This window comes from Paenibacillus oryzisoli, assembly GCF_001653565.1.
Classification (GTDB): domain Bacteria; phylum Bacillota; class Bacilli; order Paenibacillales; family NBRC-103111; genus Paenibacillus_E; species Paenibacillus_E oryzisoli.
In genome coordinates this window covers 1-57671 of the sequence record NZ_LYPB01000070.1, presented here as the reverse complement: position 1 = coordinate 57671, position 57671 = coordinate 1, and the positions used below count along the sequence as shown (strand labels likewise).

The 57671-nt window shown below is 44.1% G+C and carries 32 protein-coding genes (1 of these 32 running past the window's edge); 2 read left to right on the top strand and 30 right to left on the bottom strand.

What is annotated here, in order from left to right; translation table 11 throughout:
- From A8708_RS16465 to A8708_RS16390, 16 genes are all read right to left on the bottom strand, one after another.
- On the bottom strand, positions 1-1996 hold the 5' portion of the coding sequence (locus A8708_RS16465; RefSeq protein WP_068665315.1) for a polysaccharide lyase family 8 super-sandwich domain-containing protein. It extends 1796 nt beyond the left edge of the window; 1996 of the gene's 3792 nt are visible here — the first part of the coding sequence; its start codon is at positions 1994-1996; its stop codon lies off the left edge, out of view.
- A gap of 133 nt (positions 1997-2129) precedes the next feature.
- Entirely contained in the window at positions 2130-6308 is a 4179-nt protein-coding gene (locus A8708_RS16460) for a glycoside hydrolase family 9 protein (RefSeq protein ID WP_068665314.1), read from the bottom strand.
- A gap of 182 nt (positions 6309-6490) precedes the next feature.
- A complete protein-coding gene (locus A8708_RS16455; protein WP_068665312.1) occupies positions 6491-6763 on the bottom strand; it encodes a hypothetical protein in 273 nt (90 codons plus the stop codon).
- A 304-nt stretch (positions 6764-7067) separates the two neighbouring features.
- Positions 7068-8096, bottom strand: coding sequence for a hypothetical protein (locus A8708_RS16450; protein ID WP_068665310.1), 1029 nt, complete (start codon positions 8094-8096; stop codon positions 7068-7070).
- 292 nt (positions 8097-8388) lie between these two features.
- Positions 8389-9552, bottom strand: a complete 1164-nt coding sequence (locus tag A8708_RS16445; RefSeq protein WP_068665308.1) for an aminoacyl--tRNA ligase-related protein — start codon at positions 9550-9552, stop codon at positions 8389-8391.
- A gap of 29 nt (positions 9553-9581) precedes the next feature.
- Positions 9582-10436, bottom strand: a complete 855-nt coding sequence (locus A8708_RS16440; protein ID WP_068665306.1) for a sugar phosphate isomerase/epimerase family protein — start codon at positions 10434-10436, stop codon at positions 9582-9584.
- Between the two features lie 26 nt (positions 10437-10462).
- Positions 10463-11803, bottom strand: coding sequence for an ANL family adenylate-forming protein (locus tag A8708_RS16435; RefSeq protein ID WP_068665304.1), 1341 nt, complete (start codon positions 11801-11803; stop codon positions 10463-10465).
- 39 nt (positions 11804-11842) lie between these two features.
- Entirely contained in the window at positions 11843-12112 is a 270-nt protein-coding gene (locus A8708_RS16430) for a phosphopantetheine-binding protein (RefSeq protein ID WP_068665302.1), read from the bottom strand.
- A complete protein-coding gene (locus A8708_RS16425; RefSeq protein WP_068665300.1) occupies positions 12109-13167 on the bottom strand; it encodes a hypothetical protein in 1059 nt (352 codons plus the stop codon). Before A8708_RS16425 ends, A8708_RS16430 begins: the two co-directional genes overlap by 4 nt.
- Positions 13168-13218: 51 nt before the next feature.
- A complete protein-coding gene (locus A8708_RS16420) occupies positions 13219-15030 on the bottom strand; it encodes an ABC transporter ATP-binding protein (RefSeq protein WP_068665299.1) in 1812 nt (603 codons plus the stop codon).
- Positions 15027-16001, bottom strand: a complete 975-nt coding sequence (locus A8708_RS16415; protein WP_068665297.1) for a DUF6005 family protein — start codon at positions 15999-16001, stop codon at positions 15027-15029. The genes A8708_RS16420 and A8708_RS16415 overlap by 4 nt, the downstream gene beginning before the upstream one ends.
- Complete coding sequence (locus A8708_RS16410) at positions 15998-16270, bottom strand: phosphopantetheine-binding protein (protein WP_068665295.1); 273 nt, start codon at positions 16268-16270, stop codon at positions 15998-16000. The genes A8708_RS16415 and A8708_RS16410 overlap by 4 nt, the downstream gene beginning before the upstream one ends.
- Positions 16271-16284: 14 nt before the next feature.
- Positions 16285-17403, bottom strand: a complete 1119-nt coding sequence (locus tag A8708_RS16405) for a DegT/DnrJ/EryC1/StrS family aminotransferase (protein WP_068665293.1) — start codon at positions 17401-17403, stop codon at positions 16285-16287.
- Entirely contained in the window at positions 17372-18400 is a 1029-nt protein-coding gene (locus A8708_RS16400; RefSeq protein WP_068665291.1) for a Gfo/Idh/MocA family protein, read from the bottom strand. The genes A8708_RS16405 and A8708_RS16400 overlap by 32 nt, the downstream gene beginning before the upstream one ends.
- A 2-nt stretch (positions 18401-18402) precedes the next feature.
- On the bottom strand, positions 18403-18672 hold the full coding sequence (locus tag A8708_RS16395; RefSeq protein ID WP_068665289.1) for a phosphopantetheine-binding protein: 270 nt from the start codon (positions 18670-18672) through the stop codon (positions 18403-18405).
- Positions 18672-19934 (bottom strand): AMP-binding protein, encoded by a 1263-nt coding sequence (locus A8708_RS16390; RefSeq protein ID WP_068665287.1) that lies wholly within the window; start codon positions 19932-19934, stop codon positions 18672-18674. Before A8708_RS16390 ends, A8708_RS16395 begins: the two co-directional genes overlap by 1 nt.
- Positions 19935-20078: 144 nt before the next feature.
- On the opposite strand from A8708_RS16390, the gene A8708_RS16385 reads away from it, so the two are divergent.
- Both A8708_RS16385 and A8708_RS16380 read left to right on the top strand, forming a co-directional pair.
- The gene (locus tag A8708_RS16385; protein WP_068665285.1) at positions 20079-20891 is read left to right on the top strand and encodes a helix-turn-helix domain-containing protein; all 813 of its coding nucleotides are present in this window, start codon (positions 20079-20081) and stop codon (positions 20889-20891) included.
- 18 nt (positions 20892-20909) lie between these two features.
- Positions 20910-22106, top strand: coding sequence for a macrolide family glycosyltransferase (locus A8708_RS16380; protein WP_068665283.1), 1197 nt, complete (start codon positions 20910-20912; stop codon positions 22104-22106).
- A gap of 223 nt (positions 22107-22329) precedes the next feature.
- On the opposite strand, the gene A8708_RS37100 is transcribed toward A8708_RS16380, so the two are convergent.
- The 14 genes from A8708_RS37100 to A8708_RS16315 all read right to left on the bottom strand — a co-directional run bounded on the left by A8708_RS37100 (position 22330) and on the right by A8708_RS16315 (position 57445).
- Complete coding sequence (locus A8708_RS37100; protein WP_082927571.1) at positions 22330-22455, bottom strand: polysaccharide lyase family 8 super-sandwich domain-containing protein; 126 nt, start codon at positions 22453-22455, stop codon at positions 22330-22332.
- 493 nt (positions 22456-22948) lie between these two features.
- A complete protein-coding gene (locus A8708_RS16375) occupies positions 22949-24301 on the bottom strand; it encodes a hypothetical protein (RefSeq protein ID WP_068665281.1) in 1353 nt (450 codons plus the stop codon).
- A gap of 22 nt (positions 24302-24323) precedes the next feature.
- On the bottom strand, positions 24324-25898 hold the full coding sequence (locus A8708_RS16370) for an ABC transporter substrate-binding protein (protein WP_068665279.1): 1575 nt from the start codon (positions 25896-25898) through the stop codon (positions 24324-24326).
- Between the two features lie 78 nt (positions 25899-25976).
- On the bottom strand, positions 25977-26888 hold the full coding sequence (locus A8708_RS16365; RefSeq protein ID WP_068665277.1) for a carbohydrate ABC transporter permease: 912 nt from the start codon (positions 26886-26888) through the stop codon (positions 25977-25979).
- A gap of 24 nt (positions 26889-26912) precedes the next feature.
- Complete coding sequence (locus A8708_RS16360; protein ID WP_239696720.1) at positions 26913-27887, bottom strand: ABC transporter permease; 975 nt, start codon at positions 27885-27887, stop codon at positions 26913-26915.
- 223 nt (positions 27888-28110) lie between these two features.
- Positions 28111-29949 carry a sensor histidine kinase gene (locus tag A8708_RS16355; protein WP_082927559.1) on the bottom strand — a complete coding sequence of 613 codons (1839 nt, stop codon included), beginning with the start codon at positions 29947-29949 and terminating at the stop codon, positions 28111-28113.
- Positions 29837-31474 carry a response regulator transcription factor gene (locus A8708_RS16350; protein ID WP_068665273.1) on the bottom strand — a complete coding sequence of 546 codons (1638 nt, stop codon included), beginning with the start codon at positions 31472-31474 and terminating at the stop codon, positions 29837-29839. Before A8708_RS16350 ends, A8708_RS16355 begins: the two co-directional genes overlap by 113 nt.
- Before the next feature lie 377 nt (positions 31475-31851).
- Positions 31852-32277, bottom strand: coding sequence for a MerR family transcriptional regulator (locus A8708_RS16345; RefSeq protein ID WP_068665365.1), 426 nt, complete (start codon positions 32275-32277; stop codon positions 31852-31854).
- Between the two features lie 184 nt (positions 32278-32461).
- A complete protein-coding gene (locus A8708_RS16340; protein WP_068665271.1) occupies positions 32462-33130 on the bottom strand; it encodes a YfbR-like 5'-deoxynucleotidase in 669 nt (222 codons plus the stop codon).
- Positions 33131-33598: 468 nt separating this feature from the next.
- Positions 33599-33964, bottom strand: a complete 366-nt coding sequence (locus A8708_RS16335) for a response regulator (RefSeq protein ID WP_068665269.1) — start codon at positions 33962-33964, stop codon at positions 33599-33601.
- A 202-nt stretch (positions 33965-34166) separates the two neighbouring features.
- Complete coding sequence (locus A8708_RS16330; protein ID WP_068665267.1) at positions 34167-43592, bottom strand: S-layer homology domain-containing protein; 9426 nt, start codon at positions 43590-43592, stop codon at positions 34167-34169.
- Between the two features lie 36 nt (positions 43593-43628).
- Entirely contained in the window at positions 43629-51251 is a 7623-nt protein-coding gene (locus A8708_RS16325; protein ID WP_068665265.1) for an S-layer homology domain-containing protein, read from the bottom strand.
- A gap of 108 nt (positions 51252-51359) precedes the next feature.
- Positions 51360-56744, bottom strand: a complete 5385-nt coding sequence (locus tag A8708_RS16320; protein ID WP_068665263.1) for a DUF5011/hyalin repeat domain-containing protein — start codon at positions 56742-56744, stop codon at positions 51360-51362.
- Positions 56745-56755: 11 nt separating this feature from the next.
- Positions 56756-57445, bottom strand: coding sequence for a S1 family peptidase (locus A8708_RS16315; RefSeq protein ID WP_068665261.1), 690 nt, complete (start codon positions 57443-57445; stop codon positions 56756-56758).
- Between the last annotated feature and the right edge of the window lie 226 nt (positions 57446-57671).

Here is a 57671-nt window from a genome sequence, read left to right as displayed (position 1 = left end):
TCGGAAGCAGGACGTAGGAATACGTTCCGTTCGTTGGGTTCACCCCATGATCGAACCAAAGGTTCATGTAATTGCGCGTGTAATCGGTCGTCGGAGCATCATTCCCATTGATGTCATTCCAACTGCCTATTCTCGCTTCTCGAAGTCCCTTGATCGTCGCGCCTCCTGGGAAGTAGTAACCGATGTCCGAACCGGACACGTTACCGCCTAGATGTATATAGTTCGTACCTGTCATGGTCTCCGCCAACCCGAGAGAAGTAGATTTGGTAGTACCATTCACGGTAAGGGCATTATTTCCAGCAGAATTGATCTTCCGGTTTTCGATGATTGTCTCCGTCGTAACGCCGTCTGTACTGTTAATATCGGAACCCAGCGCCACGATTTCATCGTCGAACATGAACCACGATTTTTTGGCCTTCAATGTTAAATCTACTATAGAGTTCTTCTCGTGAAGCGTTGACTGAAACTGCATGCCTGTTACGCCGTAAAGTCCCAATATGTCCGTTCCACCGGCAAATGCGTGCACGCCTCTTTGGTTGGCTTCTTGGCCAACGCCGCTAAGTACGGTCGTTCCCGGCAACCGGTAGTTGTTCACAGTCGGCCAGAAGTTGTCGTTGAATTGAGTCACATCGTTATTATAGAGCGTAGTCATCCCAGAAGAAACGTACCAAATGTTGTTAGGCTCGCTGTTGAGTGCCTCATAGTTTTTCATGCGATCCGAGAACATCCCTATATTGAACCCGTAACCTGGTCTCAACTGTACGACACGATCCATGCTCGCGTATTGCTTGTAAGTAATCTGCTCAGCCCGCGGTAAAATGCTTGAATTATTCAAAATACTTTTTGCTTCTATGAGCAGCCACATGTTTGCGTCTTTCAAATAAGTTTGGGCTGGATCTGCCTGCAGCCAGCTTTTGACCATGCTCCTAAAGGCAGCGGCATCCGTGCTAGAAGCTATATAAGCTAGTTGGATAAGCGCGCTGATAACATTACCGCTCGAGACATTATCCTCTTCATAGTATCTGGATATTTCCCTGCCGCGAACCGTATCCATGAAATTCCCTTTGTAAATCAATGGCTCAAAGGATTCATAGATCCACTTATAAACGTTCGCAAAGTTAGGATCAGCAACTTCCCAAGAGGATCCGTCGAGCAGATACATAATTTCGGCTAGACTTGAAATCAAGCTTGCACCGTATCCGCCTGCATATGCGATATCCGTATGCTGAATAAACGAACCGTCTATATAGAAACCATCGCCTTTCGTGACATAAGGAAGAAAGGCACTCATGCCGTCACGAGCATCGGCGAGTGTAGTACCCGCTGGAACATTATTTTTCCCAAGAATGGCTGCGATCGCACACACTCGGACTTCCCACATCCGATTAGCCCCGGTCATGTCGATATCATTCTGGAAATAGTTCACAGCTGCCACATTCTCATCAATTTGCGTCTGTGTTAAATCATCATACATAAGTGCTACAAGCTCATTCAGCGCAAGTGGGTCGCCTATTTCAAAATACCACCAGTTCTTACCGTAAGTCGAAGCGCCGGCATAATAAATGTGGCCATGCATCCAATCCAAACCGTCGATAATCGCCGCCTTCAAGTCTGGGTCTCCCATGAGGGGCGAGCCGTATGTTCGGTATGCCTTGGCCATATCGGCTAGAAACTGATAGGTATACATCGTGTTCTCTGGGTAATTACTGCCTATCGCGTAATAGTTCCAAAGTTTAGTCCGATTTACGTCCGTAAGCATCGTATCCCAAAGCTCCTGCGCTGTATCTGTAATCTCGTCGATACGCGCCGCAATATCAACATCGGTTAGTGAATACGTCGACGGACCTAATAACATGTCCACGTACTTCTCCCTTAACACATCAAATTCGTCGGATGCATAGGCTTTCTTCGTATCTACCGGTAAAAGCAGCGATCCAAAAGCAACTATCAGTGCTAAACTAAAAATTATCAATCTATTGAACGATTCAATCCGCATTCCATTAGCCTCCAATTGATTAATGTCATATTGGTGTCATTCCTTTGGTGATCGGAAAAGGACAAAGCACACTTTCGTAGCACACCTTCTTTAAAAGAACTTCCAGTCATGAACTGGAAGTTCTTTGCATTTACTATCTTGTTACCGAAACATCATCAAAATAGGCCTTCGTATTCGCATACGTACGCGCACCGATCTTCCCACTAGTAAAGGAAGTATCTACCGCACTGATTTGAAGCACACCATCTTTGTACACCGAGATATTGCTGCCATTTAAGACGATTTTGTAGGTATAGAACGTGTCAGCAACAATACTTGGGCTTGTGTAGCCTAATGTCGTTTTGACGCCAGCAACTGATTTCACCAGTTCCATTTTCCGACTACTGGCATGATCATTATTTTTCAAGTAGAGCATGTAATAGTTATTGGCATCCGTGTACCGAGCTATGAGCCCCGCATCCTTATTGCCACTCGTGTTGTTGGTTACACTGACTTTCGCTTCCAATGTGTAGTCGGTCCAAGTCGACTCACCAGCGATGGAGTAGCTGTTTGAACTTCCTGCTTGACCGCTGTATTGCGAGGATTGAACCGACCAAGTTCCACTCGTAGGGGTCCAACCTGTTGCAAGACCATTATTGAAATCACTAAGAAGTAATTGTTGTGTCACGCTTGGACCCGACTGTACAGCGCTGCTTACTGCATTGGAGGTTGTATCCGTTGTATGGAAGTAGTAAGAATGAATACCGACAGGCAGCTTCGTCGTATACTTGTAAGCTTTGCCGTCACTGTAAGTTACATCTGCAGGATCTACAGCTACCATTTGACGAACAATCCCATCCAAGATGAGCTCCATGGAAAATGGTTTCTCATTCTGCACATCCGTGTACGTTGTATTGAACGTGAAGTCCGTTGTTGCATCACCCGAAGCTTTATCAACACTAATCGCACTCAGGGTCGGTGCCGTTCCACTAGCTACGTTTGTTGCTTTAATCTCGTCCATGAACATTTCACCGTAACCAACAGCAGTTTGGTTCAACCAGATGGACAATGTCACTTTCTTTTTGCTCACGGCTGGAGATAACGTATCTAGATTATAGGCTAGATCTGTCCATGTAGTCGGAACTGTAATATAACCACCGGACAAGTTATAGGTACGCGTACCGTCATTTAATTCGATTTTCATCTTTAAATTAGCATAGCTTGGGTTCTTAACTTTGAAATTAAGATAACGGTATCCAGATAAATCAACAGAATCATGCCATGGCTGAAATTTAGCAAATGAATTAACCGCAGTCGGTGTTTGCGAGAATTTACCTACCGTTAACCCATCCAACGTTGTCTTGACGAAGGCCGCTGTTCCACCATTTTGTGTATACCAGTTTACCCATTCACCATTACCACCAACAGAACCCCAAATGCCGCCACCACCGAAATCATCGTAAATTAATGGTGTGGATGGATCTGGCAGCGGTGCAGCCACCGTGTAATGCGTTGAACTGTAGCTTTCTCTACCTGTTGCATCTGTTCCACGAATATCCACTCTTTTATTTGAATAGGCAGCTGAAGCACTTTCATCAACGGTCCCTGCATACACACTACCCGAAGCGGTCATCGGCAGGAATGTACCTGATGTGCCTGTGGATGAATATTCGAGATTAGACAACCCTGTTGTGGAACCGCTAAATACGGTTACGTTACCTCGCACATAATCGCCGATGGTGGGTGATGTAACAGGAAGTGTCGTCGGTGTTACTCCGCCTGTTGAGCTTGCTGTCGAATTCGCACTCAATCCCATTATCGTGTACAAAAGTCCTGCTTGAATACTGATACTGAACTCATTGTAACGCCATTGATTCGTATCATCTTCGTACAGTGAACGATCTTGATACCATGGGCTTACGCTCAGTTTATCTTTGGTATCTTTCATATTAGGTCCACTGACCATGGCGCCTGGGAATACCACACCCGACCCAAGCTTGGAATTGGAGCCTTCATCGAATCGCGTATGCGGGTAAGTAACAAAGTCCGAACCGATACCGGAAACCCAACTTATATTCCATGGATTTTCCCCAAAAATCCAGTACATCCCCTTCTCGACCGCACGCAATGCAGCAGGATCTTGGAATAGCTCGTAGTACCGCATCATGTCGCCAAGATAAGACGCATGCGGTTCGTTCACACCGAAATTCTTAAATTGGTTCAGTACGCTATATGGCGTATCATCTATCGAGGACAAGAAATAATCAACTTGTTGTTTCAATAAGGATTGAATATGAGCTTTCGTTGCAGTATCAGCAACTGGATAGAATTCCGCCAAGGACATCGGTCTCATATCCCAATAATTCGTTGATGCCAAATCAGCGAAAACAAGCGTGTTGATATTAGCTGTTGCTGCATTTTTGTAAGCTACGTTATTCGTCAATAAATACAGCTCTACATCCGCTAAAAGCTTGGAATTTGGAATGCCGCCACGAGTTCCGTAAGAACCAATTGGTCCATTCGGATTTGCAACGACGTAATTGTAAAATGTAACCGCAGCTACTTCACAATTGTTCGCGAAGGTTGTGAGCGCTGTGACCTTCGCTGGCGCGATGTCACCTTTCGTGATTGCTGTGCGGATTGCTCTTGCTGTTGCCGCTAATGTTCCCGCTGCTTTGGCGGAGCCTCCTACCCCTAATCCGGAGAGCTTACGATCGTCCGCTGTGCCGTTAATGTTGTCCGTCGTTTTAGCAGGGTGAATGAAGCTTCCGGCATTGTTCTTAAGATCATACATTTCACCGCCCAATTGATTGGCAAATTTGACTAAGTACTCACTGCCAAAGACGGCCTCATCGACTAGATCAGGAACGCCATTGCTGTCATTATCGAATTTGGAGCTAGCCGCATCCGCATGACGAATATAGGCCAGAGCTATTTCTGAACCTACCCATTGATTGCCTGCGTATTTGCCGTAATCTCCAGCATCATACCAGCTGCCAGTCAAATCATAGTGCGTCAAGCCGTCAGCCGATGACGCATCATCCAAGTGACCAGCTGGATGGTAAATATTAGCGGATGGTGCGACCGAGCTATATCCAGCAGGATACGCATCGGAAGTTGCTACGCTCGCGCGCAAGATGCGATAGAAAGCCGTCATTTCATCCTTGTAATTCGTCCAAATGTTCGGTTGAATTGCGAATGGAAAGGAGGAAATGCTATTGCTGACAACGGTATAATTCGTACCGCTAGCTGTGATGGATGAGAAATCGATCGAATATACGTGTTTATTCCAAAAGAAACCATCATACGTCATATTGCCAGTAGCAACAACGGTTGCACCATTCTTCACGACATATGATAGATCCGTTAGTGCAAGCTCTGCAGTTACTTTGGCATTTTTAAATCCACCAGCGTTATACCCCGCTTGGCTGACTGTGACATCGATGACTTGCGCTGTGTTCGTAACGACAGGTTGATTCTGGACCGTCGTTGATACTGGATTCGACGTCAAGTCTGTCGTTCGGAAATAATAAGTATGCGAGCCCACAGGCAGCTTCGTGATGAAATAATAATTTTTGCCATTGGAGTAGGTGGTATCTGCATTATCCTCTTCCCTCATATCATAGAGGGTATCGTCGACAACAAGCTGCATAGCAAATGGTTTCTCATTGTCTACATCTGTATACGTCGCTTTGAAAGTAAAGGATGTATTCTGATTATAGCCGCTCGCTGAGTTAGCGGTCATCGTGCCCGTTAGTGTCGGAGCAGTGCCACTGTTGTCCGTAGACGCGAAAATATCATCAATCAGCGTCTCGCCATAAGTACCCCCGGATTGACGGAGCCAAATTTCAAACCTCGCTGTCTTTTTGTTCAGGGCTGGAGTTAAAGCATTCAAGTCAAATTGACTCGTCGTCCACGTTGTTGGAATCGCTACCCAGCCAGCGGTTAGATTATAATTGGTCGTACCATCCCCAACAACAATCCGAATGAGTGAATTCGCATAACCTGGATTTTTCATCGTAACGTTTAGATACCGATACCCCGTCAAATCTACAGTCTCATTCATGGGCTGGAATTTGGCCCACGACGAGCTCGACGTTGGCGTTTGGGTGAATAACCCGACTTGACGCGAGTCGACGGTTGTCTTAGAATATGTGCCTGTTCCACCTGCTTGGTTGAACCAGTTCGTCCAGTTCTGCTTGAAAAGACCACCACCATTAAAATCATCATAAAGAAGTGGATTGTTAGGTCCTGGCAGCGGTGTTACAGCTGCTGAGGTTATACTTGGTGAAATCAACAGTGTGTTTAACGCGAGAATCAAACCTAAACACATGCACCAAAATCTCCTTGACCTTCCTTTCATACGAGTGGTGCTTGACATTAACCATTCCTCCTGTGCATCCATATTTTAGAAATCGCTTACATTCCAATTATACGCAATCTTTAATCATCGAACGATGATGTAATCTCAACAACTTGTGATCAATTCTGGGAGTTGGGCAACTTTGGCTACTGCTACCACACTACTGCTACTGTGCCTATCGCAGTTGACATGGTGGTTAAATGCACACACAAGCAAATAAGCAAGAAATAAGAATAGAAAAAGACAGACAGAAGGAATAAAGGAGGAACCTTCTCCTCGAATTCGTCTTGCATATTCCACTGACCGACATAATTGCGGACAAGCCGCGGTTTACATTCCCCTTTGTCAAATACCATCTGACACTGATTGTCGTAGAAGAAGAACGTATCCGACCAAGGCCGTGGCGCAACTCCACCAAGCGTCATCGTATAATCATTCACTTCGGACGAATGGGTTTATCCTTGGGCAAAGTTGTGAGTGTTACACCACACTGTGCAACGTGGGCAAAGAATCTGTCTCTACTTTAATAATCTTATCGATTGGAATTTGGTAGTTTGGTACTTATCAACGATTTCCTTATTTGATCTTTATTCAATTAGTTATACCTAGTTTTGCTAAGCGCATGTAAATAAAAAAGATCACCTTTCAACTTGCATGCTTCGCGGGCGATCTTTTTATGTTTTGTGCTACTGATGTCAACATTTGTTATACGCACGCACAGATTTTCAACTACTCTAACTGATTAACTAGGTCTTGTAATATAAGCTTCTCTTGACTAATCATGTAATGTAGTTTTTCAGAAACACTAATCATTAGGGATGCATCATTAGTAATAAAACTTTTTAATGCTATATTTCGTGTGATCAAAGATAAAGTAACAATTTCTTTATAATCGTCATACAGTTTTTTATAGTTTTTCAAAACACCTAATTCCCCCATGTATTTAATTCTATCTAACATTACAGTTTTATGATTCCAACTAATATGAAATGGTTTAATATGGAACTCCGAAAGCTTTTTATTTCCATTATGTATCTCATTCAAATTCTCAATTAAGACGTTATACACTTCTATACCGCAAATTAAGTTTTCTTTTGGGGTACCCAATATTGCATAACTATCCTTGGATGATAGATAATCTTGTATTAAAGTTGAAACCATTGCCGCATTAAAAATCCATTTTTCTTTCTCATATAATCCAAATGGACTTTTATTAAAACTCAGAACATTTATTCCGCTGATATTTTGTTGTAAATTAAATTTTCCCATTGAGTAATAACCACTACAAATCTCCTCATAAGTTGCTGTTTCGTAGCTATATTTCCCATTGAAAAAATCAGCAATATAAAATATTTTTTCTTCCGAATCAAATCCATAAATTAAAGCTGCATGATAATCATGTTTTTTTTGATATGCTTGGGTATATGCACGGATATGAAACATATCCAAGTAAACAAAAATATATTTATTTTTTTCTAATAACCGTAACATAAATATAACTACGTCTATATCTAAAATTTCAATACTTTCACTAGTCAAATGTTCTTGAGCAATTAAAGGACAAAATTTAAATATAAAATCATTATAAAACTCCAGCCCAGTTTGGATAAATTCTTTTCCCCGACTGTAAAGTTGAATAAAATTATTGTAAAACCAAGGAAGTGAAGATGATTCCGTTAAAATAATTGATAAAACAGCAGTTGTAGTAGGATAGGATGTGATGATAGGCTTGGCCAATGGCAAGCTTATTTTTTTCATGTTTTCTCCTCCTGACTTTAGTTTCAATTAGGCTAAAGATTATAGCAATGCGAAAAACTTCTATTGAAGTCCTTTCAAAATGTGCGACCGCGTTTTAAAGGTAGTTTCTATCGCCAATTATCAAGATTTTTTCAGGAACCGAAACCTTATGCTTTCTAATGTGGTAAGAAACAATCTATTCCTTTCCTATACTACCATTTTAATGGGTTTAGAAGTTTACACAACAGCACAAATAGGGGTGTTTAGCACCCCTTTTTACTCCGTGTATTCGCAGAAGATGTGTGAACCGTCCTTAAAGAGTTTTTAAATGTCCAAGGAATCTGTTAAGCGGCTGTTCCAATTTTTGTTTAACAGCAGCTGGCCACTTGACATAATCGCCACCATAGCAGCACAATAATGCAAATACCCAACGGTCAATCCCAAATGCGATGCAACCCGAATGCATGGGCTTATACTCATCATTTAGCACGTCAAAAGACTTACATAGCGAATCCTCCATATTATTAAACGAGGCAATAGAAAAAGAGCCGTTTCCTCCGCCAGCTTCCACAACCAATTCATACTTCATATTTCCCATAAGCTGATGCTGTCCTTTTGCAGTTTCCTCCGAAAAGTAGAAAGGATCGCTTGCCGTCTCAATTCTACCTCGCAAACCAAGCGATTCAAATAACGTCCATGCATCCTCCATAAAATGCTTTCTTTTAGTTTCAATAAATGACGAATCACCAAACATGACAATCTCTCTCATACTAAACTCATTCATACGGTGCCTGCCTAGTCTCCACACAGCTTCATGCCGGTAACAGGTGCCACGGGCGGTCAACAACAACGGATTCGATAACCGTTTTTCTGAGAACTCCGCATAACAATGAAAGCAGACGGCTGGAGAAAGCGCATAGGGGCTAAGTCGAGCAAGATTCTTTAAATCACCAGGTTCTCGAACCTTGTTTAGATCTTCTAAGCGATGCGGGAATTCTGACACCAAATGAATATTTTGGGGGAACGTCGGAATATATCGACATTTGTGAAGGATATCGAGTGGAATCATTGATGGGTAGCTGCGAAATTGTGCATTATGATGAAGAGATAATTCCTGTAATAGGCGATCTATTTGCTGGAACAATGTAACTGCCAGGCCTCTTCGTACAGATCCGTCAGCAGCGAACAAATCATCAATCAGATGCATCTCCTCTTGCTGTGTAGAAACCTTCTCATCACTTTCGATGTATGTGCGACTGCCAATGATTCTATTATGCCTTTCTTTCTCTATCAAAACAGAAATTGTTCTCTCGATCGTGTCTACATCAGCTTCAGGAAGCATATCGACAACGATCTCTTGCGTTTGATCGTCGAGACAACAACTAGAGATACCCTCAATACTATACACTAATTTAGAAAGCAGTGAATTCGCTTGCTTTACATTTAGCTTTCCTTCAGTCTGATAAGTTTTGATCATTACTGATGCACCTATCTTTCAATTAAAATTTATATGAACACATCGCATTTTTGATCATGCTTTTTCAGCCAAGCGAGCTCTTTCTCCAAGTAGTAGAAGGGGTGATCCCCAAACCATTCAATAGCTGCCGTATAAGTCATGTTGTCACGATCCAGTTGCTCGACAATCGACGTGTAATCAATGATGCCATCGGAAAGAGTTGTCAAGCCATCTCGATCACCACTTGGAGAATACACGTTATCAGGTGCGAATACGCCCAGCTTATCACGGCAAGATATGTTTTTTAGGTGATAGTTGATCGTCCACTCTTTCAATGCCCTATAAGCGTACAACGGATCACTTCCCAACTCCCATATATGTAAAAAATCAAGATTAACACGAATATGGGAGTGAGCCACCTCATCCAACAAACGGAGCGTGGATATGAGAGTATCCGCTAAGGTTTTTGGATGCGTCTCGATTACGAGGTAAACACCGTTCTCAGAAGCAAGTTGAGCAAGATTCCGCAATCTTGTCACACACCGTTCCCAAACTCTCGGATTAGCTACGGAGCTAGACTGATTCCCTGCAAATATACGAAGTTTATTGGTTCGAAACGTTTGAGCAAGTGCAAAGAGCGAATTCCCTCGTTCTAATACCGCCAACGTTTGATCATCCTCTGCGAATAAATCGATATAATCGCTAACCATTGAAATCCGAACGCCCTTAGCTTCCATCTTATCTAATAAGTGGGATACCTCATACTTATGGTTGCGCACTAGCGCCTTCGCATGAATTCCCCACAGTTCAATCCCAGCAAAGCCTTTCTCACAGGCAAAATGAACCAGGTCATTGAAAGAAACAAGCTCATGCCGAAATGAAATGGAACATAATGAATAATTCAAAATACACACCCCCAATACAATCGTGATCAGGCTTTTCTCAACTTTTTGAAACGTTCTGAGTATAACTCCTTCTCTTGGATATAAACCTTCACAGGAACTTGATAGTCCTCTAACTTGTCTTGGCAAAAGGCTCGTATTCTTTGCTTAAGCTCCTTAGCATCAATCAGAAGCTCGGTATTAACAACCGCAGTAACTACATGGCCCAACAAGGAGCTAGGTTCTCCCTTGACAGTAACATCCCACACCTCGCCCATTTGGAGCAATACTTCCTCCACCTCGACAGGGTATACTTTCCTTCCTCCTACATTAATGATTTCTGAGCATCGCCCGAAAATCCTCATGTACTCTCCATCCACGCTTACTTGATCCTGCGTATTAAACCAGCCTTCTTTATCAAATGGGCTTGGCGCATTCAAATATCCGACCATTGCCGTTTGAGAACGGATATGAAGTACACCATCGACGATCTTTGTCTCTATCCCTTCCCCTCCGATTTTCAACCAGGGAGATCCAGAATGCTTCGACTTGGCCCGCATAATGCCGAGCTCCGATAAACCATACGTTTGTCGCATTTGAATGTGAGGGAACTCACTGTTTAATTGCTGCAGCGTATAATCCGGCATTACCTCTGTACCATACGAAATCACACGCAATGAAGACATATCAAATTGCTTATATGCTCTCGTCATCAACAGCATATTCAGAAAGCTTGGCGAGGTAGGTAATAACTCTACGTGATGCTTCTCTATCAATGCACAGATCTCCGAAGGAGACCGGCTTGGAGGCACAATGATTGTACCTCCGTTAGCCAACGTATGAAACAAGGTGTTGATTCCGCCAATATGGTCAAAAAGCAGGAATGACAAGGTACGCAAAGTATCTCTCGATACCTTATAACGTTCAAGCAATTGCGAGATATCGTGAAGAATCGCCTTTGGTGCACCAGTAGTTCCAGACGTAAAAAGGATCATACCAGCCTGCCCTTTGAGAAGAAACTGCTCCAGAAGTCCCGTATGGGCGCTGCGTTCATGATTTGCAATACGGTAGCTGTCGCCGTCGAAGTGAATCGATTTGTTAACCTGAGCGATTTGGTATAACTCCTGAAGTCTATGTCTTACATTAACAGATACAGGAACAATCACATTACCGTTTGCAATCAGTGCCAAAATCGCTCCGCTGACAACAGGAGAATAATCTCCCTCTAACAAAATCACCTCTCCAGAGCTTATCTGACGTTCGATTATAATATCTTTCCAGTTCGTATAGTCCTCCAATAATCTGCCAAACGTCACTGAATTATCAATAAAAACCATTGCTTCCCTATCAGCAAAATCAGACATTTTATCTAGAAGCCATCCAATTGACAACGTGCTCGTTCCTCCTTCGTTATGGCGGCAAGTCTATGCTTATTGTGCTACTTGTACAGCTATTCGCTCTAGAACATATTCTTGAAGCAGACAATATTTACTTAAGATCGGCATCGCTATATCTTGCACGTTGATTGTGATATTGAATTCTTCTTCCAAATCTACAAATAGATTAACAATAAGAATGGAATCAAGCGCCAAATCGTCCACAATATTAGTATCTGACATTATCTCTTCCGCCTCTACCATTATCCTTGCGTTCCGTATAAGAATTTCTTTCAGTCGGTTATCTAAGCTCTCATCACTCATTGAGCTCCCTCCCTAATGGCGAGATACAACCATTCCAAAAATTGCAGTTCGATGCGTTTCAGCTCATCAATTCGAACTAAAATAGACGGAACGACTGCCTGGTTGTTTTGCCCACTCTTGTATTTTAGCAGGAGGAAATTAATCAAATTCCACATAGCTAAAATTGCATCAATTTGTCGTTGTCCTTCCTCTTCCTGCGCCACGCTAAAATCTGCCATATCCTGGTATGTATTCCAAACCACACTACGAAGCCGTCGAATAGAGGTAATAGTTTTTGTATTGATAACTATCCAATCGTTCCTTCTACGGATCGTCCACCCGTCGGAATTCCGTAGATCCTCCTCGAAGTGCTCCAATGCTCGAATGCCGCCATGGCGATTATTAAACCAATGCTGCCAAGCTCTCACCTTCTGTTCGTGTGAGCTACCCTTAGGAATGATCGGATCCGACTTGCTTTTTCGCTGATTTCTATACAGCGTCAACATCTGCTCGGTGCAATGAATCAAGCATGACTCCAAATTAGGCTCCGAGAAGGGAACCACCGAATCTTCCATGACGAAATAGTGAACCTCATTGCTCCCTAGGCGAATAGCGCTTGCGTAGGTAAGCTCATCCGGACTTAGGGTTACGACCATATTGACGACTGGGTCCGTTACGAGATAACGCTCCTGCTGTTCATCCCAACCGTAGAGCAGAATCGAATGCTGGAAGCCGCTCTCCTCCATGCCCAAGAAAGAGCGTGGAAAAAACTCAAGCTTGGACGCCTGGCATAAGCAAATCGCACTGTGTCCGCTACGAATATAACGCTTAAGCGATTCCTCATCGCCTTTGATAAACGTCATTTTCAACCCATAGAAGTATTCCAACGGTAGTTGCCGCGCTTCCTTTCCCGATAGCAGCGTTTTGAACTGATAACTTAAATTCCAATAACTCAACAAAATCTTCCTGTAGTCTTTTCCTTGAATGTTTAAATAGGTTAAAACGCAGGAAGTGAAGCATTCCATAAATGCCAAATTGATATTCTGTTCATTATTTACTTCAATGACTTGTTGCACCTTTTTCATCCTCCTTTCATAACCTCACTTGTCTGCATGTAATTCTGAGCTTTATGAAATAGTGAGTAATTCCTGGTGCTTAACCAACTCGATATAGTTCCCGCAGCGCTTCATTAAATCGTTATGCGAACCGAAATCGATGACGGTCCCCTGTTCCATCACATAGATGATATCAGCGCACACAATCGATTCTAGCTTATGAGTGGAGATCAGCACGGTTTTGTTCTTCATGATTCGGTATATCGTAGACATAACTTGATCTTCCGTATTTCGATCAAGCGCCGATGTTGGTTCATCAAGGATTAGAATGTCCGGTTCCTTAATGATAGCCCGGGCAATCGCCACTCGTTGCCGTTGTCCACCAGATAACTGAAAGCCCTGATTATCCAATTTCGTATAGATACCGTCAGGCAAATTGTCAACGAACGATTTCAATTCTACTTCACATAAAGCCTTGTACACCTCGTCTTCTGTTGCGTTGAGCTTTCCCAACCTCACATTGTCTAATAGCATCCCTTTGAATAAAAATGATTCCTGGGAAACAAAGCTGATTTGAGAAGAGATCGCTTGACGCGACAAGTCTGCTAACGTATTGTGACCTATACAGATATCACCAGCTTCAACAGGCATAAAGCCCTGCAATGTTTTAAACAGCGTAGATTTCCCCGAACCGCTTCTTCCAACAAAAGCGACAACCTGACCTCTTGCTATCTCGATGGAAACTCCCTTTAGTATGGATACCCCTTCATAGGAAACATACAAGTCTCTACACGAAATAAATGATTGTTTTTCTTCCGTGTTTGACCTTCTCTTTAACATCTCCAGAGTTGAATCCGTTTGCAAAGTTGAATCCCGAACAATATGCATATCAGGATCGTTTTTAAGTAAACCGACATGAGCCTCAGTCGGGGTATGGAGAAATTGTTCAATTCGAGACATGGATGCTTCACTTCCAAGTAGATCACTGATCAAATAATTCATATTCTGGATCGGGTTCAAAACGGCTTGAATGTACTGAACGGCTGCTACCATCATACCTACCGTAAAGACACCATCTATCACTTGACCGCTTCCAAACCAATATAGTAGCGTTACAGTTATTGCGATGACCAAAGAACCTGTTCGACCGGAAAGCTGTCGAAACATCCCCTCCTGAATGCTTACCTTAACAAGATCTTTGTACATCAATTCATTGCGGCGTTCCTCCCATTCTTCCAAACCATAACTCTTTATTTCACGCGAACCCTGAATACTTTCGAATAAACTTGTGCCAATATCCTCGTTATGTATTCGGAGCTTGTTTACTGTATCTTTGATCGGCCGGCGGTATAAGCGTGGGAATCCCATAACAAATGGTATGCTGCACATGGCAACAAGTCCTAGCCGCCAGTCCATCATAAAAATAATTACGAGCGAAACTGCCATTTGCAACCACTGCCTTACTAATTCTACCGCAAGAACATTTATAAATTTGGAGGTTGTAGTAGTGTCCATTCCCATTAATGCCATGTATTTTCCAACGCCGTTTTTTTCAATTTCCATTAAAGGAATTTTGCGAATATGTCGTAACACTGTGCTTCTTAGATCAAGGGTGTTACGTGCCTCCAAATAGCGAAAAATACTAAAGCCGATAATGGTTAGCACAGCGGAAACAATTGTTATCCCGAGTGATGAGCCCAACAAGGGCATGATCCAATTAATCTGTTTACCGATAAGCACCTTATCAATAAAACGGGAAATCAGAAACGGTTGCAGCAAATCTAATACTAAACACAACATCGTCAACAAAAATGCTAATCCTGTTAACCACCAACGCGGGTTAATATAACGGATCAAACGAATGTACATCTTAATGCTATTCATGAACGTAACACCTCATCTGTAACTGTAAAAGTGCTGCTTCGCCATTCACTAAACACTTCAATTAGCTCTTTTTTCACTTCAAGCTCTAATTTGTCAAGATGATCCCCTTTGGCAGCAAATAAAGTTAAATCAACAGGTTTATTCAGAATTTGATATCGTGTCATTGTCAACATCAAACTTTCCCATCCCTTAATCAGTTCTTTAATCGTAGAAATGGTCTTGGTATGTTCGTTTCCCGTGCGCTCAGATAAATATTGCAAAACGTAATAATAGCCGCCGTATCTTTTGGAAATAACCCCGACTTCATGGATGGAAGAAAAAAACGACTTAGGTAAATATCCGCCGTTCCTTTCGACCGTAGTACGGACGAAGTTTTCTACCTCTTTTAATAATCTGCCCGGTAATACTTTTAATTCTTTTTCAAACAATTGGATAATTGTTTGCTCATCTGCCCCTTGGAAATGGCCCGTGTCGATTATCAATCCTTCGCCGGATTCATTGTAGCCAAATGACTCCCATAATTCCTGATGCGAAATAAAACCTTCCCAATCGAAATACGGATCATTAATCCTCCATTCCTGTTCCTTACGTTGTTTTACGATCACATAATGGGGAGTATGCTTGGAGCGGTACTGACTTGAGTAAGGTAAGTAGAATAAATCGACTAAAATAATCGAAACCTTCTCCTTATTTCCACCACGCATACGATTCATTAAATTAGAAAAATTTTCATGTTTTCCGACAGTTCTATCATACCAATGCTCGCAAGAATTTCCGTAAAGCATGGCAAACTTACTGTTCCAATCCTTGTAATCCACGGATTCGCTTGCATAGAAAATTCCATTCTCGTTCACTTCGAAATAAGCATCCCATACACCCAAATAGAGCGGTCGGAAATCCAATCGGCCATCCTCCTCAAGAATCGAGGCATAGCAGTCCAATAAACAGTGAACTTGACCGAACTTCTTCACAAACTTACTCCTAATTTTTGATTGATTTGTTTATTGATCACCATCAGCGTTGCAAAATTCTCCGTAAGCAGCTCATCGTCATCAAAAGCAATTTCGAGATTAAGCTCAATTTCCACAATCAATTTAATGATACGTACAGAGTCCATTCCCACTTCCTGAATGAGCTGATCATCCCCCAGTTCATGCTCCAGTGATGGCGTTTCAGTTAGATGTGCAATCGTTTTACGCAAAAAACTCACAATTTGCTGCTCTTTTGTTAGCTGAATCAATTCGCGAACCACCTTTATTGTTTATTTAATATAAAAAATGCTTTGATTTCGCTCGCAATCATCAACACTTCATCTTCCGTCAGCCCAATGTGCACTGGCAACGACAAAATCTCACTCGCATAAGCCTCTGCTACTGGGAATGAACCAGCATCATACTCAAGAAACGAGTAAGCTGGCGTAAGATGTATGGGAGCCGGATACTGTACAGCAGTTAAAACACCTTTTTTCTGCAAATGTTTCTTAAGCGCTTCTCTATGGCCATTTTTCACTCGAATCACATAGAGATGGTATACATGTCGGCTACTATGAAGCCCATTTGGAATAATAATATCTTCGATATCTTGTAAATAAGTTTCATACCAATCCGCAATAGTACGTCGCTTATTAGACCATTCATCCAGATAAGGCAGCTTCAAATGTAATGCACTCGCTTGAAGGGAATCCAAGCGGCTATTAAATCCAGGGATATCGTGCTGATATCGAACCTCCCCACCATGACTTCTTAATTGGCGTAGTTTTGTCAGCAGCTCGGGTGAGGAAGAAACGATCATCCCTCCGTCCCCTAAAGCTCCTAAATTTTTGTCCGGATAAAAGCTAAAACACCCCATAATTCCCCAGCTACCTACTGCTTTTCCATTTAAGCTGGCTCCGGCAGCCTGCGCACAATCCTCAACAATATGAATTTCGTTTTCTTCCGCCCACGGCAACCATTCGCGGAGGTCAACCAGTTGCCCATACAGATGTACAGGAATAACCGCTTTCGTTCTAGGCGTTACACATGCTTTCACCTGCTCAAAGTCGATCAAATAGGAGTCGTCGCAATCGACAAGAACGGGCCTTGCTCCTGTCTGATGGATAGCGCCTACAGTAGCAATAAACGTGTTTGTTACCGTTATAACCTCATCTCCAGGTCCTATACCGAGTGCCTTCAGCGCTAAGAACAAAGCATCCGTCCCATTGCCGACTCCAACCGCTCCCTTCACTCCCGAATAAGCAGCGAAGGCGGATTCAAATTTAGAGACGACAGGCCCACTAACAAACATACCGTTTTGAGCAATTTGTACTACTGATTGAAGCCAATCCTCACGTATGATATTAAATTCATACTGTGGAGCCGAGAACAAAATTCCCATGTGCCAACTCCTTATTTTGCTGCGCGCAAACGCGTATTTTATCTAGAACCTTCATTGTTTCAATGGCTTCTTCCAGTGTAACTGCTAGCTCACCGCCGTTCAGAATGCAATTGGCGAAAGAAGAGTAGATGGAAAGAACACCTGATTTCCCATATTCCTCCATTTTCAATTCACGGACGGGCTTGCCTTTCTCATAGAGATACGCCTCACGATCTGACATAATTTGCAGCGTAGCCTTCTCTCCTCCAATGATCCAGAGAGGCGAAGGCACATTGGAGGCAAAATTAATGTCCATTGACATTATCACTTGCTGTTCAGTGCTCATCGTCGCATGAACAAAATCATCAACTTCGCCCTGCTGCCAGCGCAGATTCTTCATGCTCGCATGAATCTCCACACATGACCCGAGGCCTAAGTTCAACAATTGATCAATAAGATGGACGCCCCAGTCGAGTAAAGCGCCTCCCCCATAAGCTTTCTCATTTCGCCATGCCTGATGAAAGGATTTCACGCCGAAAGAGGCACCTGAACCGAACGTATGGTAACGCCGTTCAACGAAGAGAATATCCCCCAAAAAATCTTCAGCAACCATTTGCTTGGCCAGTAGAAAATCGCTATCGAATCGGCGATTATGAAACACCGAGACACTTTTTCCTTCTTGATCCGCAATCACTTTTAATTGAATTGCCTCATTGGCATCTAGGGTTACAGGCTTTTCTATTATCACATGCTTACCTTTGCGCAACGCTTGTGTTGCAATCTGATAATGGCTGCTGGGAGGCGTTGCAATCAATACAGCGTCAATCTGGGAAGCAAACAGCGCCTCTAAGTTTGAGAAGGTGGCAAAACCACGCTTAGCGGCAAGCGCCAAGCGTGGGGACGTAACATCAAATATCCCACTTACTTCGATTTCGGGCAATTGTTTCAACAAAGGGAGATGAATCAACTCTACGATTCTGCCGAATCCTACAATACCTAACTTTATTGTATCTATCATACTTATACCGCTGCTTGTTGTAGAGTCAGGATAAATTCTATTAAAGAACCTACTGTAAGGAATGTTTCCGGCTCTACGCCAACTTCAGGCACTACGACATGAAACACCTCTTCAACATAGACAACTAATTGAAGCACCATGATCGAATCGATGTTCAAATCCTCGTACAACCTGTCAGAATCTTGCAACAGCTCTGGTACGCCCTCAAGCTCCAAATTTTCCACCATTACCGTTCTTAATTCCTTCTTAATCACTAAGTTTTGCTGATCCATTAAAATCTCTCCTGTTCCTGTAATAGTTTTCGACTTATTTTACCTGAAGGCATCTTGGGAATTTCAGCTACTATTTCAATAACGCTTGGAACTTTAAAGGCTGGAAGCTGATGCATACACCAGGAGCGAACGTCTTGCGCTTCTATTGATGGAGTTGCTACTACTATTGCCCTGATGGCTTCTCCCCAAATCTTATGTTCCGTCTTTACAACGACAGTTTCACGGATGCCCGGCATGCGTCCGATTACCATTTCCACCTCAGATGGAATGACCTTCAAACCGGATACATTAATTAAATCGTCCAGCCTCCCATACAATTGCAGATTTCCTGTCTCTATGTCCAAACGTCCCAGATCCTTTGTAGCAATATCTTTGAAGTCGCCGTCACAAGTCACCAGAATCTCGCCCTTCCAATCCTCTTCCTCGTGATCATCAGGACGAATTGATATCTCAAGGTGACCTAGAGGCTTACCTACATCAGTATGTGAGAATGGATGCTTACTAACGGAGATGCAGCCGATTTCTGTACAGCCGTATTGCTGCCAAACTTCATTCGTTTGAACCTTCATACGGTTCAACAACGCCTCGGAAGGTGGTGAGCCCGATATTACCACCTTATGGCAACCAACCTTGCCTATTCCCAGAGCATCCAATACATTATAAATATAAGGCACTGTGTAAACGATAGGATCTTTAGTCGATTTAATCATATGCAGGGCAAACTTTGGATTCTTATCCTGCACAATCGTTGGCTGAACTCCTCTTGCCCATGATGCTAGTGTTCCTGTTATGAGGCCAAATGAGTGTGACACGGGTACAAGTATAACTGGCTGCTCATAGGGCGTTTCATCAAACAAACGATTATAATGCTCGATCTCTTGATCGACCAGCTTCCAGGAACGGGATATCAATGTAGGTGCTCCCGTCGAACCAGAGCTGAATTGAAGAATTGAAGGTTCATAGGGAATCGATGAAACACTAACCGCAACAGCCGTTTCCCAATTCTCAAACAGCAGATATGAACACTCCCCTTTTCTGGCGATCTCCCTTGCCGTCTCGAATGGCGTGTCGGCATGCATCAACAGTACGGAACCTCCACGTTTGCGAAGGTATATCACAGCTCCTAATAACTCAAAAACATGCTTCAAACAAATCGCATATCGTTTCCCTTCAGGATTGCGATAGGGCTCCATGTTCCCCATCTGATCGAATAATAATCTTAAATCATCTTTGTCGTATTTCTGACTATCAATTGCGAACATTTCCTTCCACCTCTTAACAAATAAAGCAGATAATGATACATTGGTTACAGAATGATCAGATACATTTGGAATCTATTTCTATTTTACTTAATAGTGATTCCAAGTAACAATCATCAATTATTCAGAAAATAGAGGGTTCTTCAGATGTTGCTAAATGAGAAATCCATTTTAATGCTGCAATTTGAGAAAATGCTTCCTGCGCAATTTATTGAGCTTCATTCTTCTATTCAGGAAGAACATAGTCCGAATTTCCAATTAATTTGGCCTACAGTTATTACCGATCCAGAATTCACCTATGTATCCATCATTGCACCCCATGTTCGCATTCAGCTAGACGACCATTCCTGCCAACATTACTGCTTACACTTCCAATCCACCTTTCTGGAAACTGCTTACGACATCAATCCTAAGACAAATTCTTTACGAGTCCTGGCCTCCTCTAATGCACTTAACATCTTAGTCCTGCTCCCCTCCTTGGCTAACCAGTTTAACAAACAATGGCAGGTTAACATTTCTTGCGCGATTACTTCATTGCTCGGCGAAATGCTTGACCGATTTCCTGAGAAACAGAAACCAGAACCGGTCTTGCCAAAGAAATATCACTCTGATGATGGATTAAAAAGCGCTCGAGCAATTCTCTACGCAACCCGATACATGAAAAAGCATATGAGTAATCCTCAGCTTTCTTTACAAAATGTAGCGGATGCAATTGGCTATAATTCCAATTACTTTTGTCAGGAATTCAGTAAAATCTTTTCAGTATCGCCTATTCGATTCTTAAATCATTTGCGTGTCCTTCGCACGTTACAACTATTGGAGCAATCAGAATTGAGCGTGAACACGATCTGCACGCTAGTCGGATTTACAAACCCAAGTCGGTTATCCAGCATGGTGAAAGCCGCTTCGGGCATGACCCCTTTAAAGTTTCGACGTTCCAAGAAAATGCAATCCATTTAGCGATGAAGGAGACTATCAATGTCAACCGTATTGTTTTTGAATGGGCCAGCTAGCGGTCACGTTTATCCCACTTTAGGTGTAGTACAAGAGTTAATAGCGGAAGGTGAGCAAGTTGTTTACGTATCAGGTGAGGAGTTTCGAGACATGATTGAGCGGATTGGAGCGACATTTGTCTCCTATGAGAATTTCCTCCATCAAGACGATCCTTTTCGTACCAATAAACATTATTTATCATTAGTTATTAAAATATTATCATCCTACGATACCATTCTCCCCTGTATTACTCAGTTGGCCGAGCAATATTCCTTCGATTACATCATCCATGACTCTATGTACGGATGCGGCAATGTTGCAGCCGATTGGTTGGGTATTCCAAACATCGCTACTTGCACTTCATTTGTCCTCGCAGAACGTTTACTTAATGACAACTCAGGAAATCGAACAAAATTAAAAGATAACCTGCTGCTCATGAAAGAGTTCTCCACGCTATCGAAGCGAATTTGGAGCACTTATCCCATTAGACAAAAAGTTAATATAAACGAGATATTTTTTAATGAAGGGAAACTGAACCTCGTTTTTACATCTGAGTATTTCCAGCCGCAAAGCGAGACCCTGGAATCTCATTACCAATTCGTTGGATCTATTCTGACAGACCGGCATGAACCACCACTTTCACTGAAGCGAAAAAATCAGCAAAAGTTGATCTATATTTCGATGGGCACCATGTTTAACAATGTACACTCATTCTATCAGATGTGCTTTGAAGCGTTCGCTTCCTTGGATATCCATGTTGTTCTATCGGTTGGTAAACGAATCGACATGAAGGACCTCCTGAACATCCCGGATAACTTCACGGTCCTTCCGTTTGTTTCACAATTACAAGTTCTCAAGGAAGCGGATTTATTTATCACCCATGGAGGAATGAACAGCGTTAATGAATCGTTATACTACGGGGTTCCCTTACTCGTCATCCCCCTCGCTGCCGATCAACCTATTGTGGCCAGTCGCATTGCCGACCTAGGCGCAGGCAAGCAGTTGGACAAAGATGCCTTGACCACAGACTTGCTGCATGAGTCCGTGAAAGAACTGCTGCATAAAGAAACCTATCGTAAGGTAAGTTCTAAGATCGGAGAGAGCTTGCGGGCAGCTGGCGGACAAAAGAAAGCGTTGGAGCATATTAGGATGTTTAAACGGGAGCATGGGATCAAAAACTAATGGATAATTCGCAGAATCCAAACAAATGGAGTTAATAACCTATATTAAAATGGCAGTTTAGGAAAGGTTCGGAGAACCCGATACGTTGCCAATCAGATGAATATAGTTGGTTCCCGTCATAACCGCTATAATGCCCGAGGATGTCCGTTCCAGTCCTGCTTTTGTCACTGCGGCTGATGGCCGTTTGTATCGTGTTTTGAGGCGCCGTAGTAGCCTGCAGCCATTAGTTAATCTGGCTCAGGTTACTATTAGTCATTCTATCGCTGGTGTGCCAGCCACAGTTGTTCTCAGCGTTAATAGACTCATAATTACCGATTCGGCTGGAAACATGCTTTAGTCGAAACTGGATCTAAACTGAACCACGCGGTCATACCTACAAATTGTTGGCATTTCACCATTTCCCCTCAGGAAGCAATGGTAGAATTGTTCAAGATATAGTAACTAATATTTGATCGTTTTCTTGAATGCGGTTACACCAATGGAAGCATCAATTTGAGACAGGCGTACGATTGAAGATATAACGTAAACAGCTGCTTGATTGTCCTGTAATCCATACCTGGAGATCTCCTTGCCGCGAACCATTTCCAACAAGCACTTTTATAGATGAAGGGCTCGTAGTAACCATCAGATCTGCAATTCCTGATAACAGCTCTGTACCGTAACCGCCATTATATGCATAGTTATTATGCTAAAAAAACGTCGGTATAGAAACTGTAAAAATGAACAGAATCCATCTATTCGCATCAAGGAAGGTAACAAGTTGCTAATTTCTCGCTACCTCAGACAAGAAAGAAAAGAGGAACCTCGCAAAAGCGAGGTTCCTCTTTTCTTTCTTCTATAATCTACATCTTTTTCCGGAGTAATAACCGTATCATTCTTTTCTCTCCAGTCAAATTGAAGCGTAGAAAAACTAATTCATCTTTAATCACTTTCAATTCCACATGGTCTGAGCAACTTTCGATTTCATAGTCACCTAGCTCATCGTCCCAATACGTTAACCCGAACGGCATCGGCTTCCAGTTCCCGATCTCGTAGACGAGCTCGATGCGTTCACTCGATTTCTCGTACGTCGTTATGAATAACGGTGGAACCTTCTCCTCGAATTCGTCTTGCATGTTCCACTGACCGACATAATTGCGGAGGAGCCTCGGTTTACATTCCCCTTTAACGAATGCCATCTGACATTGACTGTCATAGTAGAAGAACGTATCCGGCCAAGGGCCAGCCGCAACACCACCAAGCGTCATCGTGTAGTCGTTCACTTCGGGACGAATTGGTTTATCCTTTGTCAACATATAAGACGGGGGAGTGATTTGGTTACGTTCATGATAAGTTGCCAACGCTTTGGGCAAGGTAGTGAGCGTTACGCCACACTGTGCAACATAGGCAAAGAACCGATCCAACATTCCTTCACATGCCTCAACATGTGAAGCCGGAAACACCTGAAACCGATCACTGAACTCCATTTCATGTGCTTCTTGCTGTTGCAGAAAGAACACCTGCTCATTGTGATCCGTATTTGCCAAATATTCGTCAAAGAGCATTTGCCAATATGTGATCTCTTCACCGGTACACAACCCTGCGCGCAGCACATCATTAGGGTCCGTCGAGTATATGACAGGACTTCCCGTATGGTAGGACAAGTGCAAATCCCGTGCTGTCCATTCGCAGGCGACGACTTTGCCTTTGCCTGCATGTGGAATCTTGTAGCGATGGCTATCCACATACCAGGATCCCCAAGGGATCCCTTTATGTGTAATACCGTCCCACCATACTTGCTCCCAACAATAACCCCACATGCCTTGGAAATCCAGTTCCTCGAGCACTTCAATCACTTCATTGTAAATCTTGCCCCGTGCTGCAATCTTGGTTGTCGCCCAAGGGAAAGCCTCCTGTACATGTTTCCAATCGGTTTCAAGACGTGCTTTCAATGCATCCTTCGACATCGCCATATCTTCCATGAAGAAAGGACATTGCAGAATGATATCATCGCCATATGCCTCATGCCACTGCCGAATTTGCTCACCCAACACGGGAATCGAGCCTCGGTTGACGATCCATGTCACGGGTATGCCATATGCATGGGCTAATCTTGCTGTTCGCTCCACACCTTCGACTGCGGTTCCATGTCCCCAAGGAGTGTCATAGTGGGAAGCATAGCTGACGAAGGTGTATATGAGGTTCTGGGGTTTCAACGGTAATCACCTCAAGCTCTTCCTATTTTTTGTTCTCTTTCCACCATGCATCGATTTGTGTTTGCAGCTCCTTAGTGACTTTATCAATCCCTGCTGCTTTCAGCTTCCCATTGCGCTCGTCGATCAACTTCGAAGGATTAGGTACAGTTCCTGTACTAACAAGTTTATACTCGTTCGCAATTGTCGTCAGCTGAGCAATTTCATTCTTTACATTCGTATCATCAAAGACGAAGCCGATCAGTGGGAAACGCTTTGCATCATTATTGAACTTTTTCCAGCTTTCGTACAAATCATCTGGTTGACCTTGCTTTAAGTAGTTCAAGAATTGATTGCCTAGCACCCAGAACACTTGACTGTCATAGCCTGAATCTTTGATTAGTTCAATACGATTAGGACCTACTTTTTTGTAGTGCTTACCTTCAATACCACTCACAAGCAGATTGATAACATAAGGGTCTGTATGCAAATAATTGAGGACCATCATCGCTCTTTCAGGATTTTTGGACGTTCTAGATATCGCAAGCATCGAACCTGTAGCCAAATCTGTCGTTACAATCGGCTCTTCAACAACATGAGATACCCAATCATAATTATTTGCATCATAAATCTTTAATTCGATATCAGCGCCTGGCTTCCACACAGAGGTTTGCTGCCACATCTTACCTTGCTTGCGAATATCACCAACAAGCGTCGTCACAGTTGCTGCATCCGCATTAATATAACCTTTCTCAAAATACCTGCGGAACACTTCAGCATCGGACTTATTCAAATCAACAATATCTTGGTCAAGAATCGATTTGACTTTCATTTCTGTTGTTGATTTGTAATCCAAAAGCCACATAGGCGTCTTGGCAGGCACAGGTCCAATTGGTCGATAATTTGATTTGGATTCATACATCATAAAGCTCGCACCGCCGCCAGTCGGGCCACTCACATAATAATTGAGCATATCGGGGTCATCTTTCTTAATTTTCTCAAAGTAAGGCTCTAAATCTTCTACTTTATTGATCTTATCGATTGGAATTTGATACTTATCGACGATATCCTTACGGAAGGTGAAAGCCTTACCTTGCGTAATCTCCTTATTCGTTGGAATCGCATACAATTTACCTTTGTAACGTGGCGCTTCTAGGTAGAAAGGGTGAAGCAATTTTTTGGCTTCCGGTGCGAATTTATCCACAAGCGAATCCAGTTCTAAGAATGCCCCCTTCGTCACATTACCAGCGAAATCCAACCAAGATGCTGTGAATACGAGATCCATTTTCTCACCGGTATTCATCATAAGCTCTGTCTTTTTCTTGTAATCACTCGATGCGATCGGCTGCAAGGTAACTGTTGTGTTAATTTTCGCTTTCAAATATTCATTCAGCTTCTCTTGAATAAGCGCGTCATCCTTCTGCGGCTTCGCTTGATAGACGAGTGATACATCATACGGCTCCAATGCTGCTGCATTAGGACTCGCTGTTGCCGTGCTTCCTGCAGTCGTCGCTGGACTTGCCGTACTTGCTGTGTTGCTGCTAGAACATGCAGGTAATACTGCGGTTAATCCAAGCGCTAGCGCCATTGGGGCTAGCAATACTGATTTTCTACGTTTCATTGTGGACCCTCCTGTAATGAATATTATAAGAAACGGCTTACGAAAGCGAGCAGCAATTCGCAGCCGGTGTTACTGTGATCAGCCTTTGACGGCACCGACAGTTAAGCCTTTGACGAAATATTTTTGGAAGAACGGGTAGACTATCAGTATGGGTCCCATAGCAATAAAAGCTAAGGCCATTTGCAGGGACTCGTTAGGCAAATTCTTAAGCAGCTCTGGATTCTGAGAAGCTACCGTCAAATTATCGCGGATATACTGAACATCTTTCAGTACGCGCAACATGAGGAACTGTATCGGATACATATGCTCCTTATTGATAAAGAGCAACGCATTGAACCAATCATTCCAATAATTAATCGTTGAGAATAAGGCCATCGTCGCCAATACTGGAAGCGATAAGGGAAGCACAATGCGTAAGAAGATACGCAGCTCACCTGCTCCATCAATTCGCGCAGATTCGATCAAAGCGGGATGGATTGTAGACTGGAAGAATGTTCGCATAATAATCACGTTGAACGGAACAATTAAGAGCGGTAGGATCAATGCCATATAAGAGTCTTTCAGGTGAAGAGTCTGGGTGTAAATCATGTAACGACTCACGATTCCGCCGTTAAATAACATCGTGAAGAAAAGAAAGAAAGTGAAGATGTTACGATAAGGATAATCTTTACGGGATAAGGGATACGCGTATAACGCCATAAATAAGACACTTAATAAGGTACCCACAACGGTAACCCCAATAGATACTTTGTAAGCATTGGCCATCGTTGCAAAATCTTTGAACACGGTCTCATAAGCGATCAAAGACCATTTCGAAGGGAAAAAGCTGTATCCTTCATTGATCAAAGAATCATTATGAGTGACGGATACAATGATGACTAGAATGACAGGTAGTATGCAGGCTAGCGATAATAAGATAAAAATGACATTAAGTATCGTTTCAGCCAGTGGGGAAATTCGATTTTCCCTTCGATACGATTTGGAGACCATCAGGTTCACTTCCTATCCAATCAATTAGAATAAAGCTTGATCTGAATTTATTCGACGGACCGCTCCATTCGTCAAAAACACCATAATGAAACCTAGAACCGACTGTACCATCGCTGCTGCCGAGGACATGCCGATATCATTCATTTGCGTCAAAACGCGGTATACATACGTATCTACGGTATCGGTTACTGGATATAAGGCACCAGAATCCAACGGCACTTGGAAAAATAGTCCAAAGTCTGAATTGAACACATGTCCCATATTCAGAATGGTAATGATAATGATAATGGGCATAATAGAAGGTATGGTGATATGCATCATCTGCTTCCACTTCGAGGCACCGTCAATGACTGCTGCTTCGTAATACTCGGGATCAATACCGGCGATAGCTGCGATATAGATCACGGCACCTATACCGACACCTTTCCAAGCACTGACAAAAGTGAGTATGAATGGCCAATATTCCTTCACCATGTACCAAGACACCGGTTCTTTACCAAACATTTTCAGAACCGTGGCATTCATGAAACCTTGTGTCGGGTGCAAGAACGCGTAGACGAGATAACTAATCACGATCAAGGATAAAAAATGAGGCATTATCAGGAAACTTTGATAACTTTTTACAGATATTCGGCCCCGGAGCTCATTGAGTGCCAATGCAATAGCCACGGATATGATCGTGTTCACAATCATAAACGTTAAACTGTAGCCTACTGTATTTCGTACAATTCGCCACAGTGATCCATTATTGAATAGAAATTCGAAGTTATCGAAGCCAATCCATGGACTCCCCCAAATGCCATCAATATAATTGATTTTCTTAAAGGCAATAAACAGCCCGAACATCGGTAAATAATTATTCAGCAATAGCACGAGGGCTGCAGGCAATAACATCAATGTCAGCGTTTTGAATTGCCAAAAGTTCCGCAAAAACTTAACACCCTTTGTTTGATATCGTTTCTGCTCTGCTTGTCGTGGAGGTGCGGTTGTCTCTCTCACTGCGTCCACTCCTTTCTCTGTTGAATTAAGTATAGTACACGAAATCCCCCTTTTCGATGATGTATCCACATAAGAACGTGATGAATACTCAGCAAGTATGTTCATAGAAAAATCACCACTGTAGCTTATAAAGTACAATCGCTCCGCGACAGCACTCCACCTACTAGAACGTTCGATTCACGCAAAAGATCCGGCCTTAGGCCGGATCAGAATCTCACTTTACTCAATTGGGATGAATCGGAATCACAATGGTAGCGATAAGCCCGCCGCCCTCCCGTAGACGGTAGCTTAACCCATATGAGTCGCCATAATGCAGCTGTATGCGTTGGTGAACATTGCGAATGCCATAGCCCTTGTCATCGATTTCCCCGCTGACAATCATGAGTAGCTTATCGAGATTCACCGGAATGAATCCATTGTCCTCAACCAGGATATGAATCTCATCTTCGACGCGTTTCAAACGAACCCACAGATGGCCTTCCCCATCCATACTCTGAATCCCATGGAAAATTGCGTTTTCTACAAGCGGTTGGATGGTGACTTTGGGCATTTTGTAAACTTCCAGATCTTCATCAACATCCCAGAACACTTCAAAGTTACCTGGATAACGCTTCATTTGAAGGCGAATATAGGCACGAACATGTTCCAACTCTTCACTGATCGGAATCATGCTCTTTCCTTTACTTAGCCCGATGCGCAGCAGCTTTGATAAATCTTTAACCATACCGCCTACATCGTGATTGCCGCTATCTAGCGCATACCAATAGATGGAATCCAACGTGTTATACAAAAGATGCGGTGTAATTTGGGAATGGAGTGTGTTTAACTCCTGTTCCTTCTGTTTGATTTTCATCCCATAATTCTCTTCAATGGATTCATTCAACCTACCCGTCATTCGAATAAATGCGGTGTACAAAACGCCGAACTCATCCGATCGTGAACGTGATGACGGGTCTCCAAAGTCAAACGGTCTGCCCAGTTCATACACACGCGTGAAGGTAACCAATCGAGCCAACGGTTTAATAATATTTCGCAGCAAGTACAAGACGAACAGCAACACTAGAACTAAATAGATGGCCAGCATCACCATGATTAACTGTTGAAAGCTTGTCTGTTTCCCCATAATGGAGTCCAACGGAATCTTATAGATTAATCGCGTATTGAAGTTAAAATCATAGGAAAAGGCGTAGAGATAGTTGGATTCCGAATAATAATAGCCATTCGATTTATTGCGAAGATCCTCTGGCAATTCCGACAGTTCCATGTCTGCGAAACCTGCCTTCAACAACATTTCATCCCGGTCATCGAATAAGTAAACTCCAGCATTATCGGGCAGTTGGACAGAGACGAGATTTTTGGTCAACAATACCTCCACTTTGGAAACAGCTAGAAAGCCAATCAGCTCGTCATATTTTTCTGGATTCAAAATACTTCGTGCAAACGTAACTGTTGTCTGTCCTGAACTCAACTTGACTAGTCGAAGACTCCCAGCCCCTTTTTCCTCTTGGGTCTGTAAAGCCCATTCCGGATAAGCAGTGCCGCTATCTAGATAAATAAGCCCCTGCTTTTTATAAAGTGCATTAATTAGGAATGGCTGATTCCCTTGATTCCCCATATAGATCGCATATTCAGTCCCATCCGATGACCAACGATCCAGAATTGTATCTGCTTCGCTTAAAGCATTTATCGTCTCAATATGCGTCCAGAACGCAAATTGCTTGGGATTGCTGAAAAAATGATTATCCAGAAATGAAACTGTTTTATCTCTGACTGAAGACAAGGAATTCTCTACCGTAGCATGATTCTGCTTCACAAGCTGAAGCATTGTCTTCCCAACCTCATCCTTAATTGTAGCGGAGGTTCGCGAAAAGGAGATCCATCCAACAATCAGAAACGGCCCGATGATGAACAAACAGAATGCCACAATGACTTTATATTGGAGCTTCAGTTTAATTCCCCCTGATCTCTTTGCGATAATCAGCCGGAGAGATCCCAATGAAACGTTTGAACATTCGGCTGAAATGCTCTGGCGACTGATAACCAACTTGATACGAAATTTCATACCGCTTCAAATCAGTCACAGCTAACAAACGCTTCGCCTCTTCAATCCGAACCTCGGAGACGAAGTCCCAGACGTTTTTGTTCGTTTCCCTTTTAAATAAATAACTCACATAGGCCGCACTGAAATGAACTTCACCAGCAATATCCTGAATTTTAAGCTCATGATTGCCATAATGGTTGTAGATGTAAGTGGTTATACGAGATACGACTGTCTGATCCCTCTCGCTAATACAGACACGAATCACTTCAGAAAGCCCTAGAACATACTCCGGTAAACAGGCGACTTTCCGACTAATCTCCATCCCTCTGAAATAGACATCAGGATCATACTGGCGGAAGGCACTGCTTGACTCTTGTCCATTATCGAAGAGCAATCCGTACAAACGATACACGACTAATCCGAAGCAACTATGGAACAACCCTTCTGAATGCATCAAGTTGGTAAGTATTTTCACCGCAGATTGAAGTTCTTGAGAGAGCTTAGCCTCATCCAACGTTTTCAAGTGCAGAACCATCTCTTCAACTTTGGCAGCCCACTCCATCATCCTCATATTGCCCAACGCTGACATATCTTCATAATACAAGACATGATTATCTGGGTGCAGCTTACGCCATTCAATCGCCGCATTTGCCTCTTCCATTAACTTGGGCAGCATTGACAAATCCAGACTTAGTGTACTCATTCCGACTGTCACGTCTACATTCAAATATTGCTTCAGATTAATAATGATCGTTTGACCGATCAGGTTCAGTTGCGAATTCATCGGCAGCCTCGTGTCCACATGATCCGTAGCTTCTAATTGAATTACACAAACCAGCTGATTCCCAAATCCATAAAAAGCCACACCGCACCAATCCGATAAGCTTTCTTCTAAAATATTCACCGATGCATATTTCAAAAGTTTCCTATCCATCAAGGTAATGTCTTGATTACTGAATCCACCTTTACTCAGATTTAAATGAACCGCGGCAATTCCATACCAATAACCTTGCTCCTTGAGTGAGTTGCCGATTTCACGAAGCAGATCTTCATAATCTTTCTCCTGCAAATCGGTTTCAGTCACTAATTCAATAAGCGCTTCGTGCCTTTTTTTGAGCAAATAACCATCTTTACTATCCGCATCTGGACGTTGCAGCGTTAGTCTGCCCATTTCCTTCTTCTCTTGGAGCGCCTTGTCAACAACTCGCATCAGTTCATCCAGCTCTACGGGCTTGATCAAATAATCCTTTGCCCCTAACCGGAGTGCTCGCTTGGCAAAATCAAACTTCTCATGAGCAGAAATAACAATAACCGGAAGGTGAGGCTGCTCCAATAAAATCGCTTCCATTAATTCGATGCCGTTCATCATTCCCATTTGAATATCCGTTAAAACGAGATCATAGGTGTCCATGCGTAAACAGTCCAACGCTTCAAATCCGTTCAGCGCAGTTTCCACATGCCCAATCTCTAGGTCAGATCTCATCAAATAACCCTTAATTCCCGAGCTAACTGTAGGTTCATCATCCACAACCAGAATTTTATACATCGACGGCTCCCCCTTGTCGGTCAACCTGCTGCCAATTATCCTCTATGATATCATGTTAGCCATCACTCTTCGTGATGTCTATGATAATTTTGGGAAAGAACGTGATCAATTCTATGACGATAGCACGCCTGGTTTATAGGAATATAATATAAAGAGGAGGGGGAATCTCCCCCTCCTCTAACCAAAGCAGCTTCGCCTTTTGTGCGGTCATAAACAATGTCATGAAAAGTACAACAATTAGTCCTACAATTCGTAACTTCCCTACTTTCACCACATTCCTGAACATTTTGCATATCCATACGCGTGAATGCACCTACAGAAATCCCCAAACCAACGGCAACTTCGAACAAAATAATCGGTCGCGCAACCCCAGTTTTTTATGTTGACATTGTAGTGATACCATCATTGATTCGTTTCTGAATATGTTCAATTTCGTTGCGAAATTCAGCCATCTTGGACAATTTCTGGTCCACCATTTTCAATTGTTTGTCGACCATGATTTTCATCTCCTGCAATTGCGAAAGCTTCTCTTCAGCAGCCTCCGTTTTCCAGTAGACTTGCTTTTGTTCGTCGATCTTCTCGCGAATGGCTACGAAATCTTGAATTTCCATTAGGGAAAAGCCAAGAACATCCCGCGCATTCACGATTTGACTCAGTCTTTCGATATGTTTACGTGTGTATAGGCGCATGCCACCCTCACTTCGTTCCGGGGGAAACAGTACTCCGATTTCCTCGTAATAACGAATCGTTCGCTTAGTCAATCCGCTCTCTTTGGCCACGTCATCAATTTTAAATGTCTCCATCTGAACACTCACATCCATCTAATTCATCTCGATGTCATTATCTTAATTCTTAACGTTAACGTCAACGTTAACTTTCGACGGCCACGCATGTGAAATTCCAAGACATAGTATGCGCGGTTGCTTCTTGTAATATCCCTTATTTGGTAATTCGCGACTAGTCGATTAACAACAAAAGCATGTTCAATCAATGGCTAGTCCATTGATCGAACATGCTTTTTCCTTGACAGTCAGCCAACGCCTCTTCCGTAATCCTTTTAATATCAACACGTGAAACTGTTTCATCATTTACCATATCGGGGAGAATGTTAGTTAGAAAATATTCCACACAAAATAATGGCATATTTTTGATTTTAATTAAGGCATTTCGATACATCGTAACGAATTCCTTCTCTGTATTACCTTTTTGAATTTCAGCAAATGCCTCATACACTTGATCCATTTTATCAGCAACTTCCAAAATCTGACCTTCTATCGAACCATCTTTGCCCTCTTGAAGTTGTTTATGGAAAGTCTCTTTAAACTCTGGTGGAATATGTTCCTCAATAAAATTATAAACCATTCCTTCTTCGACCTGTTGTATCAGTTGTCGGAGTTCAAGTGATGCATGTTTGACAGGCGTTTTAATATCTCCAATAAAGATTTCGCCATAATCATGACTGCTAGTTATTTCATAGAGTTTTTTCCAGTTAATTGTTGCACCATTCTTCTCTTCGATGTCCGCTAGTGTTTTGGCATATTGAACAACTTTCCATGAATGCGCCGCTACACTATGTTCTTCGAATTTGAACTTTCCTGGACATCGTATGATTCTTTCTAGCTCATTTAAAGACCTAAAGTACGTATGAATGCCCATAGTTGTAATCTCCCTTTTGTGTATTTGGGTCCCTCTATTTAATATACAAGCTATCTGTTAATTTGGGATTAAAACTAACTCGGACAATTGTTAATCTTCTTGACGCTACTATTGGTGGTAATTGATGTAGTTGGTCGTAATTGGTGGCGCTTGGTGCTTTTGATGCTAGCATATGATCATTTTCGAGCAACTCTCGCCATCAATTTCTTGAATTAAATGGAAAAAATACAGTTAATTACGATAATTTTCACCTAAAATTCAGTTTAAATGGAAAATATGTAGTTAATTCTACTCATTATGTATAATTCAGGTAAATAGGTTAGAAATAACTGTAGGTTTTCCATCTATTGGTTGTTTAATCGAAAAATCTAGCGATTTAACTGTAGAAAGTCCATCTAATTTCCAGGAGAAAGCCGATTGCCGAGCTATCATTAGACCAGCTATATTTTCGTAACGAATTCTTCATGTTTATCTAGATACCATTACGCGATCAACAGCCTCAACGATTCTATCTTTACTAAAAGGCTTGACTAGAAAATCCTTGGCACCCGCTCGAATGGATTCGAGCACCAATTGTTGCTGTCCCATAGCTGAACACATGATGACATTTGCCCGAGGATCAAACTTCATAATTTCTTTCAGAGCCGAAATACCATCCATCTCAGGCATCGTAATATCCATGGTTACTAAGTCTGGCTTATAACGCTTATACAATTGTATCGCTTCCTGCCCATTGCAGCCTTCCACGACGATTTCGTGACCGAGGGAAATTAAATAATCTTTTAACAGTGCTCTCATAAAAGCGGCATCATCGATAATCATAATTTTTCTCATGGGACGGAATCCCCTTTCAACGTATTATTGAACTGATCCCAATCTATTCAACTATTGTAGCAATAGCTTCTCTCAAAATTCTCACATACTTCCATATCTTGTCGTCAGATCCCTTACTACTTTCACACAAAAAGACAGCCGCAGCATGAAATCGAAGATTTCGAGGTGCGACTGTCTTATATCCTTGTTGCCTATCAATTTACTAGATCAAACCTGATTTCTTTAAAAATTTCTGAATAATCGTTGCCACTTCAGCACGTGTCATGTTGTCGTCGGGAGCAATTCTACCTTCCGATCGTCCAGAGACGAGACCTATTTTCAAGCTAGCAGCTATACCGGATTTGGCGTAGTCGTCAATAAGTGAGCTATCAACATAAGCTGCTAACAATTCATCCTCTTCACCTGTAGCTAACGTCACATCTAGTCCGGCAAGCGCCATCGCTCTGCCAATAATCGTCATGGCTTGCTCTCGGGAAATGGCATCCAATGAGCCAAATTTACCATTCTCATATCCGGAGATGATACCATATTTCGTTGCCGTATGAATGTACGGAGCATACCAATCAGAAGCATTCACATCAAGGAACAAGCTGCTATTCGTGTCTGGCTTTAATCCTAAAGCCTTGATGATGATTGTTGCGAACTCTGCACGAGTGATCTCTCGGTCAGGTTCATATTGTCCACTACCAACACCGCTCACAATCATGCGTGACCCCATATCATTAATGGTTTGTTGGGCCCAATGCGTCGTCGCATCCGCGAAGGATACTGGGTTTGCGATCAAAACAAACTCTCCGCTGCTGGGTAACGTGCGGATAACAGCATACACGTTGCCGTTTACATGTCGGATTTGAGTAGGGACATGATGGATCGTACCATCCTTTTCAATGACAACGCCAGTTGAGAGTTTGCTTGTTTCCGCTTCGCTAGATAAACGTATAGCTCGCTCAACATAGCTGCTGAAATCGCCAAGCTCAACCACTCTATTCCCATATGTGTACGTTACTTTGAAGCTGACCGGCGGCGTCACTAGCGTGTATCCACCTGCCACCGCCGCGTCATGAAACTGCTTCACTTGCTCCTCTGCAGATGCCCGCATTTCAATGCGCACCAGGATATCCTTCAAAGCGATATCGGTGCCGAGTTTTGTAGACATCTCTTTTACATTGAACTGTTCTGTAGGAATACTGTAGTAGACTGTTCCTGTATCCACTTTGAGATTTGCTTGCTTGTTCGCCATCTTCTGGAGTAACTCGGCACTTAGTTCTCCAATCGAGATGTCAGCGCGTTTATTAAATACGATTGTAATTTCCGCTTGATCGCCTTGCTCTTTCAACAATTTCTCCATCACTTGCTCGTTGACGGTAATCATCGACGTGACGACGGCCCCCTCCGTCGAAGAAGTTTCGAGTCCTATGGACTCGGCTTTACCATTGACCAACACCTCAACAGTCGACCCCGTCTTCGGTGGCATGGACCCACCTCCACCTCCACCTCCTACAGTAATTGGCGCCCTTTTTTTGTAGTTCCCTGTGAAGGTTTCACTCGTATTTTTACCATCAACGCTTGTGATGGCTTTAATTGTTGTTGTCTCGTAAAGTGTAATAGCCTGCGTATACACTAGGGAATTCTCGGAAGGCTCGCTACCGTCCAACGTATAGTAAATGCTCCCACCAAGTTCAATAGTGTCAAGCGTCACTTCCATTTTCTCTTTGAATTCAACAGAGGTGTCCGAGCCTGTCGGTTGTACAGCTGTTTCCGTATACAAGACTGGCTTCTTGTTGATTGTAATGCTTCGACTTACACCCGTCTTCGACGCGGTTAGTACGGTCTCTTCACCACGTTTGTCGATTGCCCAACGAATCGAAGGATCGATAGTTTGGCTATAGCTGCCCGTTACATGATAGGCGGTATCGCCTGAATTCAAAATAACCGCTGCAACCGAGAGCTCGCTTTCCGTTGTACCGTTATGTACGGCAAGTTGAGGATAAAAGCCCCCCTTCGCAAACCAAACCGATTGATGGAGCCCAGAAGGCAAATCACCACTTACTAGAACCGTTGTTTTCATGGCTGCTGCTTTGAGCGCATCTGTCGGAATCCGATTGCCTGCTTCATCATAATAGGCAGATCGGAACTGAAGCATTTGCTCATCAAAATAATTATGCTGAAGTGAAGTGGGCTGGCCCACTTGCCCAGCAATGCCGCCAAACCATGATTTCCCCTTGACCAATACCCCGTTAATGTTAGCGGAAACTTGTCCAGTATTAATGGAATTGTCAATGGAACCTTCAGGTGCGTAGCCAGCAATGCCGCCAGCTCTTGCTATCGTAGTCCCGCTTGCGGACACTGTACCCGAATTGTAACTGTTTGTGATAGCGCCATTATTTTCGCCGGCAATACCACCTGCATGTGGTGAATCCCCCCGCACCTTTACATCTGAGTACGAGAAGCTTTGCTCTATCGAAGCACCCTCCAAATTATGGCCCGTGATGCCACCGACGAAAGATCCATTCGCTGTGATAGATCCATATGCAGAAGCACCTGTAACCGTGCCTGTATTCACCCCAGCTATACCACCTACTGCACTTGTACCTGTAAGTTCTACGCCTGCTATGCGAACTTGACTCATCTTGCCGTTATTCACACCAGCGATGCCGCCAGTTTGGTCAGCAAGACCTTGCACGTTCGAGTTGCTCACTGTTACATTCGACACTGTCGCACCCGTATGATTCGTTCCAACAGCAACTCCCGTATGGGAGCCGCCAGTAATTCGGGCTTGGTCGAATTTCACATTAGCGAGTCTGCCGTGAAGATTTGAAATGAAGCCGTAATTATCATACTGATCCGCCAAATAAGTGAGACCCGAGATAACGTGGCTACCACCGTCAAACTCTCCTTCGAAGGAAGAGAGCGGCATCCACAAGCGATTCTTTAGTGCAATGTCAGCGCTTAGGGTTACTTGTTCAATCTCTGGCCAATTCGTTGCAGCCCGATTAAACCACTTATAAAATTCCAAATCCTCATACAGCAAAACAATGCCTGCCAATTGCTCAGCGCTTGCCGCTATGAAATGGGAATCCCCTTTCTCTTGTTCCTTCATGAAAGATACGTCTGGCGCAAATCTCCAATTCGTAACGTTAACTAACACAGGCGCATTACCATTGATGCCATCCAGGTAACTCCATGTCGCGGCATTCGTCGAGAAATCCCAGTTTTGAAGCCCATGATGGTTCGTAAAGTCAGCTTGCTTCACATTCGCCGCTTGACCGCTGCTCGTATCATGTTTGATTGGCGGTAAGCTGCCGGTATAGTACGCGCTGGCAACTAGGCCATCTCTGAAATTGTAGCCGATTAGCGCACCCATGTAAGAATTGGCTCCGCCTGCTAGGGCAGATATATGGCTTACATTCGAATATACCCTTTTCAGACTACCGTCATTATATCCCGCGAAACCACCCGCGTATGATCGGGTAGCCCCGTTAGAGCCTAACGCGGTTACCGTATCTTGCGATGCGTAAGCATCCACAAGCGCTCCTCCGTTATTAATGACACCAGCAAAGCCGCCGCTTCGTGCATCAAATGCCGTATTCGAAACATTGCCCGATGCGTATGCTTCCTGAATGTTATACGCGTTGATCGATCCTGCGAAGCCGCCTGTGAATGCGCCTGCTTTTCCACTTACCGTAACAGCACCTTCAGCGAAAACTCTCTTGATCAAACCCGCTGTGTTCTCACCCAGCATTCCCGCAAAGCCACCTGCATAGATCGTATTATACGGATTCGTACTTGTAACCCCAATCGGAAGACGAGAAGAGACATTTTGCATGTCTGTTGCGTCCGCCATACCTGCAACGCCACCAACACGCGTTGCTGTAGGAACCCGAGTGATAGTAACACTATCACCAAGTGTGATTTGCTCCTGATGTGGGGACTCCGCTCGTACATAGGCGATTTTACCGCCAGTTGCTTGCCCAACGATTCCCCCGATGTTGTAATCACTGCTTGAAGTCGCTTCAATACCGCTTGTTATGGTTGTATTTATAATGTAGCCGCTGCTTAAACCAGCCACACCGCCGAGCGTTGCAGTCTTCATTCCAGATACTCGCAGATCCGCTGATGAAGTTGAGTTGTAGATCGAAGCCGATTGGAGCTGCCCCGCAAGCGTGCCTGCGAATACATTGGCCTTCTGACCTGATCCTGTGATCTCGATCATTTTATCATTCAACTTCGCTTCGTATACGCCTGCATAAAGTGGAATGAAGGTGTCGAAATCCAACGCGGCATCGGGATGAGAGGATTCCACTATGCCTGCAACACCTCCGACTGAACTTTCTCCCTCAGTAGCCGTTAAATGAATTGCTGGCGATACTACTGGCTCATAAATGATTGAATCTACGGCGTGACCCGCTATACCGCCCATAACAATATCTTGGCCGGAGGCTGTAAGCGTGCCTTCGAATACGACTTCTCGAATAGCTGCATTCGTCAACTTACCGGCAATACCGCCAAGAATACCACTATCACTCGCAGTGAGTGTTGCCCAATGTACCGAAGCACCATCCACATCGAAGACGTTGGTGCCCTTCCCTGTTTTAACGCCGAAAATGCCTCCTACCGTGCCGTTACCTTGGATATTCACAACTTCTGTCTCATTGGTTGCGGTAAGGTTCATATTGCTGGTGCTTTGATCACTGCCAGATTGACCTATAACACCGCCAACGATGGCATTGGCTGCCATAGCTTTCAAGATACCACCAGTTAAACTAATCGTCATGCCATCAGCTCTGCCTGATTCGTACGAACCAACCATTCCTCCAACAACGCTTGATGTTCCAGTCGATTGAATTGTTCCTTCTGCTTGGATGTGTGCAGTAAGCGAAGATGCATTGCCCGATTGTCTGCCAACCAGACCACCGACAATCGCATGCTCTCCAGTCGTTTCAAGGCTCCCTTTTGTCAAAGTAACACTACTGTTGGTTATCGATGAGCTATTATCCCCAACCAATCCACCGACAATCGCATTGTTTGCACTCGTGGACAACTTGCTCCCGCCTTGTACAGTGAGGGACAAATCCGTAGCTTCTCCGGTATTTTTGCCTATAATACCACCTACAATGATGCCATTAGACACTTTCGCCAGATCGAATAACTTAACATGTATGTGAGTGAGCATTCCTTTACTCAGCCCTGCGATTGAACCCACATGTTGATTCCCATCGACTGTAATCGGTTCTAGATTAATCTGACTAACTGTGGCATCACTTCCGATGACCCCGAACAAACCAGCGTAGCTGCTCGCCGATACCTTAAGTCCGCTGATCACATAGTTGTTCCCATTAAAGCTCCCTTCAAAAGCATTTAGTTCCGTATTGCCTATTGGCGCCCATTGATTGGATTGAATATGAATAGGTGCCCTTACTTCAATTTCTCTTCCTTTAAAATCAAACCGATCAATTCCTGTTATGGAGCCATTAACAATACCTGCCAAACCTGCTAAATCAGCTTCAGTTTGAATTATAAATCGTAAAGCCGAAGGCTGTTTCGTATACCAATTGATATTCATGTTGACATTATTACCGCTGCCCGCGCTTCCATCTCCCGATGTGCCTCCTGTATTCGCACTCAGATTGAGCTCTGGATATTTATAAGCTGCATTAGGAGTACCATATCTCCATGTCCTATCGCTAAAGTCCCACCCTGATAAACTAGGGAATATAGTACGGCTAGCGAGTGATTCAGAGAGAACAGGACTAAGACGCGAGTACATATTAAGTTCATAATATTTTCCGCCGCCGAAATCCAGCAGACCACTGTTAATCGACTTACTCTCATCCTTGACATAGTAGGTGTTGTCGATGAGATCTTTACTTGTATGGTTGTAGTAACCAGCAAAGCCGCCTGCATAAGGTCCATCCTTGCCCTGCAGCTTGTTCGCGATGACCTGACCTGCCGAATAACTTCCAGTGACCGTTCCCATCGTCAATCGGCCGATTAACCCACCTGCATACGAGCCTTCCCCAATTGCCGTTATATTGTTGGCTGAGTACGAATTGGAAACAGCTCCTGTCTGTTCCCCTACTAATCCGCCAACATACGTCTTGGATCCAGTGGCAGTGACTTCAGCCGAAGTGAAGCTTTTATCTAGCGTACCGCTATTCTTACCGACTAATCCGCCCAAAAGCGCGTAATTGCCTGTCACACCAACGGCATCACCGATCAAGTTCGTTTCGATATAGGAGGAAAGAATCTTGCCCGAATTTTCACCAACAAGCCCCCCTGCTATCGTGGACTCCCCGCCGATTGTAAGAATCGCATTGGAATAGGTATAGAAGCTTGTTCCTGCATTTTTACCAATCAAACCGCCGACAATCCCTTGATTGCCATCAGCAACGATTGGTAATTTCTCTACGATACTATTGTTCGCCACAATAGATCTATTTTCACCAATCATGCCGCCTGTCAGAGAGTTTGGCGCATGCACAGTAATTTTGCCAACGATACGGCTATTCTGAATCGTACTTACCGCATTTTCGATAAGAGCTGAATCGGCATTGCCTGACCTCGCATCGTTTAAACCAATCATCCCGCCAACCGTCGAAGACGAAGCTGAGACAGGTAACGATATCGTAAGTACGTTCATAAAGTTTTGATTCAGAATCGCTGTTTCTGTTCCTTTGTTATAGCCTGTTATTCCGCCTACAAGAGAGAAACTCCCCCTTGACGTCAAGTTTACAGATGCAGCGAATGTTTTCTCAATTTTGCTTTCTATATTAGCACCGACAATTCCGCCGGCACGCACGCCGTTAGTCCCATTGTTAACTAGCAACGTCAAGTTTTCCACGTTGGCGTCCCCTGCGTTGCCCGTCATGGTAATACGTTCTGCTTCTCCTGCCAGACCGCCTGCATCCGTATCGTTGCCACTTATGGTCAATACGGCATATTCACCATCTACACCTTTTAAGTAGGACTGTGTAATAGCCGCATCCTTTATGAGACCAACCAGACCGCCAACTTGGGAATTAGATCCACCAATCGTTAATTGCGGATTTTCTACTACAGCGCTTAGAATCGATGCTTTATCGCTCTCTCCAACAAGTCCGCCAACGCGAGCAGCACTCGCCCCCGCATCTGTCGTGATGACTAGACCCGTTATATTTCCGTCCTGACCATTGCCTCGAATTGTAGTAGTATCCGCAGTCCCTGCTACGCCCCCAATCGCAGAATCATTCCCTCGTACGTTAATCTGCAGCACGCCGCCGTCTTCTGCGTATACACGCGGGTTGATGATTTCACCCTGGGTGAAACCAACCATTCCACCAACCTTGCTCGATGCTCCTTCGGAAGAAATCGAGATCGTATTCGCCGATAACCCTGTCAGGATTCCCTTATTGACACCAACGATTCCACCAAGCGCAGCATTATCGGCTTTCGATGATATCTTTATTGTCGATATTGTGGGCAAATTGCCCCTCGATAAATTGGCATTGTTATCACCTATTGCCCCGCCGATTCTGGCATGATTCGCTCCTGCACTGGCACTAATACTAATCGTATTGATCTCACTTGCACTTATGAGCAGCGCCCCATCGTCAGCACCAACAACTCCTCCTGCAGACGTATTCGCCCCATTCACCGTAATAAAGTTTTCATGATTTGAAAAATTGGCAGCATCCACCATGGCGCCTGAGATCTCGCCCTTCGCTTGACCTGCGATACCGCCGGCGAACCCGTCGACTCCGCTGGAAATGATAGATGTATGTTTAACAATGGCCGTCGTTACACGTCCACTCAAATATCCAGTAACCCCACCGACATTCCCGTCAGACGATATCTGAGTAGGGCCAGCTTCCGGATTTCCAATGGTTGCATTCGTTATCGTTCCGCCTGCTGCATATCCAGCAACCCCGCCGCTGTAGGCTCCTGTTCCGCCGTTTACTGTCATTTGACCTGTAAAGACTGGATTTTCGATGGTACCGCTGACGGCGTAATAGCCAACGATTCCGCCCGTGTAGACTGCGCTATCTTCACCAGATGAAGTAGCCGAGACCGTCAGCTTATGCCCGTAGGATTCATTGGCTAACTGCATATCACTTCCAGATACAGTACCTACAAAGCCGCCTGTATAGAGTTTTTGAGTACCACTTACCGTAATATCACCTGAACTCTGAACATTATTTCCAGCCTTAACATAAGCTTTATTTGAGACAATCCCGCCTGTGTAGACATCCGCAGCCCCTGATACCGTGATGCTGCCACTGTTGATATAAGCATCATTAGCTGTGCTGTTCAGTAGAAGGCGACTGCCGGCAAAACCTACAAGTCCACCAGTGAATACCTCATTACCAGAACCGGTAACTTGAACACTGGCTATATTTTTCGCTGCATTCGTGAACGTGACCGTTCCGCCCACTCTTCCAACAATCCCACCTGTATAGATGCCATCTGTACCGCTAACGTTGATAGGTACACCATTCGTGAAGCTTTTCCCCCAAGTGAAATTACCGTAGACAATACCAGTAACCCCTCCCGTGTACGTCGATGAACCTGCGTAGTTGGTGATAGTGCCTTGTTGTTGAAAATCAAAGTCCAATTCCAAGTTCTGCTCGAAAGAGCCGACAAGCCCGCCGGCATAAGAACCAGCAGCCCCTGGTCCCGTAATGTGAATGTTGCCACTATTCGATGTGAGCGTGGAGAAGGTCACGCTTGCGCTAGGCGTCGCTCTCCCCAGGATTCCGCCGCTCATCATAACCTTATTGGAAGCAGCCGTAATATCACCGCTGTTTCTAATGTAAGTGTCTAATTCCGTTGGTTTAGTCGGATCATTCTTCCCAATGTAGATGCCAGCGTTAGCTAAGCCGACAATTCCGCCAATATTAGCTTCGTACACACTATTGGCAACTGTAATATCTCCCGTATTCGCAATTTTCTTGAGCGTTAAGCCTGCTGCGCCGTGCGAGGTTGCGGCAATACCACCTATAACCCCTTTGGCAGAACCATTCAACCTTACGCTTGCGTTATTGACAACGTTTGATAGTGTACCAGCCCCATCACCGACAATACCTCCGACATACGCGTCTTTCGTCGTTGTCACTATTAACGATACATTATTCGTTATGTTTAGGATGGTACTGTTAAGATCCATATAACCTGCGACTGCGCCAGCATAGACGAAATCATTGGCGCTAACCTTTATGTCACCTGTCAATTGAAATCCTCCAACAGTTGCTCCGTTCATATAACCGATAAACCCAACATGCTTATCGTTGCTGTCAATGTTTAGGCCAGACAGATGGAAGCTCTGTCCGCCCTTTCCGAGCAGAATCCCCTTGAATGGATGACTTTCGTGTCCTATCGGCACCCATTCGTGAGCCGATAGACTCATATCCCTACTTATTTCCAATGTTTTTCCATTAAAATCCGTGACACCGCTGTTTACCAATTTAGCAATACCCGCAAGCTTTGCTTCTGAATCAATTGTGAACGTCTGATAATTCGAATCATACCAATCCGTTGCCGCATAATCCTCCCAAGCATCATTCGCAGCATTAACAATCCACGCTGTCGCAGTGACAGAAAGAAATAAAACAACAAACATCATCACTGCGATTGATTTTCTTGTGAAACGCATGTTACACCATCCCGCTCTAATGATCTCCATACCAATTTAAGGAAAGCTAATAGGTACGAGTTGATTGAATCTGATCGCAATAGCCGCTGCTTGTGCTCTAGTCAGTGCATCAGCAGTGTTGACGGATTGATCTTGCCCTGTAATAATGCCGTATTTGATGCACAAGGCAACAGCTTCCCTTGCCCAATCTGGTATGGATGCATCATCCTTGAAAGCACCAAGCGTGCTGTTCACTTCGCTTTCAGTCATCGCAGCATCCACGCCGATTAGTTTCATGCTTCGTCCTACCATCACCATGGCTTCCATCCTCGACAGCTCTTCGTTCGGTCTATAAGTGCCGTCCTTGAAGCCATCGACGATGCCATTCTCTGCTGCAATGGCTACACTACGGCTGTACCAATCAATTCTCTCAATATCCTCGAAACGAACATCCGCTTTTTGGTTCATAAGACCGAGCACTCGGAGCAGCACAGTAGGATACTCTGCTCTCGTAATATGGCTATCCGGTACGAATTGATCGGCTGTTCTGCCCAACATGAACAGTCGACCTGCCGCATCACTTATCGATTTCTTCGCCCAGCTCTCATCTTCAACGTCAACAAAGTTGGGATGATTGCGAATAAAAGCCACGCTTCCGCTGCCAGTCAACACCAGATTCACATAAGCTTGATTGTTAACGACATCAAACTTCCACGGAACGGTTGTCCAATTGCCATTCGCATCCTTGAGCACAACCGCTGTTATATCGTTTGCGGCCACGTCATCTGGCAATGCGATTTTGGCTAGTACGGATCGATCCTTATAAGCATTCGATGCCTGAATGTCGAATCTGACTCCCTGTCCGCCGCCTAACAAATCAGCTTGCAGCTCATGAGCAATTTGTTCAAAGCTATTCTTCTCCCCCTGGCTATTCTTATCGATCTTGACTTGCAAGTCATCAGAAAGGCCTGTTACTTCGCTAGCAGGGAATGCAAGTTCTGCAAAAGGAGATGAAATCGCAATGGTTTGCTTACTTTTCGCTGCTTGCTCCAATACTTTTGTGCTGATATCAAATTCATAACCAACAACTGTCTTATCTTGTGATGTAATGGAAAGCTTCGTGCCCTTGCCGATTCCTGTTGTATCGGAAATCTTAACGAAGATCCGATCATCCTTCTTCTCAGAAGCGACCTTCTCACCGCCTACTAGAACATCCGAATTAACGCCAGGGAATCCACCGAAGCCACCACCGCCAAAACCACCAGTTGATGAGCTCCAAATAACGGCAGGCATCAACTCGCTTACTGCAACAGCCTGCTTACCACCATCACTCTTCTTCGCAAGCGCAATCTTGTCTCCCGCAGTTACAGGAATAATCCCATCCGCAGGCAGCAAGCTCCATCCGCTCACATCATCCCCATACTTAGGAGCAACTGGCACTCCTAGCGATTTCGGATACACGTGATAAACGAGAGATGCTTTCGTTACATCTACCGAAGAAACAACGTTGACTTTCGTCGCAGTCGTGTTATTAGGAACAGCCTGTGTGTAACTGGAAATAAACTCCTCAACCATTACAGCTGTCATCGCCTGAAGTGACACCGTATCGGATATCGCATATTCCGCTTTCGCAATACCTGCGCCCTCTTTCAAGCCTTTCACAGTACCATCGCTGGCTACTGACACTGCTTCACCCAAATAATTGGAAAATGTCAACTTATTGCTGTCTGCATTCGGAACGACTACTTCCTTAAACTTGGGATGACCTTGCGTATCTTTGCCATCAGGCAAACGCAAGAAAGCTTCTATTTTTCTAGATTCATTCTTTCTAAGATTCGGCACGTTGCGCAGCACCAACGCAACTGGCAGTTGATACGAGCCATTCGTCAGCGTCACTGACGCTTGATTACGATTCCCTGCATGATCCAACGCTTGAAACGATATTGGGAATGTCGGATCATCGCTGGCAGCTGTGATTTCCCCAGCAAACTTGCCATTCTGCCCAACGGTGACCCGTTGTCCATTCACTTCCATCGTCGAATCATTGCTTGTCGTACCGGATACTTTAATTTTACCGTTCTTCGTACGTTCACCAGTCAACGGCGTGTCGATATAGATGACAGGCGCTATCGTATCTACTGTCAGGTACAGCATCGTAATCGAGAAATCTCCTGTGCTTGTATTTCTCGTTTTCAGTTCAATGGCATACTTGCCGTCAGTTGTAAAGTTTGTGAAATTCAAAGTGCCTGCGCTGCCGCCTTGCTGGTTGACCAAGTCAACTTTCCCCAGCGATTGGTCATCATAGATCGCTTCAACTTCAACATTGGGTTGATCTGACGTAAAAGTGATACTTTGCTCCGTCGTATTCGTAAGCACCTCGATGAACGCATCCGTTACCTTGCTAAGCCGCTTCCCATTCGTCACTTGTGGGGATAGCTTCGGCTTGCTTGGCACGGGCAATAACGTACTTGCGGTGTCGATCCGGTTCGCAAAGTGATTATTCTCGTGTTTGTCCGCCGTTTTCGGTGGCTTCGTTGCCGCTGATACCCCGATGACATACTCCTGTCCAACCTCAAGTCCCGTATATTTAATCGTTCCTTGTGCGGAATTGCCTTCTAAGCTGGCATGATCCACCGCGTTGGAGTTTGAGGTAGCCGTCCATCCGCCTAAGCGAATATGCTCATACTTTCCGCTTTGTGCATTCCAATAGCTCTCAAGCTTCTTGTCACTCAATAGCAGAGACCCGAAATTCGAATAGGGAACAAGTTTGCCATTGACTTGCTGCAGGACATCAATGGCATAGCTGTGTCCATACTCTGCTTGGTCCGGCTTCTTCGGTGCAGGTTTGAAAGACAACTCGAAGTACCCGTTTCCTACTGGCTTCAAGGCAACATCACTAACAGCTGTTGGCGCTAACGGATCAACAATCTCGAACCGATTCGCTGTCGTCTTCGTCTGGAAATTGCTTGTAGACTTCAACTCTGCACGCAAATAATAATTCCCTTGGGCAAGCATGCCACGAATATCTTCCGTATCTCCTAACAAAGGCACTTTAGTGACGTCAATCTCCACTTGCCCTGCTGTCAAATTGCCCGTCTTGCCTCCCAGATTGGAGACATTCAAATCCTTGCCAATTAACATGCCGGCATCACCAGGCGCAAGAATGTCTCCGCCTGCCCCAGTTTGCTGGTTCATTACCGCATCTTTCGTTAAGTACAAGTTAACTGTATCCCCTTGTTTCGCGTTACTCACTTTCCACGATGCGGTAAACTTATTCACATCTGCCGCGCTTGGGCTCAGCTTTATCTCATCCAATTTTGCTACCTGTGGAATGTTAAGAAGCTTGGACTCCACTAGCTGATCCGCATACAGCTTCCAGATACCGCCACCTACAAGGTTTTTCGGTATGGCAATGTATACCTTGTTTCTTGCTGCCTGTACACCCGTTGGAATATGCTGGGTAAAGGCATTCGCTTGCGGATTCGTTCTCGTTTCATCATAGATTAACTTATAGTCCTTTCCGTTGTTGTCTTTCAACACCAGATTAGGCGCTTTGTTCCCAAAGTATTCGAGCTCAAGAAGTGCATCGCCCGTTACATTGCTCATCGGAATCGCATGAAGCTTACCTTCATCAGAAACGGTAATACCGCCAATCCCGATATTCATTGAACCGTTATCCAGAATACTTACACCCTCAGAGATGCTGTGATACTCAATGTCATGAATGGCATCCTCTCTGGATTCCCACGAGGTAGCCAGCGTCTGAATACCTTGACCAATGGCGACTAATTTCGGACCTGTTTCGGGGTCTTCCATCCGCAAGTACAGCAGTCCATCCGGCAGCTTTTCTCCCGAAGTACCGAATTCAATATCTCCATCAAAGTAGTACGTGATGCCCAAGCTAATAAACAAAATTGAAACACTGCCCCACATCTTGTCATTATTAGCACCTAGTGAAATTCCACCTAAGGCCATACCGCCTACAACCGGAACACTTCCCGGAATTTGAACTTTTGCATTGACGAAGCCTTCGAAATCAATTCTATTCTTAATTAAATTTTGTCCGATAAAAATGCTAGCTCTTCCAATAATGACGTCCCAGCCTAAAATGTCTACTTCTGCAGAAGCGCTGACAAACCACGGCGTCATCCATTGTGCCTCAATCGTAGCTTTCTTCAGCATCACAAGCCGCTCTTCGCTAAAGTCCAGCTTACCTGCTAATCTGATCCCTGATTGTCGCAAGGTCATATCAATGCTGCCATAGAACGTTGCCGGGTTTACGCCAAAGGAAACATCTGCACCTGCTTCAATGGTCAGCGGCACATCACTACTTCCTCCAGCGATTGTATCCGCCAGCTCGCGAATGGCCCCCCGAATACTCGTCAAATATGTTGCACCTGCGATCAGTACACCCGGCTCGCCCAAATCAGCAGAGAAACCAATCACATTCGGAAGAATGCGTTTATCTTTCACTTTCTTAAATTCAATCTCGACGCCTACGCTTGTCATCCCGCTAAGACTCGCATTAAACTTCAATCCGTAGGTGTTCTCGATGCCTTCTACTTCTTGTTCGTAATGAACGATATTAATCTCACCAGACGGCTTCTTCTTGCCATCCTCCTCTTCTTCCGTGCTTTCGATCAGCCCTAAACTTTCATTCAGATCAAATTTCAATCCCGCATCAATGCCGACAAAGCCTTTATCATTGAAAATAACATTCTTGATCTCCGATTCGATAATTTTCAAAGAAACAGTGCCGCCAAATGACACACCACCTTCTCGCAAGATGAAGTCATTGAATTTCAATCCAAACCCATTAATCGAGAAGCTTGGAGCTGCAAATAAACTGTGCTTATTGAAATAGACATCGCTGACCATCAACTGACGAAGCGGATTTAATCGATCGCCAAGTCCTCCGACTGCCCATTTCAACGAGCCATTTAAGGAGTCGTCTTCGCCGCCAGTTTCTTCCTCTTCTTCTTCCTCTTCCCCTTCTTCATCTTCTTCCTCTTTTTTGGTCAAAGACTTATCAAAACCATTATAGAAATCTAGCGTCCATTCTCCTTTGTTGAAGACAAATCCGCTGCTTGCCACACTTAGCGTGCCATCGCCTTTGATATTCAACGTGTTAAAGAATGGAATCTTGTCCGTGTTCGCCTTAATTCCGAATATATCAAGCTTTCCTTTGGCAAAAACCATATCTTTCCCGCTATAAGCAACGCTTTTGTTGATAATGGCAGGCTCTTTTTTGGTATCGACAACATACTCCGCATCATCACCGGAACCGATTTGATTGATCATGCCTGTGATTTCAACCAGCACTTCCGTTCCCGGTTCTTCTTCACCACTGTCCTTCGCTTCTTCTTCAATCTCTTCCTTATACGCCTCAAGCTCTTCTTCGCTTTCAAAGGGCATTAATCGATATGCCGCTACTTCCTCGTTCGATAACGCATTCTCAATATCAAACTGCGGATCAACAGCCTTACTTGCAATACCCAAAGCGCCTTTCACGAGTCCGAAAATAGAGATATCATTATTAAGCTGAGTTCTATCCTTCACTTTATAACCAGGGAAATTTTCTTCAAGCTCTTCTATTTCCTCTGTACTCAGTGGCTTGCCTGGTTGAGCTGTCAAGTCCACTTTCGTTTTAACAACCGTCAGAATGTTGGCTTTCCGCACCCTAGCTTCTTCATTCTCACTCACAACAAATCTTTGATTCGTTGTAATATCATACAATTGCGCAATTTCCGGATCGTCCCCTTTGTCCCCCTTGTAATCAATCTCGACCTGGTATTCACCAAGGGGCAGTTCTGGACCTAAATTGTTCAGTTCTTTCCCATTTTCGTCCTTCATGACGGCTCCGTTTGCATCGACCATATCACCCGTACGATAGGAAATTCGCATATCCCCGACCTGACCATCTCCAGCCGGCTGCAGAATAACCGAATCCTTCACAGGCACTTTATAGCGTTGCCCTGTCGCCATTTCTTTGAAATACAGATCAAAATTCGGATCCGTTGTTGCATTACCTGTGTAATAGGCTTCAATATTCGATAAATTAAGCGTTATGTACTTCACATCTGTCGCATAAGCCTCTTCAGGCGACATGGCATACACATACGACTGCGCAGCGGTTCCAACAGGTGGCAGAAACACAAAGTTTGCCTTGCTGGACATATATTGCGCTTCTATAGACATATCATTTGCTTGGTTTTTGTCTTCATTTTTATCTTGATATTTACTTTTACTCTTAAGCTCGTCCAGAGCTTTCTCGGTTTCTTTACTGCTTGCCGTAAGCATATATTCTTTGGTCGTTGGCCATGCCCTGCCTTTAGCAACTACCTTGAATGAAGCTGTAACCGTCTCGCCTGGTTTATACTTGGGCTGAATGCCATGTTGAGCTTCCTCAGGCGTGGCCTCTTTACGGTAGTTTATTTTCATTGAACGATCTGTTTTCGTCTTGACTTTGCCATTCTCGATAATAGGTTGACCCTTGCTATCCAATTCAACGAAGCTAAGTCCACTATCTAATGTCATCTCAAGTTGAATGTTAGAATGCTCTATGTTAAAAGAAGGCAAATTCTCAATTTCCGCTACAATGTCAAATACGCCTTCATTCACATAGGCGTTCCCATCCTCCTCTGTAGCTAATTGATTAACAGGATCAATGTAGCGAATGGAAAACACCTTGTCCGGCTCGACAATTTCACCCAATCCATATACTGTTTCGAAGCTTTTCATAGCATTCTTGGCGATTGGATCAGCGTTCCAGTACAACGCAACAGCGGAGTCGGCAGTCCCATAATCATTCGTGTCGGTTGTGAAATCAAGATTAGGATTAACGGTGTAATCCCATTTGGTATTCGCCAATGAATTCCAATGGCCAACAATCATTTCATCCACAATGTTAATGTCTTTCTCCGAGAAATTATTAAATCCGTAGGCAACCACATTGGTTGCAAGCGGATTCGACTTATCCCATTTATCCTTCATCACCCAATAGGCTGGCAATGTAAATAAAGCTTTTTCATGTTCCCCTACAGAGGAGTCCAACTTGGATTCATCCACGAGTTTTCTTTCTACCTGCAAGGGCACTTGATAGGCGGTTCCCACCTGAAATGCAGGCCCATCGTTGCCACCAACCATCGTGTCTAGCAAAATTCTCGTTCCGACCTGTACATCAGCACCCGAGTGATTCGTCACTTCATAACGAACGTTCACATTGCCTGAATTCGCAATGTCTTTAACATCCATATACAGCATTAAGATTTGCTTAATCTCTACCCCTTTAATTGTCCAAACCGTTTCGACCTGTTTCGTACCGTCAGGATTGCTGACAATTCGCGGTTTCGTAATTTCCGAGAAAAAATCAACAGCAAATTTATATGGATTCCCAAAAATATAATCGGTTCCGTCAATTCGGAATGTGGTAAAGGATGATTCAGGATCGTCGCCTCTGAACATCATATTGACATTTTGATCATTTTTGCGAATAGGCTGCCCTTCCACTGTACGGATAGCAAATCTGCCCGTGTTATTATCAACCGTTACCTTCAGGAAGCTATTGCTGAGCACCGTCACGTCTTTCTGGTTAACCACATCGGCCAATACGGATAAGGGGAAATTTAATACCAGAGAAATCAATAAACAAATAGACAACCACTTTCTTATTACTCTCATCAGCTATGGCTCCTTCTTGCATGAGATAGAATGATTGACCGGAGCGCGAGACAGACATGTCTTCCTACTCCGGCAATCATGATGACTTGGCAAACCTGAACAACAGCGTTATTTCTTCAATTTGCTAATGAAGAATGTAGCGAATTCCCGTTCTCTTTCTTGCGTCCTTACGATGATGGTATACCATCCCGTCTCAGGGAATTCGACTTTGTAGGTATGGGACAGCAATTGCTCCATAGTTACTTGCTGTGCAATATACTTCATCTGTCCTTCACGATAGAGGCCGCTATGGTACAGAATATCGTACCTTCCACGCTCGTTCATCACGCTTTGTCCATCAACATTCATGACATTGAACCCGGAGATCCCAAAGGTGACATGGTTCTGATCGAACAGAATACTTTCCCCTGTAGCCGATGAAATAACCTGATCATTCCCAATAATCAGCAGACCGCTGTTAGCCAGTACGACCACGTTCTGCTTCACACTTGACGTGTTGCCAACTTCATCGGTCACGGTATATGTCACCGTCTGCTTGCCTAGCTTGGATATATCCAAGTTTTCAACTGTAACCTTGAGTTTATTCGTTTCCGATAGGTTATCTGAAGCTGAATACCCGCCAAGATCGACGAGCGGATTGAAATTCTCTTGATTCTGTACAACCGCAACAAACGAACTATTCAACTTAATTACAGGAGCAGTATTGTCGAGACCTTCCACTTTGATCAGGGGTCTGTTGATATTGCCGAGAAGGTCGCTCAAAGCAACTCGTATCTCGCCGTTTGCTCCATAAACCATCGAAGTCGTATAGCTTCCCGTCTCATTACTGATCAAATTGCTGTAGGCCGCACCTTGTTTCACAGGCACAGTTCCTCGAAACACTTGATTTGGCGCATCAACTTTACCGATTATAGTTGCTCTCACCTTGCCCTTGGCATAGCGCTTACCGCCGCTGGTAACGATTTCCCCCTCGGGTACGAGGTTGCCCTGCTCATCAATGAACTCATACGTAATACGCTCAGGATCTGGTAAATTCGGTACTATGTTCGTTACATTTTCTTGCAGCAACGTTGTATTGCCCAAGGCATCTGTAATAATAAAATCAAGGGGGCCATTATCGTACACGGTTATCTGTTGTTTGCCATTCACCACAATAAATTGTTTAGGATCGTCAGGATCCTTATTCAAGACACTCAACGTGACGCCTTGCGTATACATCACATTGTCATCGGAATCCGTAATCGTCTTGAAAGATTTGCTGCCGTGCTCTCCGTAAGTATAGGATTTTACAATTTCCACGTTAGGCTGAGAGCGGTCAATATTCGTGACAGTTGCCGTAGCCGAACCCTGATTTCCTGCTTCATCTTCAAATTGGAATGTAAATGTGCCATTATCTTTGAAAAGATAATCAGCTCGTGCCTCATTATTCAGAATACGAACATCTTCAGAAGGATCTAATCTAACTAATACATTGGCCGTCGTCGGTTCTGTGATTTTTTGAATAAAATCTGCGGTCGGCGGTGTATTGTCTATGTTTTTTACGACAATCATCAGTTTCTCGGTCTTTGTGCTATCCATTGTATCCGTCAGATCAAAGGTATACAGACCATTGATCGTTACCTCGAAATTGTTGCCCGATTTACGAACGGGTACCATCGGGTTGTTCGTGCTGGATGCAGGTGAGACTTTAATTCCCGCCGGCACCGAAATGCGAAGCACGTTGCTTTTCGCTGGTTTCAGCGTACTATGCACGGCAAGTCCATATATCGGCTCGTCTATAGCAGCGTACTCACTCGTATCAATCGTGCTAACATCACTCACTGTCCCCAAAGCTGATTTGAATTTAACGCGAAGATTGAAATCCTGGACCTTGGCGCTCTGCACTTTGATCTTCGAGAAATTCGAATACGGCAACCACGGATTCCATGTTGTTCCGCCATCGGAAGAAATGGCAAACTCGAACCCTTCCTTGGATATATTTTTTAGCTCTAGCTTGACAATCGCATAATAGCCGTCTGATTCATTTCCATCCATATAAATGAGATCTTTCTGCAGTACTTCTATCGGCTTATTCGCTTCTCTGGTGACCATGAATGTATCGGTATTCTTAATCACGTCATTCCCCGCAGCATCTTGGGCGTACACATATAGCGTATATTCAGCAGCCTCACCCTCAGCTAAGTTCGTATTATCAATCATAGCTTTGTTGTCTTCTGGAAGAACTTTCCAATTTACCGAAGCTTTGTCCGGAAGCGTGTCTCCTGACTTCACCCATTGATATTTCGTAATTATTGCATTCGGACTATGCGTATCTCTGACTGTCACATCGACGATATGCGATGGCTTCGGATAAGCTCCTCCTGTTTTACTGAAGGTAACAAGCGGTGCCGCATTATCGAAATGATAAGCTTCACTATAGTTATAGGTGTCATTCGTACCTTGTTCCTTGACTTTAATGTGCAGATACTGCACACCATTAAGCCATGCATTCTTATTTATCGTAAAATAATAGACATCCTCTGTAACCGTGCTGCTTCCATATACATGATAAGAAACCGTAGGTGGCAGCGCAGGTGATGGACTGTACGCATAGGTAAGCTCAGCAACAGAAATTCCCTTGATCGAGAAAGTAACATCATGACTCTGTACGTACTCTACTGAAGCTGCCGGCGAGAAATCAACGATAATCTTTTTAATCGGATCAATATGAACAGTGTCTGCCATTTGCGTTATCGTTTGATTACCTGCTTTGTCCACAGCCATGAGATGAAGCTCATACTCTCCAGCTTCATCTACGTTGTTCAACGTGGAGACCGAACGATCCTCAGGAACTACTTTCCAGGCGATTGGATTCGAACGCTCTCCGACCTTAACCCACTGGTATTGCAGCTTGGCAGGATCAATACCACTGTGCTTATCCTCGGCTGTAACTGCCACCTTCACCTCAGCCGTATTATTGCCACCAGACACTGCGGCTGATAATTCGGGCGACTCATTGTCCAGAAGAAGGATCCCTCGTGCGTAGGTCCAGTTGGAATCGTCTTGCTTGAAATCCTCAAGTTTCCATACGGACGTATCCTTATAGTTACCTACCGCTACAAGCGCTTTATCGGAAGCATATTTCTCTGCATCCGCCTCAGAACCAGTAGGATTTTGCGTCTTAAACTCATTGATCCACCCCGTATACTGAGCAGGGTTGTTCACTTTGTATGTTTTCATTTTGTCATATTGCATTAATTCTCTTGCTGTGTCCCACGTCATATCCGCAGTCCATGTATGCAGATACCACGCGCCGCTATTCGCTGGTTCGAAGGCTTCCATTGGCGGGATCAGCAAATTGGTCTTATTATTGGCAACAACAGGCTCAAAATCAGACATTTCACTTGGATACAGAACACTGCTTGGCTTCTCGCCTGTTAGCGAGAATCGTTTGATCGCTGCGTAATGATCGGCTTCCTTGCCCTCCAAAGGATTGCGCTCGCTTTGACTCCAATAATAGTAGACAAGTCCTACTCCTGAAGAGTCTTCAGGCTTTGAGCCCGTCATATTAATCGGATGATAGATGCCTCGACTTGGTCTCACAGCGCCCGGTTCATCTGGATCAAGCGGTGGCGTAATAATCGCTTCATCATTGGCATCAATCGTCAGCTTGTCAACTTGCTTGTATACGGCATCCGTTACACCGCTATCGTATCTGAAGTCGATCTTCGGAGCTTTGTTATCAATAGCTAGATTAGCCCAATCGATCTTCGTATTAGGTACGGCTTGGGAAGGATCTGTATTCGTTGATGGGCTGACATTCGCTGAATCCATCAGCAGATTGCCTGCATAATCCTGAATAACTCCCTTGTCTGTCCCACCCGACTTAAGCCTATGCGTCAGAGCAATCGCTTTGAGCAAGGATACGTCCAAATCACTTTCCGTAATCGTTGCCCGGAATCTCCAAACACTTGTATTTTCACCTTCAACATACTCAGCTTTCATCCCATTATTGAAAAGAAGATAGAGACCGTTAGCGTTCCAATTGTCCCCTTCTTTCACGATCGCATCTTCCGTCAACTGCACCTTGAAGTTGATGACATCGCCTTTATTCAATGTACTGCCGGTCACAATCTCCGGCTGAATTCCGTTAGCGACCGACGAGTATTTCGGAGGTACTGCATCAATAATGACGCGATAGCCTAAATTCGTACCATAGTCAAAAGGGTTTATCGTTTTGCCAGCCAAATAACTGGAACTGGATGAACTTGATTTGTTAAATCCATCCATCTTGAGTGGATTTCCCGCCGCGTCATGGAATTTGGAGGCATCGATCTTTTCCCACAACGATCCCGATGCATTGAGCTTCTTCTGCTCTAAATCCCCGCCAGCGTCGATCGGCAAGTTGCCCGTGTGGTGATAATCGGCTGCCGTATATTTGTAAGGCAACGTTTTCGTATACTCCTTCGACTGCTCCGATGTCAAATCCAGCTTCATGCTTTGATTCTGACCTGCCCCTGGCAAGCCTGTTCCTGCTGGATTCATAAACAAATTATGACTTGCTAGATTGTTCGTAATGATTTCCGGAGCTTCTACCCTAACGTACTCGCTGAAGTTATAGGTTAGATTGAAGTTTTGCTCCTTTTTCAAAAAAAGCTCCTTCTGATTAATTTCAGTATTATCCCGTTCTGTACCGGTTGTTGTGAAGGTATAATCCTTTATCATAGGTGCGTCGATATCAGCGAAATACAGGCGGATGCCGTTCACTTCTGTAGAAGCACTATTCGTCTCTGTCTCTAGAATGATATAGTCGTCAGGCGCAAAGCTGAGCCACGGTGAATTGACATTAAGCTTGTCATCATCATCATCCGAATAGGATACGTCGGTCCACTTGGACGGACTCCCATCCCAACCGATTTTGGCGGTCCCATCATGTTCGCCTAGCGCATCACCACTTCGGTTCTGCTTATCAGTATAGACCCATATCTGTGCATTATTAGAACTTGAACTGTTCAATATACCGGCTTTGACCATGAAACGCGCAGTACCGCTTTCAGCCAGTTTCTTCAACTCCGGGATATCGGCAACTTTAATTTTCCCGATGAAATGACCATCCAGACGGTTAATGGACGTTTGGTTAAATTCAATATCACTGTCTTCCGGATCCAGCTCCTCACCGATGCTCGTTACGCTCACACCAGTAACCCCACCGCCGAAAGCAGCTTTATAGAACAATGGGAATGCATTGAATTGTGCTGCATCTGACGCAGCATTATTAGGCTCACCCATATCATCGTCATCATCCTCAAACGTGTATTCTCCACCAAACGAGGTAGTGAAAGATGACATCGCTTCACCATTGATAATCTCCACTTGATGAAAATGTCTCTTCACATAGTCCGTATTCACGCTCGTTCCCGCCTGCGCCACGCCTGCTGATAGATTGAAAACCATTGTGATCAACATCGTCGCCACAAGAAAGATTGAAATATGTGTCTTCATTCTTTTTTTCACCTTCGAACCCCCTAATTGGAATATTTATCCATAACCTTATCTATATCTTCCATATTGACAACCAAATGAATATTGTTCATCGTGCGAAGCGACCCTGAAATAAGTCCCGTCACATGTCCATATTTGTCCAAAATTGGCCCTCCTGACATACCGTTTACGATCTGTGAGGATACAAGAATGCGATCTCTGCCATTAATATTCGCTCGCGGGCTATTGACGATGCCTTCCGTGATGATCTTCGTATCCTTCATGGGATATCCGATGGCAAACACTTTCTCACCATGCTTCACTTTGCTTGTCCTCAAATTTATATAAGCATAGCCGCCTTCTGGTTCGTAGCCGCTCTTATCCTGCGGAAACTTAAGCACTGCCGTATCGGTTGTTTCGTCCTGCGACACAACCCGACAATTTTCTTCAATGCTTCCATCATTCCTCACACAGGTAATCCGGTCAGCCCCGCCGATCACATGATAGGCCGTAAGTGCGGTACCATCTTCTCCCACTACAAAGCCTGTCCCCACATCTTTTAACGTGCCATCCTCACGAAAAGCCCGCACATAAAAGAGCGCCTTTTCCGCATTCGCATAAATCGCTTCTGCCCCGTAGGTTTCTGGCGGATTTGCGTCAGAAATCATATAATGACTCGTAAAGAGGCATAACGCGCCGATTAAAACAATAAAAAACCTAGTCGCTTTCTTCACGTACATTCACCTCATACATCCAAAATCTTGCTGCTGTTAGACTGCAAACACTCGTGTAAATGATAGTTCTATATACCTAACTAGTATAAAGAGTCGTTCTCTCAAAATTCTCACAAAAAGGAAAACAGTGTCGAAAGAGAACAAAAAATAGAGTAGGCCCATGCATAGTTGCATGGGCCTCTCACAGAACCGAACGTGCGGGTCATCGCATTCGGCTCCTCCAGCG

Coding starts and splice junctions, on each gene's coding strand:
- A8708_RS16460 (WP_068665314.1), bottom strand. CDS start 6,308: ATGTGTTTAGGTTTGATTCTCGCGTTAAACACACTGTTGATTTCACCA.
- A8708_RS16455 (WP_068665312.1), bottom strand. CDS start 6,763: ATGACGCTTGGTGGAGTTGCGCCACGGCCTTGGTCGGATACGTTCTTC.
- A8708_RS16450 (WP_068665310.1), bottom strand. CDS start 8,096: ATGAAAAAAATAAGCTTGCCATTGGCCAAGCCTATCATCACATCCTAT.
- A8708_RS16445 (WP_068665308.1), bottom strand. CDS start 9,552: ATGATCAAAACTTATCAGACTGAAGGAAAGCTAAATGTAAAGCAAGCG.
- A8708_RS16430 (WP_068665302.1), bottom strand. CDS start 12,112: ATGAGTGATGAGAGCTTAGATAACCGACTGAAAGAAATTCTTATACGG.
- A8708_RS16420 (WP_068665299.1), bottom strand. CDS start 15,030: ATGAATAGCATTAAGATGTACATTCGTTTGATCCGTTATATTAACCCG.
- A8708_RS16405 (WP_068665293.1), bottom strand. CDS start 17,403: ATGGGAATTTTGTTCTCGGCTCCACAGTATGAATTTAATATCATACGT.
- A8708_RS16400 (WP_068665291.1), bottom strand. CDS start 18,400: ATGATAGATACAATAAAGTTAGGTATTGTAGGATTCGGCAGAATCGTA.
- A8708_RS16395 (WP_068665289.1), bottom strand. CDS start 18,672: ATGGATCAGCAAAACTTAGTGATTAAGAAGGAATTAAGAACGGTAATG.
- A8708_RS16390 (WP_068665287.1), bottom strand. CDS start 19,934: ATGTTCGCAATTGATAGTCAGAAATACGACAAAGATGATTTAAGATTA.
- A8708_RS16385 (WP_068665285.1), top strand. CDS start 20,079: ATGTTGCTAAATGAGAAATCCATTTTAATGCTGCAATTTGAGAAAATG.
- A8708_RS16380 (WP_068665283.1), top strand. CDS start 20,910: ATGTCAACCGTATTGTTTTTGAATGGGCCAGCTAGCGGTCACGTTTAT.
- A8708_RS16370 (WP_068665279.1), bottom strand. CDS start 25,898: ATGAAACGTAGAAAATCAGTATTGCTAGCCCCAATGGCGCTAGCGCTT.
- A8708_RS16365 (WP_068665277.1), bottom strand. CDS start 26,888: ATGGTCTCCAAATCGTATCGAAGGGAAAATCGAATTTCCCCACTGGCT.
- A8708_RS16355 (WP_082927559.1), bottom strand. CDS start 29,949: ATGAAATTTCGTATCAAGTTGGTTATCAGTCGCCAGAGCATTTCAGCC.
- A8708_RS16350 (WP_068665273.1), bottom strand. CDS start 31,474: ATGTATAAAATTCTGGTTGTGGATGATGAACCTACAGTTAGCTCGGGA.
- A8708_RS16345 (WP_068665365.1), bottom strand. CDS start 32,277: ATGGAGACATTTAAAATTGATGACGTGGCCAAAGAGAGCGGATTGACT.
- A8708_RS16340 (WP_068665271.1), bottom strand. CDS start 33,130: ATGGGCATTCATACGTACTTTAGGTCTTTAAATGAGCTAGAAAGAATC.
- A8708_RS16335 (WP_068665269.1), bottom strand. CDS start 33,964: ATGAGAAAAATTATGATTATCGATGATGCCGCTTTTATGAGAGCACTG.
- A8708_RS16330 (WP_068665267.1), bottom strand. CDS start 43,592: ATGCGTTTCACAAGAAAATCAATCGCAGTGATGATGTTTGTTGTTTTA.
- A8708_RS16325 (WP_068665265.1), bottom strand. CDS start 51,251: ATGAGAGTAATAAGAAAGTGGTTGTCTATTTGTTTATTGATTTCTCTG.